The sequence below is a fragment of the Aliidiomarina halalkaliphila genome (assembly GCF_007096385.1).
Taxonomy (GTDB): Bacteria; Pseudomonadota; Gammaproteobacteria; order Enterobacterales; family Alteromonadaceae; genus Aliidiomarina; species Aliidiomarina halalkaliphila.
On sequence record NZ_VJWL01000001.1, the window covers coordinates 1,269,159 to 1,326,829 of the forward strand.

General features: G+C 50.8%; 51 protein-coding genes and 1 pseudogene (2 of these 52 cut by a window edge). 14 read left to right on the forward strand and 38 right to left on the reverse strand.

Features of this window, described 5'->3' with window-relative positions:
- The 7 genes from FM042_RS05865 to rplU all read right to left on the reverse strand — a co-directional run.
- A protein-coding gene (locus FM042_RS05865) for an ABC transporter permease (protein ID WP_143235262.1) crosses the window boundary here: on the reverse strand, positions 1–965 show its 5' portion. The gene continues 178 nt to the left of window position 1, outside the view; only the first 965 of its 1,143 coding nucleotides appear in the window; the start codon lies at positions 963–965; its stop codon lies beyond the left edge, outside the window.
- Complete coding sequence (locus FM042_RS05870; protein WP_143235264.1) at positions 962–1,696, reverse strand: ABC transporter ATP-binding protein; 735 nt, start codon at positions 1,694–1,696, stop codon at positions 962–964. The genes FM042_RS05865 and FM042_RS05870 overlap by 4 nt, the downstream gene beginning before the upstream one ends.
- Positions 1,697–1,706: 10 nt before the next feature.
- Positions 1,707–3,191, reverse strand: a complete 1,485-nt coding sequence (locus tag FM042_RS05875) for an alpha/beta hydrolase (RefSeq protein WP_143235266.1) — start codon at positions 3,189–3,191, stop codon at positions 1,707–1,709.
- A gap of 124 nt (positions 3,192–3,315) precedes the next feature.
- A complete protein-coding gene (gene folA, locus FM042_RS05880) occupies positions 3,316–3,813 on the reverse strand; it encodes a type 3 dihydrofolate reductase (RefSeq protein ID WP_143235268.1) in 498 nt (165 codons plus the stop codon).
- A gap of 12 nt (positions 3,814–3,825) precedes the next feature.
- Positions 3,826–5,031, reverse strand: a complete 1,206-nt coding sequence (gene cgtA, locus FM042_RS05885) for an Obg family GTPase CgtA (protein ID WP_143235270.1) — start codon at positions 5,029–5,031, stop codon at positions 3,826–3,828.
- Between the two features lie 142 nt (positions 5,032–5,173).
- A complete protein-coding gene (gene rpmA / locus FM042_RS05890; RefSeq protein ID WP_143235272.1) occupies positions 5,174–5,431 on the reverse strand; it encodes a 50S ribosomal protein L27 in 258 nt (85 codons plus the stop codon).
- Between the two features lie 15 nt (positions 5,432–5,446).
- Complete coding sequence (gene rplU / locus FM042_RS05895; protein WP_143235274.1) at positions 5,447–5,758, reverse strand: 50S ribosomal protein L21; 312 nt, start codon at positions 5,756–5,758, stop codon at positions 5,447–5,449.
- A 172-nt stretch (positions 5,759–5,930) separates the two neighbouring features.
- Between rplU and ispB the strand changes: the two genes are divergently transcribed.
- Positions 5,931–6,902, forward strand: a complete 972-nt coding sequence (gene ispB / locus FM042_RS05900) for an octaprenyl diphosphate synthase (protein ID WP_143235276.1) — start codon at positions 5,931–5,933, stop codon at positions 6,900–6,902.
- Here ispB and FM042_RS05905 read toward each other — a convergent pair.
- The 4 genes from FM042_RS05905 to mdh all read right to left on the reverse strand — a co-directional run bounded on the left by FM042_RS05905 (position 6,899) and on the right by mdh (position 10,466).
- The gene (locus FM042_RS05905) at positions 6,899–7,588 is read right to left on the reverse strand and encodes a hypothetical protein (RefSeq protein WP_143235278.1); all 690 of its coding nucleotides are present in this window, start codon (positions 7,586–7,588) and stop codon (positions 6,899–6,901) included. The two genes, ispB and FM042_RS05905, sit on opposite strands and share 4 nt — an antisense overlap.
- A 12-nt stretch (positions 7,589–7,600) precedes the next feature.
- A complete protein-coding gene (locus FM042_RS05910; protein WP_143235280.1) occupies positions 7,601–8,923 on the reverse strand; it encodes a type II toxin-antitoxin system HipA family toxin in 1,323 nt (440 codons plus the stop codon).
- Positions 8,913–9,221, reverse strand: a complete 309-nt coding sequence (locus FM042_RS05915) for a hypothetical protein (protein ID WP_143235282.1) — start codon at positions 9,219–9,221, stop codon at positions 8,913–8,915. Before FM042_RS05915 ends, FM042_RS05910 begins: the two co-directional genes overlap by 11 nt.
- 309 nt (positions 9,222–9,530) lie before the next feature.
- Complete coding sequence (gene mdh / locus FM042_RS05920; protein ID WP_143235284.1) at positions 9,531–10,466, reverse strand: malate dehydrogenase; 936 nt, start codon at positions 10,464–10,466, stop codon at positions 9,531–9,533.
- 171 nt (positions 10,467–10,637) lie between these two features.
- On the opposite strand from mdh, the gene argR reads away from it, so the two are divergent.
- Positions 10,638–11,105, forward strand: coding sequence for a transcriptional regulator ArgR (argR, locus tag FM042_RS05925; protein ID WP_143235286.1), 468 nt, complete (start codon positions 10,638–10,640; stop codon positions 11,103–11,105).
- Here the strand turns inward: argR and FM042_RS05930 are convergent.
- From FM042_RS05930 to FM042_RS05975, 11 genes and pseudogenes are all read right to left on the reverse strand, one after another.
- Positions 11,102–12,043, reverse strand: coding sequence for a Dyp-type peroxidase (locus FM042_RS05930; protein WP_143235288.1), 942 nt, complete (start codon positions 12,041–12,043; stop codon positions 11,102–11,104). The genes argR and FM042_RS05930 overlap by 4 nt on opposite strands.
- Positions 12,044–12,163: 120 nt before the next feature.
- A complete protein-coding gene (gene ggt / locus FM042_RS05935; protein ID WP_143235290.1) occupies positions 12,164–13,867 on the reverse strand; it encodes a gamma-glutamyltransferase in 1,704 nt (567 codons plus the stop codon).
- A 38-nt stretch (positions 13,868–13,905) separates the two neighbouring features.
- Positions 13,906–15,417: a S10 family peptidase gene (locus FM042_RS05940; protein ID WP_143235292.1), complete on the reverse strand. Its 1,512-nt coding sequence runs from the start codon at positions 15,415–15,417 to the stop codon at positions 13,906–13,908.
- A gap of 193 nt (positions 15,418–15,610) precedes the next feature.
- Complete coding sequence (acnB, locus tag FM042_RS05945; RefSeq protein WP_143235294.1) at positions 15,611–18,199, reverse strand: bifunctional aconitate hydratase 2/2-methylisocitrate dehydratase; 2,589 nt, start codon at positions 18,197–18,199, stop codon at positions 15,611–15,613.
- A 199-nt stretch (positions 18,200–18,398) separates the two neighbouring features.
- Positions 18,399–18,881, reverse strand: coding sequence for an alpha/beta hydrolase (locus FM042_RS05950; RefSeq protein ID WP_143235296.1), 483 nt, complete (start codon positions 18,879–18,881; stop codon positions 18,399–18,401).
- 2 nt (positions 18,882–18,883) lie between these two features.
- Positions 18,884–19,270, reverse strand: a complete 387-nt coding sequence (locus FM042_RS05955; RefSeq protein WP_143235298.1) for a CBS domain-containing protein — start codon at positions 19,268–19,270, stop codon at positions 18,884–18,886.
- 29 nt (positions 19,271–19,299) lie between these two features.
- A complete protein-coding gene (locus FM042_RS05960) occupies positions 19,300–19,650 on the reverse strand; it encodes a transcriptional regulator (protein ID WP_143235300.1) in 351 nt (116 codons plus the stop codon).
- Positions 19,647–20,366, reverse strand: a complete 720-nt coding sequence (locus FM042_RS12020; protein ID WP_232366390.1) for a DUF1538 domain-containing protein — start codon at positions 20,364–20,366, stop codon at positions 19,647–19,649. Before FM042_RS12020 ends, FM042_RS05960 begins: the two co-directional genes overlap by 4 nt.
- A 90-nt stretch (positions 20,367–20,456) precedes the next feature.
- Positions 20,457–21,185: pseudogene (locus FM042_RS12025) on the reverse strand (DUF1538 domain-containing protein); the annotation flags it as partial.
- A gap of 101 nt (positions 21,186–21,286) precedes the next feature.
- Positions 21,287–22,582 (reverse strand): chromate efflux transporter, encoded by a 1,296-nt coding sequence (chrA, locus tag FM042_RS05970; protein ID WP_143235305.1) that lies wholly within the window; start codon positions 22,580–22,582, stop codon positions 21,287–21,289.
- Between the two features lie 48 nt (positions 22,583–22,630).
- Positions 22,631–23,584: a LysR family transcriptional regulator gene (locus tag FM042_RS05975; RefSeq protein WP_143235308.1), complete on the reverse strand. Its 954-nt coding sequence runs from the start codon at positions 23,582–23,584 to the stop codon at positions 22,631–22,633.
- 125 nt (positions 23,585–23,709) lie between these two features.
- Here FM042_RS05975 and FM042_RS05980 point away from each other — a divergent pair, with 125 nt between their 5' ends.
- On the forward strand, positions 23,710–24,810 hold the full coding sequence (locus tag FM042_RS05980; protein ID WP_143235310.1) for an efflux RND transporter periplasmic adaptor subunit: 1,101 nt from the start codon (positions 23,710–23,712) through the stop codon (positions 24,808–24,810).
- A 2-nt stretch (positions 24,811–24,812) separates the two neighbouring features.
- Positions 24,813–27,866 carry an efflux RND transporter permease subunit gene (locus tag FM042_RS05985; RefSeq protein ID WP_143235312.1) on the forward strand — a complete coding sequence of 1,018 codons (3,054 nt, stop codon included), beginning with the start codon at positions 24,813–24,815 and terminating at the stop codon, positions 27,864–27,866.
- A 42-nt stretch (positions 27,867–27,908) separates the two neighbouring features.
- Here FM042_RS05985 and FM042_RS05990 read toward each other — a convergent pair whose 3' ends face one another.
- From FM042_RS05990 to FM042_RS06005, 4 genes are all read right to left on the reverse strand, one after another.
- Positions 27,909–28,289, reverse strand: a complete 381-nt coding sequence (locus FM042_RS05990) for a DUF805 domain-containing protein (protein ID WP_143235314.1) — start codon at positions 28,287–28,289, stop codon at positions 27,909–27,911.
- 157 nt (positions 28,290–28,446) lie between these two features.
- Positions 28,447–28,992, reverse strand: a complete 546-nt coding sequence (locus FM042_RS05995) for a hypothetical protein (RefSeq protein WP_143235317.1) — start codon at positions 28,990–28,992, stop codon at positions 28,447–28,449.
- Positions 28,993–29,121: 129 nt separating this feature from the next.
- Entirely contained in the window at positions 29,122–29,640 is a 519-nt protein-coding gene (locus FM042_RS11985) for a methylated-DNA--[protein]-cysteine S-methyltransferase (RefSeq protein WP_269902489.1), read from the reverse strand.
- Positions 29,641–29,682: 42 nt separating this feature from the next.
- Positions 29,683–31,491 carry a glycerophosphodiester phosphodiesterase family protein gene (locus tag FM042_RS06005; RefSeq protein ID WP_143235319.1) on the reverse strand — a complete coding sequence of 603 codons (1,809 nt, stop codon included), beginning with the start codon at positions 31,489–31,491 and terminating at the stop codon, positions 29,683–29,685.
- 173 nt (positions 31,492–31,664) lie between these two features.
- Between FM042_RS06005 and FM042_RS06010 the strand changes: the two genes are divergently transcribed.
- Positions 31,665–34,190, forward strand: a complete 2,526-nt coding sequence (locus FM042_RS06010) for a zinc-dependent metalloprotease (protein WP_143235321.1) — start codon at positions 31,665–31,667, stop codon at positions 34,188–34,190.
- Positions 34,191–34,764: 574 nt separating this feature from the next.
- On the opposite strand, the gene FM042_RS06015 is transcribed toward FM042_RS06010, so the two are convergent.
- The 10 genes from FM042_RS06015 to ampD all read right to left on the reverse strand — a co-directional run bounded on the left by FM042_RS06015 (position 34,765) and on the right by ampD (position 49,464).
- The gene (locus FM042_RS06015) at positions 34,765–36,834 is read right to left on the reverse strand and encodes a M13 family metallopeptidase (protein WP_143235323.1); all 2,070 of its coding nucleotides are present in this window, start codon (positions 36,832–36,834) and stop codon (positions 34,765–34,767) included.
- A gap of 149 nt (positions 36,835–36,983) precedes the next feature.
- Complete coding sequence (gene ribA / locus FM042_RS06020) at positions 36,984–37,589, reverse strand: GTP cyclohydrolase II (protein ID WP_143235325.1); 606 nt, start codon at positions 37,587–37,589, stop codon at positions 36,984–36,986.
- A 641-nt stretch (positions 37,590–38,230) separates the two neighbouring features.
- Entirely contained in the window at positions 38,231–38,734 is a 504-nt protein-coding gene (locus FM042_RS06025) for a hypothetical protein (RefSeq protein WP_143235326.1), read from the reverse strand.
- Positions 38,735–39,084: 350 nt separating this feature from the next.
- A complete protein-coding gene (locus FM042_RS06030) occupies positions 39,085–39,975 on the reverse strand; it encodes a hypothetical protein (RefSeq protein ID WP_143235328.1) in 891 nt (296 codons plus the stop codon).
- 214 nt (positions 39,976–40,189) lie between these two features.
- Positions 40,190–41,614, reverse strand: coding sequence for a dihydrolipoyl dehydrogenase (gene lpdA, locus FM042_RS06035; protein WP_143235330.1), 1,425 nt, complete (start codon positions 41,612–41,614; stop codon positions 40,190–40,192).
- A gap of 92 nt (positions 41,615–41,706) precedes the next feature.
- Positions 41,707–43,464 carry a dihydrolipoyllysine-residue acetyltransferase gene (aceF, locus tag FM042_RS06040; RefSeq protein WP_143235332.1) on the reverse strand — a complete coding sequence of 586 codons (1,758 nt, stop codon included), beginning with the start codon at positions 43,462–43,464 and terminating at the stop codon, positions 41,707–41,709.
- 10 nt (positions 43,465–43,474) lie between these two features.
- Complete coding sequence (gene aceE, locus FM042_RS06045; protein WP_143235334.1) at positions 43,475–46,153, reverse strand: pyruvate dehydrogenase (acetyl-transferring), homodimeric type; 2,679 nt, start codon at positions 46,151–46,153, stop codon at positions 43,475–43,477.
- Between the two features lie 26 nt (positions 46,154–46,179).
- Positions 46,180–46,935 (reverse strand): pyruvate dehydrogenase complex transcriptional repressor PdhR, encoded by a 756-nt coding sequence (pdhR, locus tag FM042_RS06050; RefSeq protein ID WP_143235336.1) that lies wholly within the window; start codon positions 46,933–46,935, stop codon positions 46,180–46,182.
- A 1,068-nt stretch (positions 46,936–48,003) separates the two neighbouring features.
- Entirely contained in the window at positions 48,004–48,798 is a 795-nt protein-coding gene (ampE, locus tag FM042_RS06055) for a regulatory signaling modulator protein AmpE (RefSeq protein ID WP_143235338.1), read from the reverse strand.
- Positions 48,799–48,804: 6 nt separating this feature from the next.
- A complete protein-coding gene (gene ampD, locus FM042_RS06060; protein ID WP_232366369.1) occupies positions 48,805–49,464 on the reverse strand; it encodes a 1,6-anhydro-N-acetylmuramyl-L-alanine amidase AmpD in 660 nt (219 codons plus the stop codon).
- Between the two features lie 25 nt (positions 49,465–49,489).
- On the opposite strand from ampD, the gene FM042_RS06065 reads away from it, so the two are divergent.
- The 9 genes from FM042_RS06065 (at position 49,490) to yacG (ending at position 56,428) form a co-directional block, all read left to right on the forward strand.
- The gene (locus tag FM042_RS06065; RefSeq protein WP_221931499.1) at positions 49,490–50,014 is read left to right on the forward strand and encodes a retropepsin-like aspartic protease family protein; all 525 of its coding nucleotides are present in this window, start codon (positions 49,490–49,492) and stop codon (positions 50,012–50,014) included.
- Between the two features lie 96 nt (positions 50,015–50,110).
- Entirely contained in the window at positions 50,111–50,989 is an 879-nt protein-coding gene (nadC, locus tag FM042_RS06070; RefSeq protein ID WP_185960727.1) for a carboxylating nicotinate-nucleotide diphosphorylase, read from the forward strand.
- Between the two features lie 179 nt (positions 50,990–51,168).
- The gene (locus FM042_RS11990; protein ID WP_143235340.1) at positions 51,169–51,633 is read left to right on the forward strand and encodes a pilin; all 465 of its coding nucleotides are present in this window, start codon (positions 51,169–51,171) and stop codon (positions 51,631–51,633) included.
- Position 51,634: 1 nt separating this feature from the next.
- The gene (locus FM042_RS06080) at positions 51,635–52,633 is read left to right on the forward strand and encodes a GspE/PulE family protein (RefSeq protein WP_143235342.1); all 999 of its coding nucleotides are present in this window, start codon (positions 51,635–51,637) and stop codon (positions 52,631–52,633) included.
- A 53-nt stretch (positions 52,634–52,686) separates the two neighbouring features.
- Complete coding sequence (locus FM042_RS06085; RefSeq protein ID WP_143235344.1) at positions 52,687–53,814, forward strand: type II secretion system F family protein; 1,128 nt, start codon at positions 52,687–52,689, stop codon at positions 53,812–53,814.
- 32 nt (positions 53,815–53,846) lie between these two features.
- Positions 53,847–54,701 carry a prepilin peptidase gene (locus tag FM042_RS06090; protein WP_143235346.1) on the forward strand — a complete coding sequence of 285 codons (855 nt, stop codon included), beginning with the start codon at positions 53,847–53,849 and terminating at the stop codon, positions 54,699–54,701.
- On the forward strand, positions 54,698–55,306 hold the full coding sequence (gene coaE / locus FM042_RS06095) for a dephospho-CoA kinase (RefSeq protein WP_408608842.1): 609 nt from the start codon (positions 54,698–54,700) through the stop codon (positions 55,304–55,306). The genes FM042_RS06090 and coaE overlap by 4 nt, the downstream gene beginning before the upstream one ends.
- Before the next feature lie 39 nt (positions 55,307–55,345).
- Positions 55,346–56,107 (forward strand): cell division protein ZapD, encoded by a 762-nt coding sequence (locus FM042_RS06100; RefSeq protein ID WP_143235350.1) that lies wholly within the window; start codon positions 55,346–55,348, stop codon positions 56,105–56,107.
- 132 nt (positions 56,108–56,239) lie between these two features.
- On the forward strand, positions 56,240–56,428 hold the full coding sequence (yacG, locus tag FM042_RS06105; RefSeq protein WP_143235352.1) for a DNA gyrase inhibitor YacG: 189 nt from the start codon (positions 56,240–56,242) through the stop codon (positions 56,426–56,428).
- A gap of 66 nt (positions 56,429–56,494) precedes the next feature.
- Here yacG and mutT read toward each other — a convergent pair whose 3' ends face one another.
- Positions 56,495–56,923, reverse strand: coding sequence for an 8-oxo-dGTP diphosphatase MutT (gene mutT / locus FM042_RS06110; protein ID WP_143235355.1), 429 nt, complete (start codon positions 56,921–56,923; stop codon positions 56,495–56,497).
- A 14-nt stretch (positions 56,924–56,937) separates the two neighbouring features.
- Positions 56,938–57,671, reverse strand: partial view of a preprotein translocase subunit SecA gene (secA, locus tag FM042_RS06115; RefSeq protein WP_143235357.1) — the final stretch only. The gene runs 1,984 nt beyond the window's last position; only the last 734 of its 2,718 coding nucleotides appear in the window; the start codon falls outside the window, past its right edge — the gene reads right to left on this strand; its stop codon occupies positions 56,938–56,940.

The window sequence follows — 57,671 nt, forward strand, 5'->3', positions numbered from 1 at the left end:
ATCGGGTGCTCAAAGCGGGTAAATTCTAATGCGAAAATTGCTGCGACGGGAATGAACATCACCAGTGAAATATAGGTTTGCGCTTCTTTAAACGATTTTGCTCGGAAACTCACAAAGAGTTGCAAGATACTGGCGAACAATGCCAAAGGGATCAGCACCAGGGCAATCACGAATTGCTGGCTCCACGACATCGCAAAATCGATACCCAGCTTCTCCAAAGGCACAAACAGAAACACTACGGGAATTAATAGCAGTGCTAGAATTCCACCAAAGGCAGCAAAGCTTGCGGCTGCGGTGGCTTTGGCGGCAACAAGCCAATGGGTTGCCACCGGTTGCGCCAACAGAAATTCTAAGGAATTGCGCTCACGCTCTCCGGCACTGCTATCAATGGCCACGTTCATGCCCGAGAAAAACACCGACATCAGTACAAAGACCATCACCATACCGAGCACCAAAGCTGCACGGGAGCCTTTAGTGGCGGTATCTTGCCGATCAACCTGGAGCGGTTGAATCACCTCCGAGCTGATCCCGCGCAAGGTTAAACGATGAATCGCAATACTTTGCCCATATTCGCGTAATGCAGACTCCACGCGATTGCGCTGGCTTTGGGCACTGCGCTCGCTGTAATCCGCGCGCACGACAATTGGGATAGGCTTTGCTCGCGCTAAATCCTCTGCGTAGGTCTCAGGAATTTCTAACCAGATATCCTGTGCTGGGTGCTCGTCGCTCCCCGGAAGAATGCGACGTGACTCCAAGAAATTCACCAAGGCCGGCGCATACTCGGCCCCGTCGATATGGACCCGCACATCCCGTTCCGACACCACATCTTTGATCAGCACCATAAAGGCAACGGCCATGAGCATCGGGCCAAACAGTGCGTAAGACATCGCGGCCATTAAACTGCGGCGGTCGCGCACTGCATCGAGCATTTCCTTGCGCCAAATGGTAAAAAATACGCGCTTCATAGCATAATTCCTTCTTCGGTCCCGATCAGCTCCACAAAGGCATCCTCAAAGCTCGCTTTGCCGGTACGGTCACAGAGTTCCTGTGGCGTGCCTTCGGCTTTCACTTGGCCCTTCACCATGATCACGACATGATCACAGAGTGCAGCTACTTCTTGCATCACGTGACTCGAGAAGAGAATACAACGCCCCTGCTCCCGTAACCGATACATCAATTGCCGTAGAATACGCGTGCTCATCACATCCAAGCCTCGACTCGGCTCATCCAAAATCAGATTTTGCGGTTGATGCACGATGGCTTGGGCAAGCGCGACTTTCATCCGTTGCCCCTGAGAGAATCCCGCGGTTCGCCGGTCCGCGATATCCGCCATATCCAGCTCTTGAATCACCCGCTCTACCGCTGCTTTCAAAGTGTCGTTATGTAGTCCATGTAAGGCTGCGAAATAAGCAATATGCTCGCGGGCGGTAAGGCGTTCTTGCAAGCCAAATTTATCCGGAAAAATACCGATGCGGCGACGCACTTCCAGCGGTTGATCTGCCGCGTTGATATCATCCACAGTAGCAAACCCAGCATCAGCTTTGATCAAACCGTAAATACTACGCAAACAAGTGGTTTTACCTGCGCCATTGGGGCCAAGCAAACCGGTGATTTTTCCGTCTTCCGCATGAAACGACAAGCCGTTTAACGCCTGCACATCTTTATATGCTTTCATCAAGCCGTCAGTTTTAATCATGGCGTTCTCCTTACATGCCTGCGGCGTTGATGTTGCGAACAAAGGGTAAGCGGCGGGTGCGCTCTAAGCAGCTACCGTCCAGTTCGCTCTCAGGATTATTCAGAAAATCTGCTGCAATGCGGTTGGCACAGGTATGGGAGATAATGGTATGGCCCCCATGTTCAGCCACCAGATGGGTACTATTGGGCAATGTTTCTGCGGCGACTTCCGCCCATTGTGGTGGCGTGACCGGATCTTGAGCGCCTGACAATAACAGCACAGGCACATCTGAGGATACCGGCTCTGCCCATGCTGGGTTGCCAGGGGCCACTGGCCAACCGCGGCACATACTCATAAAGTCGGCGGTTAATTGACCCCCCATAAAGGTATTGGCGCGGTCGCGGGCAAGTAGTTCCTCGTCGACGCGGGGGATATCCTCTTGGCACAGCACCGACAATAACAAGCCGATATACAAAGGCTGATCCGCATCAATGCTATTCATCAGGCCGAGAATAGGGCGATAGTCCCCTGCGCTCGCCGCGGTAATGGCTAATGGAATTAGCTGGCGGGTGCGTGGGCTATATAACGCATTGCGCAAATTGCCTGCGAGACGATATTCCGTGAGCAACAAATCGATGGGCTCATCACTACGTGGATCCCGATAATGCAACAGTTCGGGCTCGTCTCGCAAACGTGCACGCAAGTTCTGATAGGTGGCATCTAAATCCCCAAACAACTCAGCGCAAGCGGCTTCTTCCGCGCAATCGGCGAGCAGCCGTTCGTAGGCTTGTTGACTAAAAGTGCCAAATGGCCCTACAACGACCTGTGTGGGGGCAACGCCATCGAGGATGGCACTACGTATCCCTTCAGGTTTTTCACGCAGCCACACCAGCGCTGCACGCGTTCCGTAGGAACCTCCATACAGGTTTACTTGGTCATAACCGAGAGCCACGCGAACTGCGTCAAAATCATGGACGGCATTTACCGAGTGATAGTGCTGAAAGTTCACTGCATGGGTCGCGGCACACTCCGCCATCATGGCACTAAGATCAACGTCATCTTCAGTGACCAACAAGGCATCTAAATCCATCACATCACATTGCAATGGATTGGATTTCCCCGTACCGCGTTGGTCTACCAGAATAATGTCGCGTGTCTGCCTTACTTGCGAGAATATCGAGGCAATAAAAGGTGTCAGTTCCGTGGCCGCTTGGCCCGGGCCTCCTGCCAGAAAGAAGAGCGGGTCTGATGCTTTACCTGAGCTTACCGCAGGAAGCCGTACCACATGAATATCGAGGGTGGTGTCTGAGGGCGCCAGATGATCTTCGGGAACCGTTAAATAACCGCATTCAACTTGTTCCGCAAACCCGCGAATATGGCAGGATTTCATGGTGAGAGACGCGTTGCGATCGGCGCTTTCCGCTTCCTCAGCCTTTGTCCCAAAGCTAGCAACAACACAGGCACTGGCCAGTAACCATCCGGTTATCGAGGCATGCAACAAGGATCGAACAGTCATGGATACACTCGCTTTTATTATAATGTCGCTTAGTTGTACCGATTTATCTCAGTGACCTCAACCGAAATTCGGTGGGTGAAACACTCCCTTACAAAAAAGCCCTGCATGGCAGGGCTATATTCTATCAGAGGCGTTCGTAGAGGTAGCCTTTGAAAGCTAAAGGGTTATCCGCCGTGGCGGCACTTTCCCGTAATAACGTTTTTTGCCATTGCTCATCGCGCCACTCAGGAAACCACGTATCCCCTTTCGTCTCTAGATCAATATGCGTTAGATACAGACGCGTGGCCTGGGGCAAAAACGCGTTATAAATTTCACCGCCACCGATAATCATCACTTCGCCGTCATCACCGGCAACCGCCTTCGCTTGGGCTAACGCATCGTCGACCGAGCTCACCGCAATCACCCCTTCGGGTAAATCAGCAGCTTGCCGTGTTAGCACAATATTGGTGCGCCCTGGCAAGGCACGACCAATGGAGGCGAATGTTTTTCGCCCCATCACAATGGGCTTGCCTAAGGTAAGCTCTTTGAAATAGCGTAATTCGGCCGGCAAATGCCAGGGCATATCACCCTGGTATCCAATCACTCGATTGTTCGCCATGGCCGCGATTAACGACACGTGCATTGATGTCTATCCCTATGGCTTGTAGATCACGTGGCCATCATCTGGCTCATCGTCATCCCAATCATCGTCGTCTTCATCCCAATCGTCATCGCCATCCACGCCCGCTTCAAAATTATCCATTTCACGGTCGTCGCGCAGGGCTTCAGAATGGTAATTGCTCCACTTAAACTCGACTTCTTCAGGCTCTGCTTCCGGATTAACCACTTCCTTCGGCAAGGCCTCAAGGTACTTCATAATTTCGTGCATTAGCTCTTTACAGGCATCCCCTGTGAGCGCCGACAATTCAAATACGGGGCCTTCCCAATCCAATGCTTCAACCACACGGGCACGCACTTCGGCCAACTCCTCTGGCAACAACAGATCGGTTTTGTTGAGCACTAGCCAACGCGGTTTTTCAGCAAGCTCCGGGCTATACTGGGCCAATTCATCGATAATAGTCACCGCCACTTGGGCTGGATCGGAATTATCGTATGGCGCCACATCCACAAGATGCAATAAGAGGCCACAGCGCTCTAAGTGCTTGAGGAACTGAATCCCCAAACCAGCACCTTCGGCGGCACCTTCAATGAGACCGGGGATATCGGCAATCACAAAGCTTTGCGAGCCCGATAAACGCACCACGCCTAAGTTTGGTACGAGCGTTGTAAACGGATAATCCGCCACTTTTGGTTTCGCTGCAGATACCGAACGAATCAAGGTTGATTTGCCGGCATTCGGCATACCCAACAAACCCACATCCGCAAGCAATAAAAGCTCGAGTAATAGATTACGGTGTTCACCTTTGGTGCCGTCGGTACGCTGACGCGGCGCACGGTTGGTACTGCTTTTAAAGCGCGTGTTGCCCAATCCGTGGAATCCGCCTTTTGCCACCATCAAGCGCTGACCATGACGGGTTAAATCACCAAGTACTTCGCCCGTATCGATATCTTTAACGCGGGTACCCACAGGAACTTGCAGTTCCTTGTCGTCGCCCCGCTTACCAGTACAGTTCCGGCTCATGCCATTTTGGCCACGCGCCGCGCGATGCATCCGCTCAAAGTGGAAGTCAATTAGGGTGTTGACGTTTTCATCGGCGACTAGCCAGACATCCCCACCATCCCCACCGTCGCCGCCATCGGGGCCACCTTTAGGGATAAATTTTTCACGCCGAAAGCTCACGCAACCGTTACCACCGTCGCCTGCTTCTACGCGTACTTCTACTTCATCTACGAATTTCATGGGATTGCCTGTCTAACTAATGCGTGCCTGATAAAACTACTCGCTTCAACGTTGCTTCGCAAATTTTAACCAAACTGCTGACTCTATTGAAGATACAAAAAACCCCGCACAACGGCGGGGTTTTCCGGAATGGGGTGTTCGATTACTCAGCAACGATGCTGATGAACTTCCGGTTCTGGCGTCCACGCTGTTCGAAGGTTACTTTACCGTCGACTTTCGCAAACAAGGTGTGGTCACGACCAACACCTACATTGTCGCCTGCGTGGAACTTAGTGCCCCGCTGACGCACCAGGATGTTACCTGCCAGTACAGACTCGCCGCCGTAGCGCTTTACACCAAGGCGTTTGCTTTCTGAGTCACGACCGTTACGGGTTGAACCACCTGCTTTTTTATGTGCCATGTGTCTCTACTCCTCTTACGCGCTGATGCCAGTGATTTTCACTTCAGTGAACCACTGACGGTGACCCGCCTGCTTCATGCTGTGCTTACGACGACGGAACTTAATAATCGTCACTTTATCAGCACGGCCATGGTTCACAACCTCAGCCTTAATTTTTCCACCTGCCACGAAAGGCGCGCCAATCGTTACATTTTCACCATCAGAGAGCATGAGCACTTGCTCAAATTCTACGGTATCACCGGTAGCTGCTTCGAGCTTTTCCAGGCGAACGGTCTGGCCCTCGGTGACACGGTGTTGTTTTCCGCCACTTTGAAAAACCGCGTACATATTCTTCTCCACATGCCCAACAGGGCGCAACAAACTTAATTCAGGCCGCGGATTTTACGGAAAAATTATCCACAACGCAAGCCAAAACTCAAAAAATCATCAAACTGGCAGAATTCTGTAAATACGGTAAAATCAGCGCCAAATTTAACTAAGTTACTGAAACCGAATTGCCATGACCTTGGATCAAGTAAAAGCCTTAAGCAACACCGACATGAGCGCTGTAAACGCGATTATTACAGAGCAGCTGCAATCCGATGTAGCCCTCATTAATCAGCTCGGCTTTTACATTATTAGCAGCGGGGGTAAACGCCTGCGTCCACAATTGGCCGTGCTTACTGCTCGTGCACTCGGTTATCAAGGCACCCATCACCAGTTATTAGCGGCAATCGTTGAGTTTATCCACACAGCGACCCTTTTACACGACGATGTTGTGGATGAATCTATGACTCGCCGTGGAAAAGACACCGCTAATGCACTTTTTGGAAACGAAGCAAGTGTTCTAGTTGGCGATTTTCTGTACACCCGAGCGTTCCAGCTCATGGTCAAAACCGAAAGCATGCGCGTGCTGGAAGTGATGGCCAATGCCACTAACGTGATTGCCGAAGGTGAAGTACTGCAACTTATGAACTGTAACGATCCGGAAACCTCAGAGGAATCCTATTTTCAGGTCATTTACAGTAAAACCGCCAAGCTGTTTGAGGCCGCAACAGAATTGGCAGCGGAACTTGCTGGTCAGCCAGCACATGTGCAAAAAGCCGCCGCCGACTACGGACGCTATCTCGGCACCGCGTTTCAGTTGGTCGACGACTTGCTGGATTACACCTCGGATGCCGAAACCATGGGTAAAGATGCCGGGGATGATCTCGCCGAAGGCAAACCCACCCTGCCGCTCCTGTATGCCATGTGGAATACCGACAGCGCGCATGCCGCCCTGATTCGTGAAGCCATTGAACAAGGTGGCAAGCGCGATTCGCTGGCACCGATATTAGCCGTCATGGAAAGCACTGGCGCGCTTGAGTACACCCGCAACAAAGCCTTAGAGCAGCGCGATCTAGCGATCGCGGCCCTCGCCGACTTCCCTGAGTCCGATTACAAGGAAGCACTGAAAGCGCTTGCCAACCTCGCGGTAGAGCGGGTCGCTTAATTTAACTTCAGGGGCTCGCCCCGGTCGAGTACCAAAATAAGTAACCCGTAGTGAGAGCCGTTGTCCTCTATTGTGCGCAGCACGCCACCACGCGATAGCCCTTGAACATCTCGATCCCGGGATACATTGTCGAGCAGGGTGGATACATCTGCGGCATCGTAAGCTGAAAACAACACACCACACAGCGCCTGAGAACACTGCAATGCCTGATGTTGAACGTGAGAGGCATCTCTCACTAAGGTATCCAAACGACGCTCGGCATCATACGACAGAGCGTCTTTTACCCCTTCCCCATCCAAGCGGTGAATATGCTCAGCAAGCTCAATCACCGACAATTTGTAGATCCTGCTGGTATCTAACACCAATGTTCCGTCTTTGGATGTCAGATACACCTGTAAATTCTCGCTGTGCTCGTGCCCTGCGTACTCGTCGACGAGGCCACGATTCGTATAATCATCATCGTCCGTCGCCGTTGCTTGACTGCCAAGTGAAGTGCCATCTACTGTGCGCTCGGGGCTATCCCCAACAATGTCATCTGCGGTTTGTCGCGACAACGCTTGCCGTGCCTCCCTTTCTTGTAACGCCTCATGAGACGCTACACGCTCAGTGCCCGATTCAGGCATTAAGGAAAAATACGCGAGCGCGACAACAATCAGGAACGCGATAATCAGTAGGATTTTTTTCACAAATACCTCAACTTAGTGTTCTGCTGGAATCATCAGTTCTAATGTGCCACATCGCTCACGAATACGAGCTATGATCTTTGCGTATAATTCATCTGGTATCGGTGTTCTAAAGCCACTCTCTAAAACGTCTAAAATTTTAGTGGTTAGCTGCTTCATTTGTTTTTCTATGAGTGCTTTCGGCAAACCTATATTCAATCCCAGCTGTACAAAGTCATGCTTGGTATAATAACCAAACCGTTCATATGCATCACTGAACTGACCATCATCTCCTTCTTCTATGGCGAGAACGCCAATCGACATGAAGCAAGCGGAGTCAAATTGAGGATATGGGGCGAGGCTTAGTACGTCATAGACGGGCGTTAAAATGTCCATCGTTGTACCTTGGCCGCTAGGCTTTCGCATCATGGAAAAATTCTTCAGATGCAAATCGTTGTTGCCAACGATGTAAGAAAAGACAACCTGTAAGAACAACTTTAAAGTGACCGCTTTACTCTTCCCGGCTACATTGCTTAAACGTTTTAACACGGTTTCATAACTTAATGCATCGCTGTCCTTATGTTTGGGATGCACTAAACATAAGGATGCACCATCCTCTATAAAGTAGCGCTGTTTCTCATTAAGGATATCAAAACGCTTTGTCACATAGGCGAGCTCTCCGTCTTCAAAAGGCACAAGACCACAGTCAGCAGCATTTAAACCAACCTTGTTGGCCAAGCTCATAACGAAGAACTCATTTTCAGGACAATGTGGCACGCCTTCTGGTGCAGGCTTAACGATGTATTGGCCTCCGCGGACCGTAGGAACGAGCTGACTCCCTTCCAGCTTCATCATGAGCTTTCGCTGCACACCTGATATGGATTGTCCGTTCGCATGATCTATCGCGTAATCGTTGAACGATCCCGATGTACCAACAATGGAAACGCCTTTATCTCTTAGGGTGCTCGGTTTAGGTATAGGGAGCTGAACAATCCGATCAGATGGCAACGCATCAACCTCGCCTGCCACCACAGACACTGCACCGATAAGCTCTTCTCCATTGGCGCATAGCAAACCGAATTCATCATTTTTATCGAGTCTTGCCTTATGCGCCTGATGCGCTCTTAACCAGCCTTCCGAGAGCAAATTAGAAAAGAAGGGAGGTAAAGCATCAAACTCATATTGAGCGTCTGTGACCGGAAAATAATGTCCAATGGGAGAGCCATGGGTTAGATATTCTGCTGCATACTTAAATGTATAATGCTCACGTGCAGATAAGTTCTGAGAATCGCGGTACTCTGTAAGTGTCCCGGCCCTCTTACTGTTAACAAATACGGTAGCTACACGATTAACTTGCATCGGCACGTCCAATGTACAATGTGTAGTTTCCAAACACAGAGATAATAGACTCAATGGTTGCGCGTTTAGTTGAGCTCGGAGAGTTGAATGCCGCGTAGAGGGTTGCCTTGCTTATCATCGCAAGTTCGCAGAATGTGTCGATGGTAATATCGTTTTCTTTAACATAGCGCGTCACACGCTCTCTTAATTCTGAAAGCGGAAACATATCTTTGTCTGCTAGCTCTTGAGCCTCAATGCGCTCAAGCTCTTTCAAGAGCGCGTTAACACGCTGCTTGATTTGTGTGATATTGCTTTTCATGCACTCCACCAAAACTAAGTTTTATTTATCGAACTATTCTATAGAAAATAACGATTTTGTTTGTTTTAGCATACTTTTAATGGATAAAACAAGTAAAAATGAACTATAGTGTTAATATTTCGATCTTTAGTTTATTACAGTGGACTTTTTGCTTCAGGCTGACTTCATCAAATTCACAATAGACGCCCGCAGTTGATGCCGACGGCGTCCTTGCGGCGCACGTGATGTCGAGTGGAGATAGCGGTGAACCAGCGACGGCCTTTCCAACAAAAAACCGCCCGAAGGCGGTTTTATGCTTTCAATCAGTGCTTACTGATTGGCGAAGTCGATACCCATTTGGATATCTTTTTTCAGGCCGTCCAACATATCGTTTTTGGCTTTTTCTTCGAATGCACTCAAGGTGCCATAAGGCAGGATTTCTTCGATACCGTTTTTGCCTAAGCGTACCGCTTGCGCAAAGTAGGTTGCATCGCTGCCATCGCCTTCAACGTAGGCATATTCAGTAACGTTCTCGCCTTGCAGACCTTTCACCAATGAGAAGCAGAAACGTGCCGCTGCTTGACCCATCGACAAGGTTGCTGAACCGCCGCCAGCTTTCGCTTCTACAACTTCAGTTCCGGCATTCTGGATGCGGTGGGTTAAGCTTTCGATTTCGTCTTGGCTAAACTCCACACCCTTCACTTGTGACAGTAATGGCAGAATAGTGGTGCCGCTGTGACCACCGATTACCGGTACGTGCAAGTCTTCAGGGTTCTTGCCTTTGAGCTCACCCACGAAGGTTTCTGCGCGAATCACGTCGAGGGTCGTCACACCGAACAAACGATTCTTGTCGTACACGCCTTTTTTCTTCAACACTTCAGCGGCAATGGCTACTGTGGTGTTCACTGGATTGGTGATAATGCCAACCAATGCCTTCGGGCAGGTATCTGCGATATTCTCAATCAAGTTCTTAATAATGCCAGCGTTCATGTTGAACAAGTCAGAACGGTCCATTCCAGGCTTGCGCGGAACACCGGCTGGAATTAATACAACGTCTGCACCCGCTAAGGCGTCTTTCAAACCTTCTTGGCCATACCCTTTTACCGTCACTGCGGTGGGGATGTGGCTGAGGTCGACAGCAACACCCGGAGTTACCGGTGCAATGTCGAATAAGGCCAGATCAGAACCAGCTGGAAGCTGGGTTTTTAGAAGAAGAGATAACGCCTGACCTATACCGCCAGCGGCGCCTAACACTGCTACTTTCATATCGCACTCCATTCAGTCAGTTGCGGGGGCTAAACCTTAAAGGATCAGCGCTAAAATTACAATAAATCCCGGCTTTTTCGTTGCCTTAAATTAGGATAATTAGGTGTTCGAAAAAATTTCCGATACACTGTGCCGAAAAGCCCCCATTATAACAATCCGACGAAAGTAGATATGGCACTCCAACATCAAGATGTATTGATTGAAGCCTTTAAGGCGTTATTGAAAGAAGAACGTTACTCTTCTCAGGCGGAGATTGTTGAAGCCCTGCAGAAGCGTGGCTTTCATGGCATGAATCAATCGAAAGTATCGCGCATGTTAAGTAAGTTTGGTGCGGTGCGCGCCCGTAACGCGCGGGAAGATATGGTGTACTGTTTGCCGCCAGAATTGTCGATGCCTTCAGCAAAAAGTTCAGTACGGCAACTCGTGTTGGATGTCGAACATAACTCGGTGATGATCATTATTCGCACAACACCGGGCGCCGCCCAGTTAATCGCGCGCTTATTAGATTCTGTGGGAAAAAAAGAAGGTGTGCTCGGAACTATCGCCGGGGATGATACGATTTTCATCTCGCCGGTAGATATCAATCACATTGAAGATACCTTAAAGAACGTACAACAACTGTTCGATACCCCTATCTAATCACCGTCGTTTCTCTTGTTCTGATCCAAAATCGTTGGCAGGTCCGTGAGGCCCTGTAACCAACGCTCAGAGGGCACAAAGTAGACACTATTGTGTTCTACCTGTTGATAATCTAACAATGGATCACACAGCCCGTCTGCATCGGGTAGAAAACGTCGTGTCATCCAATCCTGCAATGCGTTCATGCTGCGTGCAAAAGAGAATGCGATTTCTCCTTGGTGGCGCAGATTTGTGAGTAGCATCCGCTGCGACCACACCTCACCTAGATTCTTCTCGGCATGGCTCTGTTTCGCTGTTTTTAAGCGCTGGCCGGAGCTACGTTCTCGCCCCATTAATCGTTCTTGTTCGGCATTGGTCAGCCGACTAAATCGTGCCACTTCTGCGCGCGATTGCTGAATCCAGAGAAAACTGCCATCTTCGAATTCGGGATCATCGTCGCTTCGCACTAACGCAAGTTCGCGCCGCTGCCCGCCGTGAGGCATGTCTGGATTCACCTTAAAGCCGAGCCAATCACGCCCATCCAAATAGCGAAATGACACGGTTTCCTGGGCCAATACCGCGACCCCGGTTAGCACTTCTTGCAAAGCTCTGGCGGTGGCATAGTTCGCATCCACCCGATCCGAGCGCACAATTAACACAAAGTCGTAAGGCGTTGCCGGGCACGGATGTTCACTGCGGGTAAAATCAGGCACGCCATGCAAGCCATCTGGCCGTGAATCTGGCGACAGCACATCCCAATATGCTTCACCAATACCCACCACAACCGACAGTAAGGCTTCAGAGAAGTAGCCCTGCCAGTGTTTTATATGCTCGGGAAGGGATGCTAAACACGCGCGTACCCCAGCGACATCATCACTGTCGATATGCATAAAAACAAATAACCCGTGAAGGCTGGGTTCGGCGTAGATCCCCGATTGTGGACGATGCAATACGGCCATGGTGCAACTCACTCCTTGCTGATGCACAGCACCTGCGGTGCTCTACTGATGTAGGCATCATGCCACGGCTTGGGCGTTGGGAAAAGTGCGCTGAGCACGCAAGCACTCAGCGCGAGGGGATTAATAACCGGCGGCGTAGCCGTCTTTACGACTTTCCGACGCGCCAATATAGATACCTTGCTCAGCATCGTACCAAATCGCTTGATACCCACCGTATGGACCGACGGCTTCTTGCAGGCGGTGTCCCATCTTAATCAGTTCACGACGGGTGTTATCAGAAAAACCATTTTCTAAACTCAATACACCGCCATCGGTCATGGTTTCACCGGTCGGTTGGCTCGACCCCGTATGCAGAATCCGCGGAGCATCACCGGCCTCTTGTAGGTTCATACCAAAATCGAGCATATTGATAAGGATCTGCGCGTGCATCTGCGGTTGTGTGCCACCGCCCATCACACCGTAGCTCATCACCGGTTTACCATCTTTGGTAACAAAGGCAGGGATAATGGTATTAAACGGACGCTTACCCGGTTCAAACACGTTCATGTGATTTGGATCCAAGGCAAACAACTCGCCCCGGTTTTGCAGCACAAAACCTAGACCACTTGGGGTAATGCCCGACCCCATGCCGCGATAGTTACTTTGAATCAAGCTCACCATATTGCCGTGCTTATCCGCCGTGGTGAGATAGATGGTATCGCCTGTCATCGGAGGATTACCCGGCTCGTAGCTGCGCCCTGCCCGTTCTGAATTAATCAACTTGGCGCGTTCTTGGGCGTACTCTTTGGAAATCAGCCAATCCACTGGGATTTCATTAAATTGCATATCCGAGTAAAACTTCGCACGATCTTCAAAGGCAAGTTTCTTTGCTTCAACGAAGTGATGGATATACTCAGGGCTATCGAATCCCATGGCAGCAATATCAAATTGCTCAAGGATGTTGAGAATTTGCAGCGCCGCAATACCTTGGGTGTTGGGGGGAAGCTCCCACAAATCATAACCACGATAGTTGGTGGATACCGGTTGCACCCACTCTGATTCATGGGCGGCCATGTCGTCGTAGCTTAGAAAGCCACCATGCTCTTGCACGAAATCACCGATAGTGCGTGCAATTGCTCCGCGATAAAACACGTCGCGACCGCCTTCAGCGATTTGTGCGTAGGTATTGGCCAAATCAGGATTGCGGAACATTTCGCCCTTTTGTGGGGTGCGCCCCGCTTTCATAAAGACATCCCGAAAACCAGGAAAGTCCTGCAGTACTTCTGCATTGCGCTCAAAATAATAAGCAATCACTTCGGTGACCGGAAAGCCATTTTCTGCGTAATGGATGGAGGGTGCCAAAATATCGCTCATGGGCATATTCCCGAAACGCTCGTGCATCTCAAACCAACCATCGACTGCGCCCGGCACGGATAGAGGGAGCAAGCCGCGCTGGGGAATACTCTCATAACCGTTTTCAAGGAAATAATCGAGGGACAAACTCATGGGTGAGCGACCTGAGGCATTGAGGCCATAAAGCTGTTGGCTTTCCGCGTGCCAAATAATGGCATATAAATCACCGCCTATACCGTTCCCGGTTGGCTCCACCAAGCCCAACATGGCGTTGGCAGCAATAGCCGCGTCGATGGCATTACCACCGGCTTTCATCACGTCTAGCGCCACCTGCGTGGCTAAACCTTGGCTGGTGGCCGCCATGGCCTCTGGTGCCATCACTTCTGAGCGTGAGGCAAAATGGTGCCCGGTAATACGGTCGTAGGCGGATACCGTCAATGTAGTCGCCGCGACAGCAACCACCAGAGCCGCTTTCTTAAATAGACTGTGCATATTTCCTCCAATCACATCGTTGCGTGGGTACTGCAATCTTAGTACTTAGCAGGCACATTTGGGCCAGGCAAGGACGCGCGAATAAACTCACGTAAATGATTATTCGATAGTTCCAAGTCGTCGCGGCGCAGATACATCATGTGACCGCTGCGGTAGCCTTCAAAGAATAAGCGATCGCGCATTTTACCGCTTGGATCCAACTGCCACATACTGTACTTGGCATCAAAGTAATTGGTGGCGCCATCGTAATATCCTGCTTGAAAAAGTACGTTCAAATACGGATTTTGTGCCATGGCTTGGCGCAGATTCTCACCGGTATTGTTGCCTGTACGGTCCCACGGGTGTACCGGACCAAACATGTTGTATTTGGTATCGGTGACAAAACCAAGTTCTTCGCGTAAGTAGTAGTTGATGGCCGGCGTGAACGAGTGCAGCCAAGAGGTTAACTCGGAATTAAAGTCGGGGCGTACGCCTACGTCTTTGCGATCCAACCCTTTGTAACGCGAGTCTAAGCGACCAACGGTATGGCCTTGATCACGAAGTAGTTCCTTCCAAAAGAAAGCCGGGTCAATATCCAGGTTACTCTGTAATACCGACTCTACAGAAATACCAGCAAAGCGCGCTACTTGCTCGGCAATCTCGCGCTTCTCATCTTCGGGCAACCACGCGCCTTTGGCTAACGCAGGTAAGTAGGTGTCTATAGTAAATGCTTCAACTTTCGGTATTAAATCGTACAGATCGCCCTGCTGTAAGTCATCGTCGAGCTGACCGTGATACCAAGCGGTAGCGGCAAAGTAAGGCAAGCGATTAGCCGCTTTCACTGGACCATCACGATCGATGCCCATATCCGTTGGTGATACCAGAACCACCCCGTTGAGGTACATCCACTGTTGGTTTTGTAAGGCTAAGGCGAGTCCGGCTACTCGGGTGGTGCCGTAACTTTCACCAATCAGGAACTTAGGTGAGCGCCAGCGATTGTAGCGGGTTACAAAGGTATTTAACCATTCAGCCAAATACTGGATATCCGCGTTCACACCGAAAAACATATTGCGCTGCTGTTCACGGGACGGCATGTTTCCGTCTGGGCCGGGCAGTACCCGCGAATAACCGGTGTTCACTGGGTTCACAAACACAATGTCGGTGACGTCGAGTACCGAGTATGGATTGTCTTTGACACCATACGGCTGAATCGGAAAGCCTTCGTCGTCCACTCTCAGTGATTTCGGACCGGTATAAGCAATATGCATCCATACGGACGCGGAACCTGGGCCTCCGTTAAAAGAAATCATTAACGGTCGTTCTTCTTGCGAACGCACCCCGGTGCGCTCGTAGTAGGTGTACTGCAGCGTTGCCGTGGGGTGTCCTACTTCGTTCCATACCGGTAGGGTGCCTGCATGCACCTTGTAATTTACGCGTTGACCGTTTATTTGCACACGATGCTCAGTCACATTCACGCTTTCTATAGGAATTGTGCGGCGATGTTCATCGGACGCGACAGCAGTCCCGATAAGCAAGAGTGTCACCAATATGCCTTGGATTAGATATTTCACAGTGTGCCCTCATCGTTCTTATTTGGGTTATTAATACTACCAATCTAGATGCTTCGAACGCCGATGAGTAGGGAAATGCGGTCAGCGGTCTGCCTGTTGCTGCCAGCGGGTCGCTGTAGGTATAAAAAAAGCCCCGGTACCTTCCGATACCGGGGCTTTACAGGTTTCGCTGTTAGCGAACAGAAACCAATAATTAAGCTACGTTGATGGTAGGAATAATGGTGTCTTTCGCTTTTTGCTCAGCCGCGCGGAAATCAGGCATCTGATCAAAGTTCAGATATTTGTACACTTCACCGGCCATGGCATCGATGTTTTGCGCGTACTGCATGTACTCTTCGCGAGTTGGGATTTTACCTAAAATCGCGCCCACTGCGGAGAGTTCAGCCGAAGCCAAATACACGTTCGCACCATCACCTAAGCGGTTCGGGAAGTTACGGGTTGAAGTTGAGAGTACAGTAGCGCCTGCTTTCACCCGGGCTTGGTTACCCATACACAGTGAACAGCCTGGCATTTCTGTACGCACACCGTTGCGACCGTAAATGTTGTAGTAGCCTTCTTCCATCAACTGGGCTTCGTCCATCTTGGTTGGTGGCGCGATCCACAGTTGCGTGTTCAACGGCTTGGTGTTTTGCTCAAGCAATTTACCGGCGGCACGGAAGTGACCGATGTTGGTCATACATGAACCGATAAATACTTCGTCCACTTTGTCGCCAGCTACGTCAGACAACGTTTTTGCATCATCTGGATCGTTCGGGCAGCACAGAATCGGCTCAACGATTTCATTCAAATCGATTTCAACCACTTCTGCATACTCGGCGTCTTTGTCGGCTTCCATCAATTCTGGGTTGGCCAACCACTCTTCCATCTTCTGAGCACGACGCTCAAGGGTACGTACGTCGCCGTAACCTTCTGCGATCATCCAGCGCAACATGGTGATGTTTGAGCGTAAGTATTCAGCAATCGATTCTTCAGACAGCTTAATCGTACAACCTGCGGCTGAACGCTCTGCTGACGCGTCGGACAATTCGAACGCTTGCTCAACAGTGAGGTTATCTAAGCCTTCGATTTCAAGGATACGACCGGAGAAGGCGTTTTTCTTACCACGCTTTTCAACGGTGAGAAGGCCTTGCTTGATGGCATACAAAGGAATCGCGTGGACTAAATCACGCAGGGTCACGCCCGGCTGCATTTTGCCTTTAAAGCGCACCAATACCGACTCAGGCATATCCAATGGCATTACACCTGTGGCTGCGGCGAACGCCACCAAACCAGAACCTGCCGGGAACGAAATGCCCAGTGGGAAACGGGTGTGGGAATCACCACCGGTACCCACGGTATCCGGCAACAACATGCGGTTGAGCCAGCTGTGGATAATACCATCGCCTGGGCGCAGGGATACACCGCCACGATTCATAATGAAATCTGGCAGAGTGTGCTGAGTGTCGATGTCCACCGGCTTTGGATACGCGGCGGTGTGACAGAATGACTGCATCACGAGATCCGCGTTAAAGCCCAAGCAGGCCAAGTCTTTCAGCTCGTCACGGGTCATAGGCCCTGTGGTATCTTGCGAGCCCACTGTGGTCATGCGTGGTTCGCAGTAAGTTCCTGGACGCACGCCCGCAACGCCACAAGCTTTACCCACCATTTTCTGTGCAAGCGTAAAGCCTTTTCCGCTATCCGACGGCTGCACTGGCGAGCGGAATAAATCAGAGTGGCCTAAGCCCAATGATTCACGGGCTTTCGTGGTTAAGCCACGACCAATAATCAGGTTAATCCGGCCACCGGCACGCACTTCATCGATAATCACATCAGAGGCGTATTGATACTCAGCAATCACTTCACCGGCTTCGTTTTCAATTTTGCCCGCCAACGGATAAATATGAATCACATCGCCCATATTCATCTTGTCGACGTCAGCTTCGAACACTAAGGTTCCGGTGTCTTTCATGGTGTTAAAGAAGATCGGCGCCACTTTGCCACCAATACAGATACCACCAGAACGCTTGTTCGGGGTACCTGGCATGTCGTCACCAATCAGCCACAATACCGAGTTGGTGGCTGATTTACGTGAAGAGCCGGTACCGACTACGTCACCGACAAACGCAACTGGGTTGCCTTTTTCTTTCAGTTCCGCAATTTGCTCTGCCGCATTGGTAATGCCTTCACGAGGCATTTTGTACATGGCTTTGGCATGCAACGGAATGTCTGGACGTGACCAAGCATCCGGGGCCGGCGACAAATCGTCGGTGTTGGTTTCGCCGGTTACTTTAAATACAGTAGCGGTGATTTTTTCAGGCATTTCTGGGCGGTTAGTAAACCACTCCGCGTTGGCCCACGACTCCACCACAGCTTTGGCCACGGCATTGCCATTTTTCATGCGATCTTCCACATCGTGGAAGGCATCAAACATCAAAATCGTGTGTTTGAGTTCTTCACCCGCAAGCTCTGCCAACTCAGGGTTATCTAACAACGAAACGAGGGTTTCGATGTTGTAGCCGCCGTGCATATTGCCCAGCAGTTTTACCGCTTGTTCTTTGCTAATGATTGGTGAGTGAACTTCACCTTTCGTGATTGCGGCAAGAAAGCCCGCTTTCACATAGGCAGCTTCGTCGACGCCCGGAGGCACCCGCTCGCTGATCAGATTAAATAAGAATTCTTCTTCGCCCGCTGGCGGGCTCTTTAACAGCTCAACCAGCTCAGATACTTGCTCTGCATTCAGAGGCTTAGGGGGAATACCTTCTGCGGCGCGTTCGGCCACATGTGCGCGATACTGTTCTAACACAAATGATTCCTCTTGATTTGCGTGCCCGCCCACTGGCGCTAGGGATTCAGCACCAAGGCAGACATGATGGAAAACGGGCGGATTATACGCGATTTAGCGCTGAAATTGAATGTAAGCAGGCCGGTGAAAGGCTATTTCAGCCATTCACACTGTTTATAGCTAACCCAACTTGGGTGAATACAGAGACTGTTATGCCTGATTAAGACCGCTCATAAACTTGAGCGAGGAGGTCCAGAATGGCTTGTTGCGAGCTTTCGGCTGCAAGACGATGTTCGTCGTCGACGCTGATAATCTCCAAACCAAAGCGTTGGCAAAAAGCATCTACTTTCGCGTGGGGCACTACATCATCAGCCAAACCATGCAGTACGCGAATATGCGAGGCTGGGGGTAACTGCTCTACTCGATCCCCTTCTTCCGTATGTACCGCGGGAGCAAGCAATACCAAGGCTTTGAAGCGCTCGGGATACAAAGAGTACAAACGCGCTGCGAGCAAGCCACCAAAGGAAGAGCCAACCACGGTAAGTCCGTGCTGATCTCGCGTGATACGCTCCGCATGGGCAATGCGCTGGTTAAGATCCATACCCTGAAAATCCGGTGAGGTGACTTCGGGATACTGAGCCTTGAGCAAATGATACTTTTGCCCATGGGGACCGCTCTCCAAACCGTGAAAGAAATAGAGCATGATTACTCAACCTGTTTCAGCAATTCGTCCATCATGTCGTCCATGGTCACAAACCCCACCAGCTCATTATCTTCAACCACCAGTACCCGCTTCACATGATGTTGCACCATCATGCTAGCCACGTGCTTCACAGCAAGGCTCTTGCCAACGGTCAGCGCGGGCTTGGCACAAATATCGTACACATTAAGCATATCGATATCGCCTTCTTCGGCAATTACGGTTTTCAAAATATTCGTATATGTAATGATCCCGTAGGCATCGCCATCGTTCTGCTTCTCGACCACGAGTGATTTGATATCGTGACTTTTCAGCTTACTTAAGGCTTCCCGTAGTTTGGCAAAAGGAGAAATCGTAATCACCTCTTTGACCATCAAATCGTTCACTTTCATGTTGATATCCTCTGCGTCGTGAGTGTTTGCTACATGCACTCTTTCACGTACTGCTCAAATTTTTCCAATTGCGTGTGGTCAATACCACCAATATGCTCCAATGGCAGGGTAAAAACTAACCCCCGCGAATCTTCGCCATCGGGCATGATCACGGTTTGTACTGCTTTCATCACTTGCAGCGACAAGCTCTTTTCTAACACCATCAACAGAACCACTTGGCTGCCGTCGTATTGCAAGCCAAAGAATGATTTCTTGGCGGAATTGCTAATGCCACGACCCGACATCAGCGTGATGCCACCGGCACCTTGGTCGCGCGCTGCATCAATAGCCTCTTGTTCTAAGTCTTCTGGAACAATGGCAACTAACACCGAAAATTTCATGCTTCTGCCCTCTTTTCTTGCAAATGATTCCAGATATGCATAACGATGGCGTAAATCATCACCGTCACAATCGGGAAGATAGACGCAAAGGCAATTAAGCCAAAGCCGTCGATAAGTATATTTCGCCCTTCAATATTGGTGGCAAGACCAATACCTAAGGCCGTGACCAGAGGCACGGTTACCTCTGATGTCGTCACTCCACCTAAATCATAGGCTAATGCAATAATGTACTTAGGCGCGATTAAGGTCAGGAAAATTACTAGTATGTAACCTCCCATGACATAGTAATGCATAGAGCCGCCATCAATAATGCGATGCACGCCTATGGTGATCCCGATAGCCACGCCGAAAGCCACTAAAATACGAATGGCACTGCCGTTGAGTTTACCCGCAGCCGCCTCTTCTGCTTGTTTGCCCACCGCAATCAATGCCGGTTCCGCCATGGTTGTGGCAAAACCAATCGCAAAAGCAAATAAGTACACAAATAGATAGCCATCCATCGCCATGAGCTGATCAGCCATACTGGTGCCAATGGGGAACAGACCGATTTTTAGCCCTACCACAAAAGCGTATAAACCGATGATGACCAAAAGAAAGCCAAAGGTCACCTTGCGCGGATTGGCGAGATTTCGTTTCAATACGATGTATTGGAAAAAGAGAATCGTGATAATAATCGGCAGTACGTCGCGCACCATGGCCGCAAGATCGAGTAACATGGCTAGAGCGCCCGTAGCCACCTCCGTATCACGCGCGAGCAAACTGGCGTCTATATCTGGCGCGGGTTGACTAAAAACGACAATCCCATACAGCTGCACCGCAATCATTGGCACCATCACCGCCAATGCCACTAAGCCGAAGCCATCCATAAGCGGATTACGGCCCCGGATTGACGCGGCTAAACCAATACCCAAAGCAGCGATCAGAGGCACGGTGACAATATTGGTTGTCACGCCACCAGAATCATATGCCAAGCCCACGATTTCCTCAGGAGCAAAGTAGGTCACGGCGACCACCAGGATGTAACCGATAATCATAAACCACTGGATGGGATAACCCATAATGGTGCGAAAGATTCCTAGGGATACAACAAATCCGACGGATAACGCGACCAAGAGGCGTAAAGTGAGCGCATCTATGCGGCCTTCACTGATGGCTTGTGCTTGCTCCGCAACCGCAATCAAGGCCGGCTCTGCGACCACCGCAGAAAAGCCAAGGCAGAAGCCAAAGGCAAGTAACAGCCAAAACGAGCCTTTACGCGCAAATTGATTAGACAGACTTTTGCCGACGGGGAAAATACTAAGTTCTAGGCCTTGCAAAAAGAGAGCGACGCCAATGGCAACAATGCCCAAGCCAATCACCATGGAAAGGCCATTTTCAGGCATTTGTCGCAGCACTAAAAACTGGAATACCAGCACCACTGCCACAATGGGCAATAGATTTCTACAGGCATGGAGCAGTGCATGGCCAAAATCGCGCAAAAAGGTCAAAACCAGCGAACTCCTTGGATAGGGGGCGAGTATTTTGTTGTTGTTCATGCTCGGCTGGAGTCAGCATCCCAAGCATCCTGTTTTCTAGTGTACTGGCGACAAAAAAATGCAGCAAGCTGAACCGACACTCTGGTTGATGTGTATCAATCTCACATGCCGAACCACTGCACCAGCAACCCTGCGGCGGCCATGACGCCAAGCAAGCGAAAGATACCCCACTTTAAACCGAAAACTAAGAATAGCGCCACGGCTGTGAGCCCCAATGCATACACATCAACGGACCCTATTTGTGGCAACAACACTGAGACCCCTACGGTTTCAAAAGTAAACCGCTCTGTGAATAAATAATTGAGCGCAAACCATAGAGCGAGGTTGGCAATAACGCCGACCACAGCAGCGGTAATGGCAGCGAGTGCGGCACTTAAACGGGGCATCCCGCGCAGTTTTTCCACATAGGGAGCACCGGCAAAGATCCACAGAAAACATGGCAAGAAAGTCACCCAGGTGGTAAGTAACGCGGCTAGTGTGGCTGCGGCCAGTGGATGCATCCCGGTTTCCGCGCGAAACCCTGCCAAAAAGCCGACAAACTGAGTGACCAAAATCAGGGGGCCGGGGGTGGTTTCCGCAAGCCCTAGGCCATCAAGCATCTCGCCCGGTTGCAGCCAGCCGTAGTTTTCCACCGCTTGCTGGGCCACATAAGCTAGAACCGCATAGGCGCCACCGAAGGTGACGACCGCCAGTTTTGAGAAAAACAACGCAATCTGAGTCCAGACACTACCGTCGGTCCAAAGACCCATCAAGAGCAAAATGGTGCCAACCCAGAGCCCCGCACAAATCAGTGCGGCGCGTTTAGTGCCGGGCCAATAAACGGGCGCGACTTTCGGTGCGTTCTGAAGGTCGACGTGATTGTAATTAGTGAAAAACCATCCAACCACCGCCGCGACTAGCACCACGAGAGGGAACGGCAACGAGAACACGAAAAGCGCAAGAAACCCACCGAGCGCCAGCGCGGCCGCCAATCCTGTTTTTAACGCTTTCTGACTTAACCGCACCAACGCCTGAGCGACAATGGCCAATACGGCGGCTTTTAATCCAAACAGCAACCCAGCCACTGCACTCACATCTGTGAGCAGCACATAAGCCCACGACAGGCCCAAGATCATCGCCGCGCCTGGCACAATAAAGAGCACCCCCGCCACAATACCGCCGCGCACTCCATGCAAAAGCCAACCCACATAGGTGGCTAATTGCTGGGCTTCAGGCCCTGGTAAGAGCATGCAATAATTCAGCGCGTGTAAAAATCGATCTTCATCCAGCCACTTCTTTTCTTCCACAACAATGCGGTGCATGAGGGCGATTTGGCCCGCGGGTCCGCCGAAGCTAAGCAAACCGATCTTCCACCACACGGCGAGTGCTTCACGAAATGAAATTGCTGGACGATCCATGCAAGTAATCCTTACCCATTAAAAATTATCGTTATCTTCTAATATATGTCAGCGCGATGACGATTGTGTGACATGGGACTGCACCCGTGCTGCCCGTTTTTTTACCCGCTGCTGACTACCCTCGCGCTCAGCGAATTCATTCCATAGCTGAGCGCCCGCTGGGCCTAATTGTTTCGAGGATAGCTTCACTAAATGCACTTCAGCGGAGATATGGTCAAGAAAACCGGGGATATCAATTTCAAGCAAGGTCCCTTTTTGAATTTCTCGCTGCACCAAATCTCGGGGCACAATGCCCCACCCCAAACCCGCGCGCAAATACCTTACCAAGGTGTGGGAGTCATTTACACGCAAGCGTGATTTCCCGGCTATCCGATAAATTTGCTCTGGGTTAATGCCCATGTTGAGGTTGCGCGGTAATAGATAAGGTAGCTCACTTAACGCATCCCGGCTACGGGGCATACCCAGCTCATCCACTAAGGATTTGGCGATGGCCACCACGAGGTCAAACTGAGAAACCCGTAAGCTCTCGAAATCGGCCATTTGCTGAAACGTGGGTAACCAAGGTGTAAGCGCAATATCCGCCAAGCCTTCGGCGACTTCTTTTAAAGCCTCAAGCTGTGAGTGACCACTTACAAACACTTCCGTGACCGGAAAGTCACGTTGAATGCGCTTGAGCGCGCTGAGCAATAAGTCGGGATTACAGGTGTAATCGTACGACAACAAAAGCTGTGGCTCCGCCCCTTCCCGTAATTGGGTCACGATGGAGTTTAGGCGATCGTGCTGACGCAATAATTCTTGGGCATGACGCAAAAACTGACTGCCCTGCGGGGTTAATTGCAAACGATATCCCGAGCGATCAAGTAGGGTGAAACCAAGTTCGTTCTCGAGATTCGATAGCGTCATGCTGAGTGCTGCCGGGGTGCGATGCAACTGCTCGGCGGCGTTTTGCAAACTTCCTGTTGCAATGAGCGTGCTGAGCACACGAATAGGCCAGATCTTCACAAAACACGCCTCTTGTTAAGATTATCTGAATAAATATCTAAATTTAATTCAATATATCTTTATATATAGCATAGCTACACTAGCAAGGTCGAATTTCAGCTTAGGTTGTTGCCAAGGAGTGTTACATGGCCCACATATCCCGTACCGCGCTACTGATTATCCCTTTTGTCGCGTTATTTGTGAGCGCCTGCAGCGAGGTTGCGCAGGAAACATCTGACGTGCTGCGCCCGGTGAATTTATACACGGTGGGCCATCACAGCAGCGGCGATATTCGTCGTTTCCCGGCGGTAGTGGAGGCCACCCAAACCGCCGATCTGACCTTTCGTGTGGGCGGTGAAATTCATGAATTACCTTGGCGACCGGGTCAGGCTGTGAATCAAGGGGATTTAATTGCAGCCCTCGACCCAACCGACTACGAACTCACTGTGGCCCAAGCACAAGCACGGGCCGAATTGGCGGAAGCGCAATTTCGCCGGTTAGAACGATTATTAGATCAAAATATCATTTCTGCTTCTCAGTTCGATGAAGCCCGGGCCGAAGTGCAAGTGGCTCGCGCCAATCTAAATACCGCCAAAGCCAATCTCGGTTACACGCGTCTCACTGCGCCTTTTGCTGGTGTGATTGCCAATCTACATGTCGAGCTCTATGAAAACATTGGCCCGCAACAACCCGTGGTCACCCTACATGTCGACGATATGATTGATGTCAGCATTCAGGTACCAGAACGCTTGTTTGCACAAGTGCGTCGGGAAACTCAATACCAGCCCGATATTGTGTTCGATTCTATGCCAGATACGATTTTTAAGGGGCAACTGCGGCAATGGGATCGGATCGCCGATCCTGCCACCAATACCTACCGCGTGGTGTTTACCTTACCTACGCCGAAGAACGGCAATATCCTGCCGGGGATGACCGCCAGTGTCATCATCGATAGCCAGCAAGTGCTGCCACAGCAACAAGATACGGTACGCGTACCCATCTCTGCGGTATTTGTGCCCCCCAACTCACCGTTACAGCACCAAGAACGCATGGTGTGGGTATATCAATCTGAGAATGGCGACAGCGGAATCCTTGAGCAACGCCGGGTAACCATTGGGCCGGCATCATCCAGTGATATTTTAATTGTGGCGGGCTTGCAGCAAGGCGAGCAAGTCGTGATTGCTGGGGTGCATCAGTTACATGAAGGTCAGCGCGTGCGTCCTTGGGTTCGTGAGCGAGGGCTGTAGTCATGAATATCGCGCGCTATAGCATTGAGCGCCCCACCAGCAGTTGGATATTTCTTCTGATCCTATTGATTGGCGGCACCATTGCGCTGCAAAACCTCGGACGACTGGAAGATCCCGAATTCACCATCAAGCAAGCCTTAGTGGTGACACCCTATCCCGGCGCATCACCGCAGCAAGTAGAAGAAGAAATTACCGTTCCTTTGGAAAATGTGCTGCAGGAACTGCCGTATATTCGGCATATCACCTCCACCTCAACGGCGGGCCAGAGCCAAATTATGGTGGAAATGCAGGATCAGTATCGTGCCAAAGAACTGGCACAAATTTGGGATGAATTGCGACGTAAAGTAAACGATTACGCGCGCCACTTGCCGCCAGGCGCTGGCCCCATCGTGGTGCAAGATGATTTCTCCGATGTGTACGGCGTGCTGTTAGCTCTTACCGGCGACGGCTACTCCCTCCCCGCACTTCGCGACCACGCCAAGTATTTACGGCGGGAATTGGCGCTCGTGCCTGGTGTCGCCAAAGTCGTGATCGCTGGTGAGCAGCAAGAACAAGTGGTGGCAGAAGTATCGCGGGCACGCTTGGCCAATTTGGGTATTCCGCCGCAACGTATTTACGAGCTCTTAGCGACTCAGAATACCGTATCCAACGCCGGTCGCGTGCGCCTGCAAGACGATGCCGTGCGCTTTGCCACCAGTGGTGAATTTTCCTCGGTAGAACAACTCAGCACTCTGATCATTAGCAACCCCGGAGCCCGCGAACAAATCTTTCTAGGCGACGTTGCCACCATTTACCGACAAGTTGAGCCGATCCCACGTCAGATTCTTCGCTTTAACGGCGATGCCTCGTTATGGATCGGGGTATCTTTTGCCAATAATGTGAACGTGGTAGAAGTGGGTAAGCAACTCAATCAACGCCTTGCGGAGCTTACTTACGCAACCCCTGTAGGGATGGAACTTACCCCCATCTACGACCAACCTGCAGAAGTAAATAAATCGGTATCGGGCTTTCTGATGAACCTCGCCCAAGCGGTGGTGATCGTGATGGTTGCCCTGCTGCTCACAATGGGCCTGCGCAGTGGTTTTATTATCGGTTTGGTGCTCTTACTTACCGTGCTGGGCACCTTTATCTTTATGCACCTGTTTAATATCAATCTCCATCGGGTATCCCTCGGTGCCCTCATTATTGCCCTGGGTATGTTGGTGGATAACGCCATTGTGATCACCGAAGGTATGTTGGTGGGGATCCAAAAAGGCCAAACCCGACTGCGTGCAGCGCAGGATGTGATTCGACAAAACGCCATGCCCTTGCTCGGGGCCACGGTGATCGCCATTATCGCTTTTGCACCCATTGGTTTATCCGCCGACGCTACCGGGGAATTTGCCGGCGCCCTGTTCTGGGTATTGCTGATCTCATTGGGGCTTAGTTGGATTACCGCCTTGATACTGATTCCATTCTTAGGCGACCGGCTATTCCGCAAAGGTGTGCCTGTAGCGGGAAGTGAGCGGGATCTGTACAACAAACCTATCTATAACGGTTATCGCCGTCTTCTACAGGTGGCCTTGCGGCATCGCATCGTGACGATGCTGATGATGCTGGTGTTATTGGGTGGCAGCGTTGTGGGCTTTCAAGCAGTAAAACAAAGCTTTTTCCCAAGCTCCAATACTCCGCTATTCTTTGTTGATTTCTGGTACCCCCAAGGCACCGATATCCGAGCAACGGCTGAAGATCTGCAGGCGGCTGAACAATGGTTACAGCAACAAGAGGCTGTGACCCAAGTGGCCACGACGGTTGGTCGTGGCGCCCCACGCTTCTCCTTGCCTTATTTAGTGGAACTCGATAATGAAAATTACGGCCAACTGTTAGTTCGGGTAAATAGTAGCGACGATATGCCCAACATGATCGCCGCCACCCGAGATTATTTGGCGCAGTTCCATCCGAACGCACGCACCAAGATCAAACGAATGGAAATTGGCCCTCCGGTAAAAGCCGCCGTTGAAGTGCGCTTTATCGGCTCGGATCCAGATACGCTACGCCAGCTCTCCGCTCAAGCGCAAGCGATTCTTAGCGCCGACCCCGGATTAACCTTTGTACGAGATAACTGGCGTGAGCGAGGCAAAGTGCTCCGCCCGCAATTTAATGAAACGCACGCCCGACGGGTCGGAATTAGTAAACAAGACGTAGACGATCTACTGCTCGCCAACTTCCGCGGCAAACGCGTTGGAGTGTATCGTGATGGTACAGATCTCCTGCCCATTTTGGTGCGCGCCCCAGAAGAAGAACGGGTATACCTTGAGCAATGGCATGATATTCAAGTATATAGCCCGGCGCTGAATCGCTACGTGCCGATTGCCCAAGTGATCGATGATATCCCCCTCGAATGGGAAGAAAGTGTGATTCAACGTCGCGATCGCAAGCGTACCCTGACCGTCATGGCGGATGCAGATCCCTTACATGAAGAAACCCCGGCGCAAATGTTTGCTCGGGTGCGCCCCCATATTGAAGCCATGACCATTCCTTCCGGTTATGAGGTGCAATGGGGTGGCGAGCATGAGGCATCGGGAGATGCGCGGGCTGCAGTGTTCTCGTCGTTGCCCTTAGGGTACTTGGCGATGTTTATTATTACCGTGTTGCTATTTAGCTCCACCCGCAAAGCCTTGGTGATCTGGACAACAGTACCGCTCAGTATTATTGGCGTAACCATTGGCCTGCTAGTGACCCAGCAATCCTTCACCTTTATGGCATTGCTCGGGATATTAAGCCTCACCGGGATGGTGATTAAGAATGGCATCGTTCTTGTAGAGCAAGTCAACACCGAAGAGCGCAGCGGGAAGTCACCCTATAATGCGCTAGTTGACGCCGCTGTGAGTCGGGTGCGTCCGGTTACCATGGCCGCAATCACCACCATCTTCGGTATGCTACCGCTGCTATTTGATGTGTTCTTTGCCAGCATGGCGGTGACCATTATGTTTGGCCTCGGCTTCGCCACCTTGCTCACCCTCATTGTAGTGCCGGTGATGTTCAGCTTGATGCTGCAACGCAAAGAGGCAGGCTAAGCGCCTGCCTCTATACGGTTACAATGTCACGTGGTGGCTGTACTATGCCGGTTGCGCACCCTGCTCAATAGGGTTGGGGCCCCATTTGTTCTCGCCCGCTTCGCTTGGCAACAGCATAAACACAAGGAACACCAGGCCGCCAATGAGCGGTACGAAGAGGATCAGCATCCACCAACCGGATCGGCCCGTATCATGTAAACGGCGAATCGCCACGGCAATGCTCGGTATCAAGATGACCAACATGTAAATGCCACTCAATAACCCTAATCCAAATTGCTCGTTAAAGGTGCCCGAAAAACCGTCAATAAAGCCGAGAATAAAGGCGATGATCATATTGATTAAAATAAACCACCAGTACTCTGCGCGACGTGAGCGGCCTGTAAAAACCGTATACTTTCTAAATACTTCCAAATACCAATTCATTATTGTTGTTCCTTTAGTTGTTGGTTACTTTGGATCACTATTTTCTACGTTCTACTGCAGCGCTTACTTCTTTGAAAAACGACATCTAGGGTTATGGTTCAAATCCCCGGATTATGCAATTTTTTATGCCAAATTATTGCCTTTAAAACGGATTTAGTTACTCGAGCTCATCCGCCAGGGCTGTTATATGGGCGTTAATTTCAAGCGTGGTGTAACCACTGCGCGGGATGTTATAGCCCATTTCCATAATCAAATTATTGGGGGTTACACTTGCTTGCACCATGGCCCGCACATCCGGAGGCGTAATTAAATAACGACTCACATCTGAACGCATGCGCAGGCGCTCTTGGTCATTGTCGACCCCAGCAAGGCGGAAAAACACGCCAAGCAACGCATTCATCCCTTGTTCATGGCCGCGGCGAAATTCGAGTTTCACTTGCTGCCCCGTTTCGTTCCCTGGCGCCGCTAACAAGGTAATCGCATAGCGATGCTCACCAGATACTGTGCCACGACATACCCAATAGTTTTGGTAACCCGCCACACCCCAGATTTGCCCTCGTTCAAAATCCACGTTACAGCCGCGCCAGGGACCCAACTGAAAATTATTGAGCTCCTGCATTTGGTGTTCAATGGTGGGTAATTGGCCTGATGGCCATGCGGAGCGCGCTACATCATCACGACTACAGCTGACTAATAGGATCATCAGGGTGCTCGTTACAAGCACCCACTTGATGCCGTTCAATAAGTACAAATTCTGCCTCCTCGGCCTTTCATGTCTGCTTTTGGTGTACGTGCGTTGGCGCTAAAACCCAGTATCATCTGAGTGTATAGCTTAGAGGTTCTTGGACACCCGAAGTTCATGGCGTAATAGCCAAGACTTGCGGTCCACTCCGCCTGCATACCCGCCAAGACTGCCATCTGCCTGAATCACACGATGACAAGGTACAATAATGCCAATGGGATTTCGCCCATTGGCTTGCCCCACCGCTTGATACCCTTGCGGGCGCTGCACCTGCTGCGCGAGATCCCGATACGACCAGGTTTCGCCATAAGGTATGCGGCGTAACGCCGCCCATACCTGCTGTTGGAAATCAGTGCCGTGGGGCGCTAACGGCACGCTGAATTGCTGTAAGTGGCCGGCAAAGTAGGCATTCAACTCTTGTTTAAGTTGGGTCATCACCCCATGCTGGTCCGCAGTGATGTCTTGAGCCTCCACTGTGGCATCAGCAATGGCTTCATCGGCAAAATGCACCGATGTAACCCCATCTGCGCAAACCTGCAGGTGCAACCAGCCCACCGGTGATGGCATTTGATCAATCACGCTGTGTGCCTGAGCTTGTGCTTGTTTCATTGTCGTACTCCCCTCGTTCGGTGGCGTCATCAATGGCGCTACTTACCAAAGCCAATGGCGAAAACGCATAAGCCAAAGTTCTGGCCGTGACATGGCTGCGCGTTCTTGGATAACTTCAGTTAACACATCAGGCCGGTCGGTGATAATGCCATCCACGCCGATATCCAGAAAGCGCCGCATCTGCATGGGGTCGTTAATGGTCCACACATGCAATTGCTGATCATGGCGGCGCACACGGGTAAGTCGACTCGGTGTAACGAGCGCGTCGCGCATTGCCAGCATATCAAATGGCTGGCGTTCCACCACCCCAACTGCCGTATGCACCAACAAGCTGGTGCGGAGTTCCGGCGCTAAGGCCTGTGCCTCAAACAAATCTGCCGACGACAAGGAAGCGAATATGGTGTGTTCTAACATATCCGCTTCGGCGAGTTGCTCAATCACCATGGGTACTAAGTTGGGCATTTGTGGTGCACTTTTCACTTCTAAATATAAACCTGCACGACCACGCACACTTTCAATGACTTGAGCCAATGTCGGAACAGGCTCACCGCGAAATTCAGGGGCAAACCAACCGCCCGCATCCATCGCCGCTAACTCCTCGTAAGGGATCTCCCAAATGGCGCGTGGGTCGCCTGCAATTCGCAGCATATCCCGATCATGTTTCAGCACTAAAACGCCATCGGCGGTATGCCGCACGTCGATCTCAATATAATGTGCGCCCGACGCAATGGCTTTTTCCACGGCCGCTAAGGTATTTTCAGGCGCATCCCAAGAATGTCCACGATGGGCGATATTCAATACCTCTTGACGGTCGTCAAAGGCATTCATTGCAATCAATAAATGGGCCAACGCCACAACCACCACGGCGATTTCCACCCCCGCCGCGCACCAGCCCGCATAGCGCGGCTCTGTATCAATAGTAACCCCCCGCTTCTGTTTGCAGCGACGATGATAAATTTTTAGCATCACCAAGCTATTGCTACTCACGCCGATAAAACCGGCCAATAAATTGGCTAACGCGTAGGTGGCCAACAGCAACACCATCATGGCGATTTGCACACCATATTGGGCAGGAAGCAGCGAAGTAATCAACCATCCAAAACCATCAAACAATAGGGATATGGTGACCGGTATCAAAGCAACGATAGCCGCAATCAATACGACAGTGCCGCCAAGCTTGAGACGCACAGAACAGGTGAGCTCCGCGCTGCGCGTTAATGCTTGCCATGGCGTGCGCCCCTCTGTGAGTAAAATAGGCAGCGCCAGCATCCAGCGTACATAGAGACTCCCATTCACCGCCAGGGCCACGAAAAAACAGCCGACAAGAACCGCCAAAAATGCCCAGAACTCAAAAGGACGGGCCTGCAGTACATAATAGATATCATACGACGCCAGCAGCGATTGAAAAGCAAACACAATCACCGCGAGTAATGGCAATAAGAGCAGGAGGTGGGTGCCTACTTGGATTACGCCCAAAGCTAGTAGCTTGGGTAACCGCTTGACCACTTGCCATAGCGCGTTGGTGGCGGAGTGAAATTTCCCGCGGGCATCGCGCGTTGCAACCAGCATCATGCCTGCATGCTGTAAGAAGATCAGGACAGCCGCTAAGGTTAAGGCAAGCAGAATCCAGATCATGCCATACGGCGTAATGGCGAAACGTAACAGGTCTTCATTTCCAATGGCCGCTTGCCCCGCTGCGCGAACCAAGCCTGTGAGCATCCAACCCGTGACCGGCGCCCACAAAGCAAAGGCGAATACCGCAAAATAGAGATAAAACGCCAATAGCGGCTTGCGATGATAATGGATGCTTGCGAGCACATCGCGCTTCAGTCGCGTCGGTCGAATTTGCATTCTTTGCTCTCATTTAATCGATTTATTTCAGTTCATAGCGTGAACAACATGGCATTGAACAACAATAACCCTCTACTCAACGCAAAAACACATTTTCTTACTTTTTCGTTTTTTATTTTTAGTAAACAACTCGCTAGAATGTGATGGTTAAATAATCAGGGACAACACACACCATGAAAACAACATTTATTACCAGTAGCATCCTCTGCATGCTTCTGGCTACCCCCACATTTGCTACCGACGATAATGGCAACAAAAACGGCAACGGTAACGGGGAAGAAAAAACCTACGCTGATCATATTAAAGATCATGAAACCCACGAAGGCTTGTTCAATTTCTATCGCGACCCTAAAACCGGCGAAATGCTACTTTCAATCACTGAAAGTCAGTTGAATACGCCGTTTTTGTATTTTGCCACAACCGCCGATGGCGTGGTTGAGGCCGGTCACTTTCGCGGGAACTATCGGGAAACCAAACTGATCGAGTTTCGTCGTTATTTCGATCGTATCGACATCGTTGCCCGTAACGATCGTTTTCAGTTTGATGAGTCGTCTGCCCTATCGCGAGCTGCCGATGCCAATATCAGCGAAGCGACTCTGGCAAGCCTAAAAATCCGCATCGAAGAAGACGGCCGGATTCTACTGAACGCGCAAGATCTGATTTTAAGTGAAGCCTTACACCGCGTAGCGCCATGGTCGCGCGGTAATCAATCAGGCCCGTCGTTTTCACTGGGCAACTTGAACAAAGATCAAAGCCGTATCGTGAACAAGCGGGTGTACCCTGAAAATATGGATGTGGTGGTTGATTATGTTTTCAATAATCCAAACCCAACGGTATGGGGAACACCAGCCATCACGGATCCGCGGTCTATTACCATTACCTTGCAACATTCGTTTATTGCATTGCCAGACAATGATTTCCAACCACGTCGCGACGACGCGCGCGTTGGTTATTTCACCCAGCAGTTCGACAACATGACCAGTGCCGACTGGGCTCCGTACAACGATGTCATCAATCGCTGGCACTTAGTGAAGAAAGATCCTGATGCGGCGCTTTCTGAGCCGGTCGAGCCGATCGTATGGTGGATTGAAAACACCACACCAGAAGAATGGCGCGACACCGTTGCGGAAGGAGTGCTTGGCTGGAACAAAGCCTTTGAAGCTGCTGGCTTTAAGAACGCCATTGAAGTACGCATTCAACCCGACGATGCGGATTGGGATGCGGGCGATATCAACTATAACGTGATTCGCTGGACGTCTTCACCGCGGCCTCCATTTGGTGGCTATGGTCCATCGGTTGCGCATCCGTTGACCGGCCAGATTATTGCTGCAGACATTATGATGGAATATGTCTACATGAGTAATCGCTGGATTGAAGACGCGCTTTATGGTGAAACTCATCACCACGATCACGACCATGGTGCGGGGCTATACTGCTCGCAGGGTCATGCGATTCATCAAGATTTGATCGCGGGGCGTGCGATGTCTGGCCTGCTTGAAGGCGAAGACATGGATAATAACGAATTACTGCGCCAAGCGCTAATTCACGTTATTTTGCACGAAGTGGGCCACACTTTAGGTTTGAACCACAACATGAAAGCATCCAACTTGTGGGACGAGAAAGAAGTACACGACGCGTCGTTAACGCAAGGCGTGCTAACTGGCTCTGTGATGGACTATGCGCCGGTTAACATCGCCCCACCAGGCACGACTCAAGGTGACTTTTATCAATATGTTGTCGGTCCTTACGATAGTTGGGCCATTGAGTATGGCTACAGCCCTGCTCTAGCCGATGCGGACGCTGAAGAAGCGCGTTTAGAGCAAATTCTATCGCGCTCGCACCAGCCAGAATTGATGTTTGGTAACGACGCCGACGATATGCGTGCCCCAGGCCGTCATATTGATCCACGGGTCATGATTGGCGATATGTCGTCGGATCCAGTGGCTTACTCGCGGGATCGTTTTGTAACCGTTAACCATACCCTCGGTGAGTTACTTGATCGAGCGCGTGTCGATGGTCGTTCCCATCAGCGGGTACGTTCTTCTGCCATGCGTTTAGCAGGCCACTACGCAGGCAAAGCCGGCGTAGTATCGCGCCAAATCGGTGGTGTCTATGTGGAGCGTGCTGTGGTTGGCCAAGCCGACGATGTGAAGCCATTTACACCCGTGCCACGCGACAAGCAGAAGCAAGCGATGCAAGTGCTAACCGATTACGTATTTGCACCAGACGCTCTTCACTCTATGGAGCCCGTGCTTGCGTATATGCAGCAACAACGCCGTGGCTTTGGTCACTGGGGGCAGAACGAAGATCCTGCGTTCCACGATATGGTGTTGAACATGCAACGCAATGTGTTGAACCACCTTCTTCACCCTGCGGTGATGCAACGGATTACCGATAGCACCCGTTATGGCAACACCTATCCGTTGAACGAAGTGATGGGTGACCTGACCGACGCCGTGTTCCAAAGCAACAAGCCGCTTACGACCACTGCGAAGAACTTGCAGATCGAGTATGTAGAGCGTTTAATCAGCATCGCTGGTTTTGAGAACGGTTCTTCTTACGACAATCTCAGCAAAACCGCAGCTGTTGCTCAGCTCAACCGCATTAAGCTAATGCGCGCGCCACGTCGCTCAGATGTCGCCGCAAGCCAGCATTACGATTACCTGCGTATGCTGATTAACCGGGCCATGGCTGCGTAAGCAACCCACTCCGGAAACTAAAAAGCAGCGCCAAGGCGCTGCTTTTTTTATGCTCTGTACCCAACGCACCGCGTTGGCCCTCCGAGCCTAGCCTCTCACGTGGTGAAGGGGCGTAGACCTTCCGACGTGAGGGAGGGGTCCTCTTTGTCAGGGACGCTGCAAGTCCAGTCCATGGACGCTCGACCTCGGCATCCATGCCTCGGACGCCCTGACAAAGAGGACCCCTCCCCCACATCTATATCCCACACCCAACGCCCCAAACTAGAAGCGCAGTCATAGAGGCTTTCTGACAAGCCAGCTCACCCAAACCAGAAGCGCAGGCAGGCGCGCCAAGAGCAAGGCATAACTCGATCGATTGAGGGCGCATACCTTAATGGTATGTAACCGATTGAGATCGAGTTATAACGCAGCTATTGGCGATGCCTGACAAGCCAGCTCACCCAAACCAGAAGCGCAGGCAGAAACCTCTAGGGCAAGGCATAATTGAAGCGATTGAGGGAGCATACCTTAATGGTATGTGACCGATTGAGCTTTAATTATAACGCAGCCATAGAGGCTTTCTGACAAGCCAGAACTACCAAAGGATGACGCGTTGCTCTGGTGGCAAATACATCCCATCCCCTTCCTGTACATTAAAGGCTTCATAGAATCCTGGAATGTTACGGGGTGCTCCAAGCGCACGGTATTTCCCTGGCGCGTGTGGTCCGCGGGCAAGTTGCGCGCGCATGGCGTCTTCCCGGAATTTGATTTTCCAGATTTGCGCCCAGCTCAAGAAGAAGCGCTGTTCTCCGGTAAAGCCATCGAGCACTGGCGAAGGTTCGCCGCCTAATGAGTTTTGATAAGCACGGTACGCGCTTAACAAGCCCACGTGGTCACCAATATTTTCACCCAAAGATACGCGACCATCGACGTTCAAACCGGGTAGTGGTTCAAATGCGCTGTACTGTTCAACGAGGATATCCGCACGTTTTTCAAATTGCTCACGGTCTTCGTCAGTCCACCAATTACGTAGGTTACCATCACCATCGTAACGTGACCCTTGGTCGTCGAAACCGTGACCAATTTCATGACCGATGACAGCACCAATCCCGCCGTAGTTCACTGCGTCATCGGCGTTCATATCGAAGAACGGCGGTTGCAAGATACCCGCCGGGAATACGATTTCGTTGGCGGTTGGGCTGTAGTAAGCATTCACGGTTTGTGGCGTCATGCCCCAACGTTCGCGATCAACAGGCTGACCGATATCCGCGATATTGTCTTGATAAGCGAATTGCGCAGCACGCACACTGTTACCAATCAAATCGGTTGGATCTACGGTAAGCGGGCCGTAGTCTTTCCACTGGTTTGGGTAACCAATTTTGGGCGTGAATTTGTTTAGTTTGTCGAGTGCGAGCACTTTGGTTTCATCTGTCATCCATTCCAATTCCTGGATCGACTCCTCAAATGCAATCAACAAATTGTCGATCAACTCACCCATGCGCGCTTTAGCTTCAGGTGGGAAATAGCGAGCGACATACTCTTGCCCTAACACTTCACCTAAGGCGCCATTCACCGCTTGCACACCACGCTTCCATCGCTCTTGTTGCTCGGGCACTCCGTTCAAGGTGGTGGAATAGAAACCAAATTGAATATCGGCAATGTCGCTGCTCAAGCGCGATGCAAATGCCGCCGCGACACGCAATTGCATGTAATCTTGCCAGGTTTGCAGATCGGTTTCTGCGTACAGCTCACCAAAGGCTTCAAAGAATGATGGCATACGCACAATCATGTCTTCAGCAGCAGTAATCGCTGCAGCGGGTGCGAACGCATCTAAATCAAAGGTATTGAGGAGCGCGGCGACTTCGGCATAAGTTTTTTTGTTGTACGTCGCTTCAGCATCGCGACTTTCGGCGCGGGTCCAACTCGCTTCTGCAAGCTTCTCTTCTAACGCATAAATCCGCTCTGCAGCGTCTTGTGGATTGTCGTGGCCCACTACGGTCAGCATATCGGCTATGTATTGTACGTAGGCTTCACGAATCTTCTGGAAATCTTCGCTGTCGCGGAAATAGTAATCGCGATCTGGCAGACCCAAACCACCTTGGTTCAGATACAGAGCGTAATAGTCTGGGTTGCGGGCATCGGCCCACACGTAAAACCCAAAAGGTCCACCGACGCCGATCTGACGCAACTCACCCATTAATGAAGTCATTTCGGCATGGCTATTGACCGCAGCGACTTGCGCTAAAAATGGCTCGATGGGGCTAATACCCAATGCTTCGATGCGATCTTCATCCATAAAACTGGCATAGAAATCGCCAATTTTTTGATTGTTGCTACCCGCTTCCGCATCGGTGCGTGCCGCATCTTCGATAATTCCGCGCAGGCGCCGTTCGTTCTCTTCGGCAAGCATATTAAATGCACCGTAGGTTGGGCGGTCGGAAGGAATTTCAGTATTTTCATACCAAGTGCCGTTTACAAACATAAATAGGTCGTCTTGTGGCCGTACGCTAGTGTCAAAATCGTCCAACATAAGACCTGAATGTAATTCTGCTTGCTGTGCTTGAGCGCTTTCTTGCGCATCGGTAACCGCACGATCAGCTGGCGAACAAGCCGCTAATCCAAGCGCTAGCGCGACACTTGCCGCAACCAAAGATAATTTTTTCATGATGTGTGACTCCACGGGTGTTCGAACCATCCATAGGGCATGCATCAGTAGCATGCCGGGATATGTTATTAAATTGTAGAACGCACAGAAGTGTATGCGCTTCGGGGATAAGAAGCAAAGGGGGCAGATAAGAATTTGCGACGAAATTGTTACAGTAAGTGTCCAAACTTCTTAGTCTTGGTCGCCAAGTAATATTCGTTGTGCGGCGTTCCTTCGGTACGATGGGGAATTCGCTCGACGACATCAACGCCACATTCACGCAGAGCGGCGAGTTTTTTAGGATTATTAGTCATTAAACGCAGGGATTGCACCCCGAGCTGTGCGAACATATCCGCCGCAATATCGTATTCGCGAGCGTCTGCAACAAAACCCAATATTTCGTTCGCTTCAACGGTATCCAAACCTTTATCTTGCTCCGCATACGCGCGAATTTTATTGATTAGCCCTATGCCACGGCCTTCCTGCCGCAAATAGGCGATCACGCCGCGCCCCTCATGGGCAATCTTGCGCATCGCCGCTTCAAGCTGTGGCCCGCAATCACAACGCTGGCTAAACAAGGCATCACCGGTTAAGCACTCAGAATGCACCCGAGCTAACACCGGCTCCTCGGTGGTCACATCACCGAGCACCAAAGCGACATGCTCCTTGCCCGCTTTATCGGTAAAACCAATTAAACGGAATTCGGCAAAAGGCGTCGGCAGTTTGGTTTCCGCCGCCCAATTTAGCAAGTGATGTGTATTGTTTTCCTGTGTCATCGAGGTACAGCTCTTCTTTTCATCGAATGGAATCAGCGCGCCGTGCTCTCGCACACGCTTACAATGGGTTGATTATACCAGTGTCTGTCAAGAATCTCTCTATCCTTACTCAATCCGGTATGAGGCTGCGGTGTCCCTCACGGGGCTTTCCCACTGTCGTGCCTCTCACCCGTGGCTCACGGCAGGCTCAGGCCAACGCAGTGCGTTGGGGGCCATTGGAGAAGGTCTGGCACGGTAGTGGGATAAGTCACGTGGGGGTGTGCGCGGCATGGATGCCGCGCCCAAGCCTACATGGATGTACTTGCGGCGGCCCTCACGGGGCTTTCCCACTGTCGTGCCTCTCACCCGTGGCTCACGGCAGGCTCAGGCCAACGCAGTGAGTTGGGGGCCATTGGAGCAGGTCTGGCACGGTAGTGGGATAAGTCACGTGGGGGTGTGCGCGGCATGGATGCCGCGCCCAAGCCTGCACGGATGCATTCACGGCGTCCCCCACGGGGCTTTCCCACTATCGTGCCTCTCACTCCGTGCTCGGGGCAGTCTCGAGCCAACGCGGTGCGTTGGGTACAGGTTCAGAGGCAATAAAAAACCGGAGGCTAAGCTCCGGTTTTTATGCACTTACGTTTGTCGTTAACCTGCAGGTATTAGTTACCTACTGGCATGATGGAGCGACCTGAATCGACCAAATCACCGAAGAACTGCGATGCGCGCTTGCGCTCATCATCCGCTTGCTGACGAGTCATGCAACGGGTCTGGCGCATATTTGAGCCCGTGGTGCGCTCTTGACGGCAAATCACTTGTGTAGACGGATCGCCAATCACAACGGTTTGCAAACGCTGGTGCAAGTTGAACAGACGCTCTTTGTCATATTGGTCAAATTCTTCCAAATCGCTGCGGGTACCAATCAAAGACACCAAGCTTGATTTAATTGACGCAAATTGGCGCTGCTCGCTCTCATCAAGCTCGCGCGGCTCGCCCTCGGCAATAGACATCTCTAAGTTATCTAAAAATTCGAGATAATCAGGAATCGACACGCGCTCTGGCGTAAAGGTCGACTGATTAGACGCTGTGGTATTTGTTGTTGAGTTACAACCTGCGATGAAAATGACCAAACAGGCCATTAAAATTAACTTGCCGGATTTAAACATAATCTACCTACCTTTTATTTTGTCTCGGGCAATGTAACAAGTCGTTAACAAGCCCACAATGGGCAATGACATTTTGTTACAATTAAATAGGGGTTTCCCCTTATTTTTGCGACCAGCGGTCAAATAACCGAGACCAACAAAACCCTTTATTGACAAGGGGTACAGTAGTTCTTCTGATAATTAACGCTGACTCTTTTGGTGAACTAAAAGTACACTTTGATATGTGTATTTATCAGTACTGCAAAGCGGCTCAATATTCCACATGAATCGCACGACAAAAAAAGCCAGCGCTCTAGCATGGGCACTGGCTTTTTGGTTTTTTTATTCGAATTCAACGTTACGAGGAAAGATTAACGGCAGCTCAAGGTGACCGTACAGTTATTTGCATGGTCGCAACTCATTCGCTGAGAACAAACCAAGCCATTTTGTCCTTCAAACCACTCATTCAACCAGTCTGCCAGTGCCTGATTAAACTTAAATCCATTGCTATGAGAAAGATCTGCGTTCGCAAACGAACTGCTGATACTTACGTGTCCGTCAAGCACGGTACATACCTGTCCATCATCCACACACACTTGGTTCCCTCCCCCTGAGGTATTGATCAATACAAATTTAGAGGAAGTTTCTTGCGCATTTGCTAACGCTTCGCGTAACTCTTTCTCGTTCTTACTATCATTCATCAACCGATCATAAATGTTCAGGCCCGAATCCACGATGGGTAATAGGTCGAGAATTTTTTTACCTCTACTCAATGCAGCCGGTGAAACATCGCTCGACGTTGAGCTGTCTTCGAGAGAATCATCTTGCACAGCTGGCGAGTTATCGCCTCCGTGAATCTCAAAACAAGAATCGTCGTCGCAACAAACTTCGAGGGTAGAGTCGCAGTCTCGGTAATAGTAGAACGAATCCGCAAGGTAGGATGCTCGAAATGCCCACAGAATATCTTCTATGGCACCTTCAGGGTTTGACAAGCACGCGTCTCCACAACGGATCTTGAAATCCACATCGGCACTCACAACATTGCCCTGCGAATCTTTAACACGATAAACAGAAACATCGTGCTCAATGTTCGCCGAATCACGAAAATGTAAATTGAAGACATTATATTGATAGTGAGCACATTGACTCAGTGCCTGATTTTGAAAGTTCGAGCATTCATTGGTGTTGGCCAACAAAACCGGGCTGGCAAGGCAGGCCCCAATAATGCAGGCAACAGTAGAAAGAAATCGCAGATATCTCATGATGTTCTCCCTAAGATCGTCCATTTGTCCTTAACATAAAAGCAATATCACGATTCCTTTTATGCGCACCTCAAAAATATATCCCTCCCCCGCGCTATTTCAAGCGTGTTTAACCTTCTTTACAATTCAGATTTTAGGCACGCCAGAGTGGTCGTGCGCACAAAAAAGCCAGCATTCACTGCTGAATGCTGGCTCTTACTTTCTGTTGGTGCCGTTACTTTTTCTTGGCTTTCTTGTTCGGTAAATCGGTAATCGACCCTTCGTAGATCTCAGCCGCTAAACCAACTGACTCATGCAGGGTTGGGTGCGCGTGAATGGTCAACGCGATATCTTCTGCATCGGCGCCCATTTCAATCGCTAAACATACCTCACCGAGCAATTCGCCCGCATGCGAACCGACCATAGCACCACCAATAATCCGATCGTTGTCTTTGTCAAAGATCAGCTTGGTGAAACCATTGGTTGCGCCAGAGGCAATCGCACGACCTGAAGCAGACCAAGGGAAGGTTACTGCTTCGTAGTTCAGTCCCTGCTCTTTCGCTTCTTTCTCGGTCAGACCTGCCCACGCCACTTCTGGATCCGTATACGCAATAGATGGGATCACTTTCGGATCGAAGTAGTGCTTCATACCAGAAATCACTTCAGCAGCCACATGACCTTCATGAACGGCTTTGTGGGCCAGCATCGGTTGCCCAACGATATCGCCAATAGCGAAGATATGCTTCACGTTGGTACGCATTTGCTTGTCGACTTCGATAAAGCCACGGTCGGTTACTTCCACACCGGCTTTTTCTGCGCCAAGCTTTTTACCGTTTGGCGTGCGACCTACCGCAACCAGCACGGCGTCGTATTTCACCGGCTTCTCAGGCGCATTCTTGCCTTCGAAGGTAACGTAAATACCGTCTTTCTTGGCTTCAACGTCGGTTACTTTGGTTTCCAACATGATGTTGTCGAACTTCGACTTCATCTCTTTGGTAAACACTTTAATGATGTCTTTGTCGGCCGCTGGAATGAGCTGGTCCATAAACTCAACCACATCCAGGCTTGAGCCTAAGGCTTTATACACACAGCCCATTTCTAAACCGATAATGCCACCGCCGAGTACCAACATTTTCTTGGGAACAAACGGTAATTCAAGGGCATCGGTTGAATCCCATACGCGCTCGTCATCATGTGGGATAAATGGCAATTCAACGGGCTGAGAACCTGCCGCGATAATCGCGTGCTCAAATTTGATCACGGTGTCTTTATCGCCAGATACTTTCAGCTCGTTAGAGCCCGTGAATTCACCTTTACCAGTCACTACCTGCACTTTACGCATCTTACTCATTTGCGACAAACCGCCGGTAAGTTGGCTGATCACTTTGTTTTTGTGATCACGGACTTTATCCAAATCGATTTTCGCATCGCCAAAACTCACACCCGCGTCGCCGAGGTGCTTGGCGTCTTCAATGTGCTTCGCTAGGTGCAGCAGTGCTTTTGATGGGATACAACCTACGTTTAAGCACACACCACCTAAGGTGCTGTAGCGCTCAACAAGGACGACGTCCAACCCTAAGTCTGCAGCACGGAACGCTGCTGAATAGCCACCAGGACCGGCGCCTAAGACCACGACCTGCGTTTTAATTTCGTTGCTCATGATTACCCCTATCCGTTTTTGCTAGCTGCTGCGCCAGCATGACGAGTCAAATTCGCGCGATATTGTACCGAGATTTCCTCGGTACGTCTTGTCTAGAGAATGATTTTCCGAATATCTGACAATACGCTGCTCAGATACACAGTGAAACGTGCCGCTAAAGCGCCGTCAATGACACGATGGTCGTATGACAGACTTAACGGTAAAGTGAGCCGTGGCTCAAACTCTTTGCCGTTCCACACCGGCTTCATATCACTTTTCGAAACACCCAAAATGGCCACTTCTGGCGCATTCACAATAGGTGTAAACGCCGTGCCGCCAATCCCACCGAGGCTCGAGATTGAGAAACAGCCGCCTTGCATATCTGCCGCTTTCAATTTGCCATCCCGAGCTCTAAGGCTTACATCGGTAAGCTCTCGTGATAATTCGATAATGCCTTTCTTATCCACATCACGAATCACCGGAACCACAAGACCATTCGGTGTATCCACCGCGATACCAATATGCACGTACTTTTTCAGCACGAGTCGCTCGCCGTCTTCGTGAAGTGACGAGTTAAATACTGGAAACTCTTGGAGTGCCTTCGCCACCGCTTTCATGATGAACACTAAAGGTGTGAACTTCACATCGGCTTTACGCTTGGCTAGTTGCTCATTCTCCGCCTTGCGGAAGGCTTCCAATTCCGTGATATCGGCGTCGTCAAATTGCGTCACATGAGGGATAGTCACCCAGTTGCGATGCAAGTTTGGCCCTGAAATACGTTGAATCCGCGTCAGCTCCACTTCTTCAACTTCACCGAACTTACTAAAATCAACTTTCGGCTGAGCAATCACTTGCAAGCCACCAGTGCCACCCGTGTTCGCAGCGGCCGACGCTTTCGGACGCGACAGTTCGTACTTCACGTACTCTTGCACGTCTTCTTTTAGAATCCGGGCTTTCGGGCCAGAGCCTTTGACTTGGCTTAGATCAACACCAAACTCACGGGCCACTCGGCGCACGGCTGGTGAAGCATGCACCAAGCCCTCGGTTTTGCCCTTGCGGCCTAGCGGGTGATCAGGCACCGGGGGATCCCGACGCTCTGAACGGCCTTCGCTCGACTCATCAGATGTCGACTCTGACTTCGATTCCGCTTTCGACTCGGCTTTCGCGTCGTCTTTGCTGGTATCTTTCTCGTCTTCGCTATCGTCGGCATCATCCGCGCCAGCAATCTCCAACTCTAATACTAATGAACCTTCGCTGACTTTATCGCCCACTTTCACTTTCAGCGACTTCACCTTACCCGCTTTCGGACTCGGTACGTCCATCGTGGCTTTGTCCGTTTCTAAGGTAATCAGGCCGTCTTCTTCCGACACCTCATCACCTTCACTGACCAGCACTTCGATCACGTCCACTTCACCAGAATCACCGATATCCGGTACTTTGACTTCAATTACTTCGGTGCTACCCGACGATTTTTTCTTACTCGTCTCAGCTTTAGGTGCCGACTTTTCTTCTTTGTCGTTACCCTGATCACCGCTGTTCTTTGTGTCTTCTTCTTGGTCGCTAGAGTCGTCGCTGGCAGCGTCGTCGGCTTTCGCCTCTGAATCGCTGTCGCTTGCTTCATCACTGTCAGCGTCAGCAGCTTCAATCAACGCCAGCAGATCGCCTTCGCTAATTTTGTCGCCCACCTTCACTTTCAGGCTTTTTACCTTGCCTGCGAATGGCGCAGGGATATCCATAGATGCTTTGTCGCTTTCTACTGTAACTAACGACTCTTCTGCATCAATGCTATCGCCTTCGCTCACCAAGATTTCGATAACTTCAACACCTTCCCCACCTACGTCGGGAACTAAAACTTCTTTTGCATCAGCCATGAGTCGCTCCTTACGCGTAGAGTGGGTTCATTTTGTCGGTATCGATACCGAAATCTTTGATCGCTTTCGCCACCACTTTCTTATCGATATCGCCCGCTTTGGCCAATTCAGCCAAGGCCGCAATCACCACATACTCCGCATTCACTTCAAAGTGACGGCGTAAGTTTTCGCGGCTGTCCGAGCGACCGAAACCATCGGTACCCAGTACACGATATGGCCCTGGCACCCAAGCGCGTACTTGATCTGCGTACAGCTTCATATAATCCGTTGCCGCAATCACCGGGCCTTTGCCCTGCTCAAGCGATTTGGTGATGTAGGCCACTTTCTCTTTCTTGGTTGGGTTGAGCATGTTGTAGCGCTCGACATCCAAGCCATCCCGCGCCAACTCGTTGAATGAGGTTGCGCTAAAGACGGTGGCGTTAATATCAAACTGTTCGGCCAAGATAGAAGCCGCTTTGCGTACTTCATTCAAGATCGTACCTGAGCCCATCAAGCGCACTTCGCCTTTGGCTTTGGTTTTACCGCTCTTGGCTTTTACTTCATCCAGTTTGTACACACCGCGCAAGATACCTTCTTCAATGCCGTCTTGCATCTCTGGCTGCTTGTAGTTCTCGTTCATCACGGTGATGTAATAGAACACGTTCTCTTGCTCAGCGAACATGCGACGCATACCGTCTTGAACGATCACTGCCACTTCATAGCCGTAAGTTGGGTCATAGCTCACACAATTCGGCACAGTACCGAAGTGCAATAAGCTGTGGCCATCTTGGTGTTGTAAACCTTCGCCGTTCAGGGTTGTTCGACCTGCAGTACCACCAATCAAGAAGCCCCGTGCCTGGCTATCGCCGGCGGCCCACACTAAATCACCCACACGTTGGAAACCAAACATCGAGTAATAGATGTACACCGGAATCATCGGCTCATCGTTGGTGGAGTAACTAGTTCCAGCCGCCACCCACGATGCCATGGCGCCAAGTTCGTTAATCCCTTCTTGCAATACCTGACCTTTTTTATCTTCACGATAATAGGCCACTTGGTCTGCATCTTGCGGCGTATATTTTTGCCCTTGCGACGAGTAGATCCCCACCTGACGGAATAAGCCTTCCATACCAAAGGTACGCGCCTCGTCTGGAATAATCGGGACCACGCGTTGGCCAATTTTCTTGTCTTTCAACATGGCGGTAAGCACCCGCACAAAGGCCATGGTGGTAGAGATTTCCCGGTCGCCTGAACCTTTCAGCACAGCTTCGAAAGCCTTGAGGCCTGGTACTTCAAGCTCTTTGTCAGTTTGCGCGCGACGCACTGGCATAAAGCCACCGAGTTTTTCCCGACGCTCGCGCAAATACTTCAGCTCTTCGCTGTCTTCTTCAAACTTGTAGTAAGGAATATCTTCCAAATCACTATCTTTGATGGGAATATTAAAACGATCGCGGAAGTGTTTGATGGCTTCAACATCCATCTTCTTCACTTGGTGGGCAACGTTTTTCCCTTCACCGGCAGCACCCATGCCATAACCTTTCACGGTCTTAGCAAGAATGACCTGCGGACGGCCCTTGGTGTTTACGGCTTTGTGATACGCCGCATACACTTTCACCGGATCGTGACCACCACGGTTTAGACGCCAGATATCTTCGTCGGATAAGTTCGCCACCATGGCTTTGGTTTCTTCAGTTTTACCAAAGAAGTGCTCGCGAGTGTAAGCGCCACCTTTGGCTTTGTAGTTCTGGTACTCACCATCCACGCTATCTTGCATAATTTCTGCAAGCTTGCCTTCGGTATCCCGGTATAGCAACGGATCCCAATAGCGACCCCATATCACTTTGATCACTTCCCAGCCAGCACCACGGAATGTGCCTTCCAGTTCTTGGATGATCTTACCGTTACCGCGCACCGGTCCATCTAAGCGTTGCAGGTTACAATTCACAATAAAGGTCAAGTTATCTAAGCCTTCACGGGTTGCAAGACCGATGGCACCTAAGCTTTCTGGCTCATCCACTTCGCCATCACCGAGGAAGCAGTACACGCGCTGGTTCGAACAGTCTTTAATGCCACGATCCGTGAGGTACTTTAAGAAACGTGCGGTGTAGATCGCCTGAATCGGGCCAAGGCCCATAGATACAGTCGGGAATTGCCAAAAATCAGGCATGAGCTTTGGATGCGGGTAGCTCGATAAGCCATCGCCATCCACTTCCTGACGGAATTTATCCAACTGCTCTTCGGTCATGCGCCCTTCTAGAAAAGCGCGCGCATAAATACCAGGTGATACGTGACCTTGGATAAAGAGGAAATCGCCACCGTCTTCGCCTGGGGCGCGGAAGAAGTGGTTAAAGCCAACATCGTAAATCATCGCAGAAGACGCGAAGCTGGAAATATGCCCGCCAAGCTCGAGATCTTTCTTCGAGGCGCGCAATACCATTGCCAATGCATTCCAGCGAATCGCCGCGCGAATACGAGCTTCTAGGGTATGGTCCCCTGGCATCACTGGCTCTTGGCTCACTGGAATGGTGTTCAGGTACGCCGTGGTCGGCTGATACGGCAGGTACGCACCGCTCCGACGAGCTTTATCAATAAGCTGCTCGAGGATAAAGTGGGCGCGCTCTGGGCCTTCGGCATCAAGAACCGCTTCGAGGGCGTCAAGCCACTCTAACGTTTCTTGCTGATCGATATCGTTACTCTGTAAATCTGCCATAAACTTTCCTTTCTCTCCAAAGGATCTCAGGGTTCATTCCGGCGCAGCGATCGCTGCAAACGGGTGTGTTCCCGGTTAATCTGCAATAAAGTTCGCTCAATATACGCAAGATGCTCATGACAAGCATCGCGTGCCTGCTCTGGCTCTCGTGCGCATATCGCATCAACGATTGCTTTTCGGTGAACATGAAGCTGGTCACGAATATCACTTCGCTCCAACAACACCTCAAGGTTTCGTCGCATATTTTCTTGGAGGAGTCCGCGCATGCCTCGCACTAAATGCAACAACACCACATTGTGGGATGCTTCAGCTATTGTAGTGTAGAACATCATTAAGGCATCGGCTTGCGCCGCTACTTCTGCTTGACGCACCTCTTGAAGGGCGGCAAAGGTGGCCTCAATACGCTGTAGATCGGTATCCGTACCACGCATGGCCGCATAAAATGCAGACACGCCTTCTAGCGCGTGGCGAAACTCCAACAAATCAAACTGTGACTCAGGATGACGGGCAAGTAATTCGAACAGGGGATCGGTTACTTCGGTAGCGAGACCGCCACGAACATAAGTACCGCCCCCTTGCTTGCGGGTCACTAAGCCTTTTGCTTCTAGCTTTTGAATGGCCTCACGAAGGGATGGACGTGACACAGCAAAACGGGCCGCCAGCTCACGCTCCGATGGGAGTCGTTCGCCTGCAGCCCAAGTTCCGTCTACAATCATCGACTCCATTTGAGTGACAATCATATCGGATAATTTGGTGTGTGCTATCCGTTCAATAGTATTCATTCACCTTGGCCATCCGCTGTAAATTGGTCTTACCAATTTACCGTTAATGACCATTATAGACACAACCAACAAAAATAACTAGCCCCAGTGGCCTGACCTCTCCACCCTGTACCCAACGCACCGCTTTGACCGCAGACTCCGATGATGTAGCTAGCCTCGCGACGTGGCGAAGGGGTTAGGCTCCTGAGGGACGCCGTGAATCCGTCCGTGGGGCTTGGGCGCAGACTCCGATAACGTAGCGAGCCTCGCGACGCGGCGAAGGAATACACCTTGTCACGGACGCTGCAAGTCCTTCCATGGACGCTCGGCCTCGGCATCCATGCCTCGGACGCCCTGACAAGGTGTATTCCTCCCCCACATCCAGCACTCCTCCACCGGAATAAAAAAAACACACCGTTACGAAAAATAAATAGAGGTTTTCTGACAAGCCAGCTCACCCAAACCAAAAGCGCAGGCAGAAACTTCGAGAGCAAGGCATAATCAGGCCGATTGAGGGAGCGTACCTTGATGGTATGTGACCGATTGAGCTTTAATTATAACGCAGCTATCGGAGCTTTCTGACAAGCCAGAGCCAGAATCGAGTGAGGGAGCGTACATAAAGTACGTGACCGAGTGAGTGAGGTCGGTAACGCAGCTAGTGGTGATGCCGGACAAGCCACCTCACCCAAACCAGAAGCGCAGGCCGGCGCGCCAATAGCAAGGCACCGGCCGAATCGAGTGAGGGAGCGTACATAAAGTACGTGACCGAGTGAGTGAGGACGGTAACGCAGCTAGTGGTGATGCCGGACAAGCCAGCCCCACCAAACTAGAAGCGCAGGCAGAAACTTCGAGAGCAAGGCATAATCAGGCCGATTGAGGGAGCGTACACGAAGTACGTGACCGATTGAGGCCTGATTATAACGCAGCTATCGGAGCTTTCTGACAAGCCAGCTCCACCAAACTAGAAGCGCAGGCAGAAACCTCTAGGGCAAGGCATAATTGAAGCGATTGAGGGAGCATACCTTGATGGTATGTGACCGATTGAGCTTTAATTATAACGCAGCCATAGAGGCTTTCTGACAAGCCAGCTCAAAGAGCCCAGCCGAAGAGAGTGGCTACTGCTACTACCGCCAACAACAACACCATATTCCGCCGCACCAAATTCACCAACGCATCAGGCTCTGAGGTATGGTCGTCTTCTTCTGCCAATACTTCTTCGGCTCTGCTAGCAAGTTCGCCAAGCGTTCCCGGCGGATTCTGTACGCCTGCTGAGAAGGATTTTAGCCAATGTGGTAGCGCCCGTGAGAAATGGCCAACCAATAAGAATCCAAATCCGGCGGCGCGCAGTGGCAGCCACTCTACCCATGCGAGTAATTTAGGTACGCTATCGGCACGGGCGCGCAGCAAGGTATACGCGAGTGCGCCAGCAGCACCGAAAATGGCAAACCAAAATGCAACCGCAAAGTAGAATCGGAAATTCAGCCATACGAGCTGTTGACCAATGGTCAGCTCGTCGTCGTTCACGTAGCGCAATTCATTGGCAAATTCTTTGCGTGCTTCTTCATCACCACGGTTGGCGGCAAGCAAGAATTGGCGTAAAGCGGTGCGCTGAGCACGGCAGCCGATCGCTAAAGTCAGTACTAACACGTTGATAATCAGCATGGCCAGAATGCTGTTGGAAAGCCACAATAAAAACGCCAGCAAAATAGCCGGTGAAATTAATAAGAGTGGCCCTAATAGATCGTGTTGACGCCATGAGCCAAGTTGCTCATGATCACTTAACCACTGATCCCATCGATTTGCAGTAGGCTCGAGCTGCCATCCTTCCGGTGTAATGCGAAAGCGCTCAAGAATTAGTGCGATTAATAATGACAACACCACCATAGTTGTTTACCCATCCTGTTTGGTCAACGCAGCAACTTGCTGCCGATAGTCATTCCAATTAAACGCTGGTCCGGGGTCGGTTTTTCGTCCGGGTGCGATATCCTCGTGCCCTGTGATATTGGTATTGCTAATTTTAGGGTACTTTTGCTGCAATGCCACAGTTAATTGCGCAAGGGTTCGATACTGTTCATCAGTGTAGGGTGTGTGGTCGGTTCCCTCAAGTTCAACCCCGATGGAAAAATCATTACAACGGTCACGCCCACACCACGAAGACACCCCGGCATGCCACGCCCGCCGATTAAAATCCACGTACTGCTCAAGCTTTCCGTTGCGGCGAATGACCGCATGGGCGGACACTTTTAACCCAGCGATTTCTTGAAAGTACGGATGTACACTCGGATCCAGTGTGCCCATAAACAAATCAGTGATATAAGGCCCGCCAAACTCGCCAGGCGGCAACGAAATACTGTGCACCACTAGCAAGGAGATATCGGCCTCGTCGGGCCGCTCGTCGGCATGCGGCGACGGGAAATAGGTTGCTTGCGTGCAGCGGTGCTGGTCAATCGTCAGTGTTTCCACGCGTACTCCCACGGATTCAGTTGCGTTATAAAAATGAACGAAATCAACATTCATAGAGTAATTGAGGTATGATGCAATTTGTACCACAGATGTTCCCTCGGAGGATATGCAGATGAGCTCCGACAACCCAAATCAAGATCAACCGCGCATGCTCGGCCGTGGCTTTGCCATCCTTGCATGGGTGAGTGTGTTTGCCGTGTTTTATCTGTTTTTCAATCACTACCTTGAACGCCAAAACAATCCGAATCAGGAAGTTGCGAGCTGGACGGAAGGCAATACGGCGGTGGTTGAGCTGCAACAAAACCGCGCGGGGCATTATCTGCTTAACGGAACGATTAACGGACGCGACGTATCATTCCTGCTAGATACTGGCGCAACCCAAGTGGCAATTCCGGGGCGTTTAGCCGACGAGCTTGGAGTCAGCCGAGGTAATCGCGTACAGGTTCGCACCGCGAGCGGCATTGCCACTGCCTATCAAACCCGTATTGACGACCTCACCTTTGGTGACATTCGCTTACGTAATGTCTCCGCCACTATTGTTCCCGATTACGATAGCTCACATATTCTGCTGGGCATGAGTGCCCTACGCGCGTTAGAATTCACCCAACGCGACGGCGTCCTCACAATTCGTCAGTGACGCGTTACCACCAGCGCACGCGCGTGTTCTAAACCTAAATGCATATGAGAGTTGCACATGACAGACCTCGGCATGAGTATTCGCCCAACCTTTTCCATGACTGACGCCCTAGTTGCCGCTATTCCAGCTCAAGTGACCTTTGCTTTGGCGGAAGATTTAGGCACAGACCCAGCAGCGGGAGCAGATCCGGATCAGGACATCACGGCCGCGTTAATTCCAGAGTCACAACAAGCGCATGCTACCTTGATTACACGGGAAGATGGGGTGTTTTGTGGTCGCGCCTGGCTCGATGAGGTATTCCAACAACTTGGTGGCACTGTGATAATTCAGTGGCAGGTTGCCGATGGCGATGTGATTACCGCCAACCAAGCCTTATGTACGTTGCAAGGGCCAGCGCGCGCTATTTTGACCGGGGAGCGCACCGCCATGAATTTTCTGCAAACCCTGTCTGCTACCAGTACCTATGTTGCCCAAGCGGTTACGCAATTACAGGGCTCCAATACCCGCTTGCTCGACACGCGCAAAACCATTCCCGGTCTGCGCCTCGCGCAAAAGTATGCAGTTCATTGTGGTGGCGGCTTTAATCACCGCATTGGCTTGTTTGATGCCTATTTGATCAAAGAAAATCATATTGCAGCTTGCGGTGGTATCCAACAAGCGGTGACAGCAGCGCGTATGTCGCACCCGGATCGTCCAGTGGAAGTGGAAACCGAAAGCCTCGCTGAACTCGAACAAGCGCTCGCTGCCGGTGCCGATATCATCATGTTGGATAACTTCACTATGGATATGATTACGCAAGCAGTAGCATTAACCGCAGGGCGGGCCAAATTGGAAGTTTCCGGTAATGTAACACCCGAGCAGTTAGCCGATTATGCCCGTACCGGTGTTGATTTTATCTCGTCAGGCGCACTGACCAAACACATTCAGGCTCTCGATTTATCTCTGCGTGTCACCACCTCTGCAGCAGTGAAATAACGCCTCATAGGTGTCTTACATCACCGCCATTGCCACGAAATCAATTCGTTGGCAATGGCTGATTTAACCCCCTTCCGCTGTTCTATTTGCACTTAATCCGCTACATATTGAGTACCACCACGCAGGTCATGACCATACACCACGTGGGTCTTTAAACTGATTGCCATGGAGGGCAGCTTATGCGTCAATCCGAGCGCAGTGCGGCAGGATTCAATCTTGTCGAACTTATGATTGTAGTAGCCATTATTGGCATTCTCAGCTCTTTTGCAATTCCCGCCTACACTGATTACAGCCAACGAGCACGCGCTGGCACCCTCATGTTGAGTTTGCAGCCGTGGCAAACGGCGATTAATCTCTGTTGGCAAATGGAAGGCTCATTAACGCCTTGCTCTACCTTTGGTCAACGGGGAATTCCCGCGGCAACAGCCCCCCTGCCTCAAGGGGTGGTCAGTTTGCAGGCAGGTAATGCGCCTGGTTCCATTCGCGCCACCTTTGAAGTACGCGACCGCACTGGCGAACCGCTTACGGTTGAGTTACAACCAGCCGCTAGTGCGACCCAGTTGCAGTGGGTAGTACGGTGCTCTGATTTTATTAGTGAATACGATTCACAGATGCGCATTCCTCACTGTGTGGGGGCGAGCTAGTATGTTAAGCACTGCACAACTTGACCGGGAGCTAAGTGAATTTATTGTCGGGTGTGCTCAAGGTGGCGACTCTGACTTACATCTAGAACCCCTTCCCGATGGCGCCCAATGGCGCGGTCGCTATCTCGGCACTTTGGCGCAGCGTCGTTATTTAACCTCAGCGCAAGCCATTCGTACCGTGGCGGCCATTAAAACTGCAGCAGGAATGGATACCACTGAACGGCGCCTCCCCCAAGACGGTCGCTTAACCATCTGCGCGGATCACGTACAGGTGGATTGTCGGGTTAACACCTTAGCAACTCTCCACGGCGAAAAAATTGTAATTCGGCTACAGCTGTTAGGCGAACAGGCATTGCCTTTGCACCAACTTGGACTGCTACCGGCTCAATATCGCACAATTACTCAAGAGCTGAATAAGCAGGAAGGGTTAATTTTGGTGACCGGCCCCACTGGGAGCGGTAAAACTCGGACCCTTTACGCGATGCTGCAACACCTGAATGCCGACGAAACCAATATTTGTAGCGTGGAAGATCCAGTGGAGATAGCGCTTCCCGGCATCAATCAGGTGCCGATTCGGCCGCAAGTCGGCATGACCTTTGCCACCGCTCTGCGGGCGATGTTGCGTCAAGATCCCGATGTCCTCATGATTGGCGAAATTCGTGATCAGGAAACGGCTCAGATCGCCTGTCAAGCAGCACAAACCGGTCATCTTGTACTCGCCACCTTGCATGCGAGTCATGCCCTCAGTGCCATTATTCGTTTGCAGCAACTCAGCGTGGAGACGCGTCAATTAGCTGCGTGCTTGAACCTTCTCATGAATCAACGGTTGTGCGTTGTTGGGCAGAAACGCCGCGGCTTATTTGATCTGCGCTTAGGCAATGGTCCGTTGCAACAAGCCCTGCTTTCCGGTATTGACCATATCGGGCCTTGTTTACGGCAACAACCGCTACAGCTTGAAGAATCTCTGCAACTAAACCTGGAGCTGAGCCCGTGTCCCTAGGCTGGTTTCGTTGGCAAGGACTTCACGGCCATGAGGGAGTTCTTAGCGGGATTATGCAGGCTAGTAACCGCACTCAGGTGCGAACACGTTTAGCTCAGCAGCAGATTCATCCGCAACGGGTGACTCCCCTTGGGCGATTACCATCTGGGCACGCCCATCGTCAGTGGCAACTTCAGTTTCTCTATCAATGGTATGAGTTACTGACGTCGGGTTTTGATCAACAAAGCGCGTGGCAATACTTACATCGCAATAGTGCCCATCGTGAATCAGCCGCAGCCACCCACAGTATTTTACGACAACTGCAACACGGGGAATCTCTGGCCAGCGCATTAGCCCAACATCCTATTTTTCCACCCCATTTGGGTATGTGGGTTGGTGTTGGTGAGCATACTGGGCGATTACCACAGGTACTGTACACCTTGCATCACACGTTGCAGAGCCAGTTAGTGCGCTCGCAACGATTGCGCGCAGCGCTAAGGTACCCGTTGCTTGTTCTCGCCGTAGCAGTGCTGATGATTATTACCATGGTGGCTTTTCTATTGCCCCGGTTTGCGGAAATTTATACGCAATTGAACGTCACCCTGCCGCAACTGACTCACGCGCTACTGCAACTTAATAACCCATCGCTCCTCATCATAATTGCCGTCGTACTCATGGTGCTTTTCGGGTTTACACTTGTGCTAGGTCGCCGTTGGCACGGGTGGTTATACCAAGCACGATCTTGCACCCGCATCTATCGTCTGCCGCTTCTCGGCAGCTACCTTCGTCGGTTCCAGCTGTTACAAGATTTGCGCATGCTCACACTGGCCCTGGATAGTCATATTCCTTTGCATGAAAGCATGCAATATATGGCACGGTTTTCAGACAGTGGTTATTGGCGCGAACGCTGGCAGCGTTGTGGCAAAATGCTTGAAACCGGTGTGTCATTCTTGATTTGTAGCTCCCGCATTGGTATTCCCAATCCGCTCTGTCAGGCGATCGCCATTGGTGAAGCCAGTGGCCGCTTAACCACACAACTGGGGTTTGCCATCACCCAACTAGAGCGACAGCAGGATGAGCAGCAACAGCGATTTCTTGGACTCCTTCCTACGCTCGTGCTAATTGTCGTGAGTATCATTACGTTATTACTGCTATTAGCTTTATACTTACCCTTGTTTCAACTCGGACAAATCGTCGGGTAAACGGCCCTAGAATAAAAATAACGAGGACGCCCATGGAATTTTTTGATTATTACCCACATGCGACTTGGATTGTCGCGCTGCTGCTCGGCCTTATTTTTGGTAGCTTTGGGAATGTCGTCATCGGACGCTTACCGCGCATGCTTGAACGCCAATGGAAAGAAGATTGCGCAGGCGTTCAAGGCCTTGAGGAAAGCACTAAGGAACGTTATAACCTAGCCTATCCCAAGTCACATTGCCCGTCCTGCCTCACACCTATCCGTTGGTACGACAATGTTCCCGTGCTTAGCTACTTACTGCTAAAAGGCCGTTGTCGCGCTTGTGGTACGCACATCAGTGTGCGTTACCCGCTCACCGAATTGGCTACTGCCGGGCTTGCGGTAATGGCAATAGGCGTATTTGGCTTCGGCCCCCTCGGCTTAGCCTATGGCATATTACTGTACGTACTCCTCCTGCTGACACTGATCGACGCAGAACATATGTTGTTACCGGATCAACTCACCCTCCCGCTCCTGTGGTTAGGTCTTTTGCTGAGCATTTCTGTTCTGCCCGTTACTCCAGTTGACGCCATCATCGGTGCCGCCGCGGGGTACCTCGTATTGTGGTCAGTGTACTGGCTGTTTCGTTTGCTCACGGGTAAAGAAGGCATGGGTTATGGCGACTTTAAATTACTCGCGGTACTCGGGGCTTGGCTCGGATGGCACGCATTACCACTCATTGTATTACTTTCGTCATTAGTGGGCGCCCTCTATGGTATGGTGTTGTTAGCAACGAAAAAGCATGGGCGTGACCGACCTATGCCCTTTGGCCCTTTCCTTGCCATCGCAGGAGCCATCAGCTTGTTTTTCGGTCAAGATATTTACCAATGGTATTGGAGCTTCTATCTGTGAGTGAACCTTACGTAGTAGGCGTTACCGGCGGAATTGGGTCCGGTAAAACGACGATAACCAATCAATTTTTGCGCTTAGGCATCGATATCGTCGATGCGGATGAGTGCGCACGGGCCGTTGTTCAGCCGAACAGCCCCTTATTGCACGACATTCGTGCAGCCTTTGGGGCAGACGTGTTTCACCCAAACGGCGAGCTTGATCGCGCGGCATTGCGGGCGCTAATTTTTTCTGATGAAAACGCCAAATTAACGCTTAACGGAATTATGCATCCAGCGATTCGCAAGGAATTACTTGCGCAAATCGCCCAAGCGACTTCGCCATACGTTATACTCTCTGCGCCTTTGCTCCTAGAAAACAATCTTGATCGTCTATGCGACCGAGTGTTGGTCATTGATGTACCCGAATCTGTACAAGTCGAACGCACCATCGCCCGTGATCATGTTCCAGAATCGCAAGTTCGGGCCATTATGGCCGCGCAAATAAGTCGTAAATCTCGCTTGGCGCGGGCCGACGACATTATCGACAATACCCAGCCAGTTTCGGCACTTGTAGAACTTGTGGCTAGCCTCCACCAACAATATCTGGGCTTTGCGAAGTCGAAATGAATCGCTATCATGTAAGAGAACTTTCGGAATAAGAATAAGATGGACTGGATCGCCTACGAACATCCGTTAGATGAGAAAACACGGGTTTATTTGCGTATCGAGGCCTTACTCTTGCAGATTGAAGCAGGCGTAGATGGCGTGGATGCCGTTCGTTATCCGTTGTTTTTCGGTGGACTCTTTAATCTCCTCGATCTGCTCGAGCGCACTGACGTGCGTGCAGATCTCATCAAAGACTTGGAGCGCCGTGAAGGACGCTTACAAGCCTATATCAATCATCCCGCCGTAGACCAAGCCACCTTGCATGCTATCCACGGCGAGTTACAACGTGTGTTGCAGGCATTATGCGAGGGTCACAAGTTCGGTTATGCGCTGCGCGAGAACCGGTTCTTAGCCACTGTCAGGCAGCGAATGGGGGTGATGGGTGGTCAGTGCCATAACGAACTTCCCGAACTCAAACTTTGGTTACAACAATCGACACAAGCACGCAGTGAACAAGCACAGCTTTGGTTTGAACAGCTCAGTGTGCTGCAACATGCCTTACGAGTAGAACTCAAAATGTTACGTGAGCAGGCGGAATTTCAAAGCTTGGTCGCCGAAAATGGGAGTTGGCAAAGCAATGATGAGAAGTTATCCTTGCTGCGCATTCGCGTTCCTGCTGAGTTACCCGTATTTCCACTAATCAGCGGTCACCGTCAACGCTTTAGCATTCGCTTTATGCACAGCCAAGGTATGCAAGGTAGCCAAGAGCGAATCAGTTATAATGAACAGGTACCTTTTCAGCTCGCACGATGCCAAGGATAACCCTAAGCCAACGCCATGCGTTGGGAACAACGAGCACGTATAGTGCACTCGACCAATCCGCTTCGTTTATCATGAACCGTATCAACTAAGTTTAAAATCTAAACTAATAAACTAAAAAGTAACCGTTGTATTATGAATAAAGTCACTATAGTTGCCTGTCCCACCTGCAATACGCCCGTTCGCTGGGAACCCGCATCCAAGTTTCGCCCATTTTGCAGTGAACGCTGTAAATTAATTGATCTTGGTGAGTGGGCAAGTGAAGAAAAGCGCATTCCTGGCGACGATATTCCACCTCACGCCAACGACGACGAAAACATCTAGCTCATTGTTAAGTTTGCCGCCTCCTAAGCCTGACACAGGAAGCCTAGCGGGCAATTCATGGGCGAGCTATGCCGAGGGATCAGACGTCCTTGCAGTCGAACGCGAAGGTAAGCTCAGTACCGCTTCAAGAATTGGCCCGTTGGCCGGTGGAAAGGTGTAATTTATAAGATCGGGGCGTGCTACCCAACGCCATGGCTGACCTTCATTGCCCTGAATTTTTCCTGAAAACTCGGTGACGTGCCAAACATCTAGCAGCACCGACTTATCCGAATAGTTATGCGCAACTTTCAGCATCGGGGTAGCATGACCTACATGAAGATTAAGCTCTTCTTGCAGTTCACGCACGAGCGCCACCACCACGTTTTCACCATCTTCGACTTTACCCCCGGGAAACTCCCAGAAGCCGCCTTGATGTTGTGATTGGGCGCGTTGGCTAATCAGAATATCACCGTCGGCGTTTTCAATCACACCGACGGCTACATGGACATGTTTCATGGATATCAGCGAACTTAGTTTAGTTTGCCGTGGCAATGTTTGTACTTCTTGCCGGAACCGCAAGGGCAAGGATCGTTGCGGCCGACTTTCTCACCGTCGCGCACCACAGGCTGACCACTCGCGCCTTGTTCCGCACTTGGGTTCGAGGCACTTTCATGTTGGAAGCTACGCGGTGTTTTCGATTCTTGCTCGCGACGTTTCGCTTCCATTTGCTCCACATCTTCCTCGGCACGTACTTTCACCTTGCTGAGAATACTAATGACTTCGAGCTTCAACGCTTCAAGCATATCGGTAAACAAGTTATAGGCCTCACGCTTATACTCTTGTTTTGGATTCTTGTTAGCATAGCCGCGTAAATGGATACCTTGACGCAGATGATCCATGGCCGCCAAATGCTCTTTCCAATGAGAGTCTAAGCTTTGCAGCATCACTGCTTTTTCAAAGTGGCGTAGAACTTTCTCGCCGACTTGCACTTCTTTCTCTTGGTAGCTTTTTAGTACTTCTTCGAGAATCTTTTCACGGAGTAACTCTTCAAATAATTTTTCGTCTTCGTCGAGCCATTGTTGAATCGGTAACTCCAAATCGAAATCTGAGCGCAGGCGATCCTCAAGCCCAGCGACATTCCACATTTCTTCCAGTGACTGCGGCGGAATATATTCATTGATCACACGATTCACGACATCTTCACGAATGACATCAATAGTTTCTTTGATATCGTCGCCTTCAAGAAGCTCATTGCGCTGCTCAT

What these genes read in the sequence shown, in the direction of transcription:
- FM042_RS05870 (WP_143235264.1), bottom strand. Translation starts at nt 1,696, where the DNA reads ATGATTAAAACTGACGGCTTGATGAAAGCATATAAAGATGTGCAGGCG.
- FM042_RS05875 (WP_143235266.1), bottom strand. Translation starts at nt 3,191, where the DNA reads ATGACTGTTCGATCCTTGTTGCATGCCTCGATAACCGGATGGTTACTG.
- folA (WP_143235268.1), bottom strand. Translation starts at nt 3,813, where the DNA reads ATGCACGTGTCGTTAATCGCGGCCATGGCGAACAATCGAGTGATTGGA.
- cgtA (WP_143235270.1), bottom strand. Translation starts at nt 5,031, where the DNA reads ATGAAATTCGTAGATGAAGTAGAAGTACGCGTAGAAGCAGGCGACGGT.
- rpmA (WP_143235272.1), bottom strand. Translation starts at nt 5,431, where the DNA reads ATGGCACATAAAAAAGCAGGTGGTTCAACCCGTAACGGTCGTGACTCA.
- rplU (WP_143235274.1), bottom strand. Translation starts at nt 5,758, where the DNA reads ATGTACGCGGTTTTTCAAAGTGGCGGAAAACAACACCGTGTCACCGAG.
- ispB (WP_143235276.1), top strand. Translation starts at nt 5,931, where the DNA reads ATGACCTTGGATCAAGTAAAAGCCTTAAGCAACACCGACATGAGCGCT.
- FM042_RS05910 (WP_143235280.1), bottom strand. Translation starts at nt 8,923, where the DNA reads ATGCAAGTTAATCGTGTAGCTACCGTATTTGTTAACAGTAAGAGGGCC.
- FM042_RS05915 (WP_143235282.1), bottom strand. Translation starts at nt 9,221, where the DNA reads ATGAAAAGCAATATCACACAAATCAAGCAGCGTGTTAACGCGCTCTTG.
- mdh (WP_143235284.1), bottom strand. Translation starts at nt 10,466, where the DNA reads ATGAAAGTAGCAGTGTTAGGCGCCGCTGGCGGTATAGGTCAGGCGTTA.
- argR (WP_143235286.1), top strand. Translation starts at nt 10,638, where the DNA reads ATGGCACTCCAACATCAAGATGTATTGATTGAAGCCTTTAAGGCGTTA.
- FM042_RS05930 (WP_143235288.1), bottom strand. Translation starts at nt 12,043, where the DNA reads ATGGCCGTATTGCATCGTCCACAATCGGGGATCTACGCCGAACCCAGC.
- ggt (WP_143235290.1), bottom strand. Translation starts at nt 13,867, where the DNA reads ATGCACAGTCTATTTAAGAAAGCGGCTCTGGTGGTTGCTGTCGCGGCG.
- FM042_RS05950 (WP_143235296.1), bottom strand. Translation starts at nt 18,881, where the DNA reads ATGCTCTATTTCTTTCACGGTTTGGAGAGCGGTCCCCATGGGCAAAAG.
- FM042_RS05955 (WP_143235298.1), bottom strand. Translation starts at nt 19,270, where the DNA reads ATGAAAGTGAACGATTTGATGGTCAAAGAGGTGATTACGATTTCTCCT.
- FM042_RS05960 (WP_143235300.1), bottom strand. Translation starts at nt 19,650, where the DNA reads ATGAAATTTTCGGTGTTAGTTGCCATTGTTCCAGAAGACTTAGAACAA.
- FM042_RS12020 (WP_232366390.1), bottom strand. Translation starts at nt 20,366, where the DNA reads ATGTTACTCGATCTTGCGGCCATGGTGCGCGACGTACTGCCGATTATT.
- chrA (WP_143235305.1), bottom strand. Translation starts at nt 22,582, where the DNA reads ATGGATCGTCCAGCAATTTCATTTCGTGAAGCACTCGCCGTGTGGTGG.
- FM042_RS05980 (WP_143235310.1), top strand. Translation starts at nt 23,710, where the DNA reads ATGGCCCACATATCCCGTACCGCGCTACTGATTATCCCTTTTGTCGCG.
- FM042_RS05985 (WP_143235312.1), top strand. Translation starts at nt 24,813, where the DNA reads ATGAATATCGCGCGCTATAGCATTGAGCGCCCCACCAGCAGTTGGATA.
- FM042_RS05990 (WP_143235314.1), bottom strand. Translation starts at nt 28,289, where the DNA reads ATGAATTGGTATTTGGAAGTATTTAGAAAGTATACGGTTTTTACAGGC.
- FM042_RS05995 (WP_143235317.1), bottom strand. Translation starts at nt 28,992, where the DNA reads ATGATCCTATTAGTCAGCTGTAGTCGTGATGATGTAGCGCGCTCCGCA.
- FM042_RS11985 (WP_269902489.1), bottom strand. Translation starts at nt 29,640, where the DNA reads ATGAAACAAGCACAAGCTCAGGCACACAGCGTGATTGATCAAATGCCA.
- FM042_RS06005 (WP_143235319.1), bottom strand. Translation starts at nt 31,491, where the DNA reads ATGCAAATTCGACCGACGCGACTGAAGCGCGATGTGCTCGCAAGCATC.
- FM042_RS06010 (WP_143235321.1), top strand. Translation starts at nt 31,665, where the DNA reads ATGAAAACAACATTTATTACCAGTAGCATCCTCTGCATGCTTCTGGCT.
- FM042_RS06015 (WP_143235323.1), bottom strand. Translation starts at nt 36,834, where the DNA reads ATGAAAAAATTATCTTTGGTTGCGGCAAGTGTCGCGCTAGCGCTTGGA.
- ribA (WP_143235325.1), bottom strand. Translation starts at nt 37,589, where the DNA reads ATGACACAGGAAAACAATACACATCACTTGCTAAATTGGGCGGCGGAA.
- FM042_RS06025 (WP_143235326.1), bottom strand. Translation starts at nt 38,734, where the DNA reads ATGTTTAAATCCGGCAAGTTAATTTTAATGGCCTGTTTGGTCATTTTC.
- FM042_RS06030 (WP_143235328.1), bottom strand. Translation starts at nt 39,975, where the DNA reads ATGAGATATCTGCGATTTCTTTCTACTGTTGCCTGCATTATTGGGGCC.
- lpdA (WP_143235330.1), bottom strand. Translation starts at nt 41,614, where the DNA reads ATGAGCAACGAAATTAAAACGCAGGTCGTGGTCTTAGGCGCCGGTCCT.
- aceF (WP_143235332.1), bottom strand. Translation starts at nt 43,464, where the DNA reads ATGGCTGATGCAAAAGAAGTTTTAGTTCCCGACGTAGGTGGGGAAGGT.
- aceE (WP_143235334.1), bottom strand. Translation starts at nt 46,153, where the DNA reads ATGGCAGATTTACAGAGTAACGATATCGATCAGCAAGAAACGTTAGAG.
- pdhR (WP_143235336.1), bottom strand. Translation starts at nt 46,935, where the DNA reads ATGAATACTATTGAACGGATAGCACACACCAAATTATCCGATATGATT.
- ampE (WP_143235338.1), bottom strand. Translation starts at nt 48,798, where the DNA reads ATGGTGGTGTTGTCATTATTAATCGCACTAATTCTTGAGCGCTTTCGC.
- FM042_RS06065 (WP_221931499.1), top strand. Translation starts at nt 49,490, where the DNA reads ATGAGCTCCGACAACCCAAATCAAGATCAACCGCGCATGCTCGGCCGT.
- nadC (WP_185960727.1), top strand. Translation starts at nt 50,111, where the DNA reads ATGACTGACGCCCTAGTTGCCGCTATTCCAGCTCAAGTGACCTTTGCT.
- FM042_RS11990 (WP_143235340.1), top strand. Translation starts at nt 51,169, where the DNA reads ATGCGTCAATCCGAGCGCAGTGCGGCAGGATTCAATCTTGTCGAACTT.
- FM042_RS06080 (WP_143235342.1), top strand. Translation starts at nt 51,635, where the DNA reads ATGTTAAGCACTGCACAACTTGACCGGGAGCTAAGTGAATTTATTGTC.
- FM042_RS06085 (WP_143235344.1), top strand. Translation starts at nt 52,687, where the DNA reads ATGCAGGCTAGTAACCGCACTCAGGTGCGAACACGTTTAGCTCAGCAG.
- FM042_RS06090 (WP_143235346.1), top strand. Translation starts at nt 53,847, where the DNA reads ATGGAATTTTTTGATTATTACCCACATGCGACTTGGATTGTCGCGCTG.
- FM042_RS06100 (WP_143235350.1), top strand. Translation starts at nt 55,346, where the DNA reads ATGGACTGGATCGCCTACGAACATCCGTTAGATGAGAAAACACGGGTT.
- yacG (WP_143235352.1), top strand. Translation starts at nt 56,240, where the DNA reads ATGAATAAAGTCACTATAGTTGCCTGTCCCACCTGCAATACGCCCGTT.
- mutT (WP_143235355.1), bottom strand. Translation starts at nt 56,923, where the DNA reads ATGAAACATGTCCATGTAGCCGTCGGTGTGATTGAAAACGCCGACGGT.